This is a genomic window from Frondihabitans sp. PhB188, from assembly GCF_003752365.1.
Lineage (GTDB): Bacteria > Actinomycetota > Actinomycetes > Actinomycetales > Microbacteriaceae > Frondihabitans.
This window is the reverse complement of record NZ_RJUO01000004.1, coordinates 434,498-490,987: the sequence shown is the minus strand read 5'-3', so window position 1 is coordinate 490,987 and position 56,490 is coordinate 434,498. Positions and strand designations below refer to the sequence as shown.

Genomic DNA, 56,490 nt, shown 5'->3' with positions numbered 1-56,490 from the left:
CCAGAAGGGCCCTCCGAAGACGATCTCGTCGAGGTCGAGGAGGTTGACGAGCACGACGACGGCGCGGGCGAGGTGGAGGCCCGCCTCGCGGAGGATGAGCTGGGCGGCGGGCTGGCCAGTTCCTGCGCTCTCGGCCAGACGCTGGAACGCGCGGCTGATCGCCGCCATGTCGGTCGGATCGTCGGCGTCGGGCTCGAGGGGAGGCAGGACCTGCGCGGCGATGGCCTGCTGGACGAGCGAGCGCGGCGTGATCAGGTCGCCGACGCAGCCGGCGCGTCCGCAGACGCAGACCGCGCCCGCCGGGTCGACCGTGATGTGGCCCGCGTCGCCCGCGTTCGCCGTGGAACCGCGGACGGCCTCGCGGTTCAGGACGAGCCCCGTTCCGAACCCGGTGCCGTAGTAGACGAAGGCGAAGTTCTGCCGCTCGTTCTCGCGCGAGAACCAGAGCTCGGCGACCGCGGCCGCCGTGACGTCTTTCTCGAGGAGCACCGGCAGCCCGGTCGCCTCGCTGAGCGCCGCGCGCAGGGGGACGTTCTTCCACATCGGCAGCATGGGCGGGTCGAGCACGGTCCCGGCTCCGGCGTCGATCGGCCCCGGCGAGGCGATCCCGACGCCGAGGACCAGCGACCGGTCGACCCCGGAGTCGTCGATGAGGTGGCTGATCGACCGGGCCATCAGCTCGATGACCTCGGCCGGCCGCTTCGCCGACGGGGTGCGCGTGCGCGAGTGCGAGACGACCGAGCCGCGCAGGTCGAGCACGACGTAGGTGATGACGGCGGGGTCGATGTGGACTCCGACCGCGTAGCTGCCGCGCCCCTCGAGCTGGAGGATCGTGCGGGGCTTGCCCGGTCCGTTGACGACCTTGCCGGTCTCGCGTACCAGGCCCTCGTCGAGGAGGCGGCGCGACACGTTGCCGATAGTCTGCGCGCTGAGGCCGGTGCGCTCCGCGAGCTCCACGCGGCTGAGGCCGTCGGAGGCCCTGCGGATGGCGTCGAGGACGACCGCCTGGTTGTAGCCGCCGATCGCCGGAAGGTTGGTGCCGGTGCGCATCAGCATCCTCCCGCCCTCGATCTGCCCGTCTTCAGCACTGTATCGGCACGGACGAGCGCGGTTGTCCACAGGTCTCTTCTGCCTCTGGGGCGCACCACCGGGTCGGGCGGTACTCTGTGGCCATGAGTGACCTCCGCCTCGAAGAGCTGTCGGCCAGGACGATCGTCGCAGCGAACACGCTGACCCTCAAACCGGGCCAAGAGCAGTACGTGGCGCCGGTCTCGCACTCCATAGCCGAGGCGTACGTCAATCCGTCGACGGCGTGGCCGCGCGTCGTGCTCGACGGCGACGAGGTCGTCGGCTTCATCATGGGCAACTTCGACCCCGACAGCGACAACGAGTCGCTTCGCAGCTGCATCTGGCGGATCAACGTGTCGGCCGACGCGCAGGGCCGCGGTATCGGCCGGTTCGCCGTTCATGCTCTCGCCGCCGAGGCGCGCAGCCGCGGGTTCGACCGGCTGACCGTCATGTACGAGCCCGGCGACGACGGTCCGGAGGCGTTCTTCCTGCACGTCGGCTTCGCCGTCATCGGCGAGACCCCCTACGGCGAGCACCTCGCAGCGCTGACCATCTCGCCGTCGCCGCAGGGTGACGAGGGCTGAGGCCGAAGGGCTCGAGCCCGACGGCGCCGATGCTGTCGCACTCGCGGCCGATGACGCCCAGGCCCTCGAGCCCGACCCTGACGACTGGTTCTCGCGAGTGCTCGAGGTCGTCGAGACGATCCCGTCGGGGCGCGTCATGACGTACGGCGGCGTAGCCGCCGCGCTCGGCTCCCGCTCGTCTCGCGGCGTCGGCAAGGTCATGGCGCACTCCGGAGCCGAGACGCACTGGTGGCGGGTGATCCGGGCCTCCGGGCACCCCGCGTTGGGCCACGCGCAGCGGGCCCTCGAGATGTACCGGGTCGAGGGCACGCCGCTGCGGTGGTCGCGCGACGGCGCCTCGTGGCGCGTCGACCTGGCCGTCGCGGAGTGGGCGCCCGGGAGCTGACGAGGCACCCTGGCACCCGCGGCGTGCGGGCACCAGGCGCCAGCGATGCCCGCCCGCTCAGACCAGCGAGTCCCTCCACGCCGCGTGCAGCTGCGCGAACCGGCCCGTGCCCGAGATCAGGTCGTCGGGCGTGCCGTCTTCGACGATGCGGCCGTACTCCATGACGAGCACCCGGTCGGCGATCGCCACCGTCGACAGCCGGTGCGCGATGATGAGTGCTGTCCGGTCGGAGAGCAGCGTCTGCAGCGCCTCCTGCACGAGCCGCTCGCTCGGGATGTCGAGCGATGCCGTCGCCTCGTCGAGGATCAGCACGGCCGGGTCGGCGATGAACGCGCGGGCGAACGAGAGCAGCTGCCGCTGGCCGGCCGAGACTCGGCCACCGCGCTTGTTCACGTCGGTGTCGTACCCGTCGGGCAGCGCCACGATGAACTCGTGTGCGCCGACCGCGCGGGCAGCCCGCTCGATCTCGTCGCGCGTGGCATCCGGCTTTCCGAGCGCGATGTTGTCGGCCACGGAGCCCGAGAACAGGTACGCCTCCTGGGTGACCATGACGATCGCTCGTCGCAGGTCCTTCGGGTGCAGGTCGCGCAGATCGACGCCGTCGAGCTTCACGCTGCCCCGCGAGGGGTCGTAGAAGCGCGCGATCAGCTTGGCGAGCGTCGACTTGCCGGCGCCCGTCGAGCCGACGAGGGCGATGGTCTGCCCGGCCGGCACGTGCAGCTCGAACTCGGGCAGCACGATGGCGTCCCTGTTGTAGGCGAACTCGACGTCGTCGAAGTCGATCGCGCCCTTGGCGTGCCACAGGTCGGTGGGTCGCACCGGGTCGGGAACGCTGGGGCTCTCCTCCAGCACGCCCGAGATCTTCTCGAGCGCGGCAGAGGCCGACTGGTAGCCGTTGTAGAACATGGCCAGCTCTTCGGCCGGGTCGAAGAAGCGCTTCGCGTACAGCGCCACCGCGAGCAGGGCGCCGACCTCGAGGCCGCCGTCGATCACGCGGAACGCGCCGAACAGCACGACTGCCGCCAGTGTCGCGTTGCCGATGAGGACGAGTCCCGGATCGAACGTTCCGAACAGCTGGAACACCCGCGAGTTGGCCTTGCGGTAGTCCTCGACGTAGCCGCCGTACTGCTTCTCGTTGCGGCCCTCCTTGCGGAAGGCCTGGACAGCCCGGATGCCCGTCATCGTCTCGACGAACTGGACGATCACGCGGGCGCTCGTCGTGCGCGTGGACCGGAAGAGCTTCTGCGAGCGCGTCTGGAACCAGCGGGTCAGCACGACCAACGGAATCAGCGCGACGCCGAGGATCAGACCCGACGGGGCATCGAGACTGACCAAGGCGATCGCGGTGAACACCATGTAGAGCAGCCCCTGCACGAGCTGGTTGATGCCCGAGTCGAAGAGCTCGCGGATCGAGTCCAGGTCGCTGGTCTGCCGGGAGATGATGCGCCCCGACGTGTAGCTCTCGTGGAACTCCAGGCTCAGCCGCTGCGTGTGGAGGAAGAGCCGCTTGCGCAGGTCGAACAGGATGCTCTGGCTCACCCGGGCGAAGATCACCGTGTACTGGGCCATCAGGATCGCGCCCACGATTCCGACCACGAGGTAGAGGCCGACCACCACGATGGCGGGCATCCAGTCGTTGTTCTTCACCAGCGCGGGCAGCGCGTTGTCGATGCCGTACGCGATCAGCGTCGGTCCGGCGACCTGCGCCGCCGTCGAGATGACGACGATGACGGCGGTCACCGCGATGCGAGCCCTCAGGGGCTCGAGGAGCGACGCGAGAAGGCGCCGCGAGCGGAGGCGGAGGCGCGCGCTCTCCTCCTTGGAGAAGTCGTCGCGCTCCTCGCCCTTCACGCCCTGGGTGGTCGTGGTGCTCATGCCAGCACCTCCTCTCGGGTGGTCTGATCGTCGTCGTCGAGCGACGAGATCACGTAGCGGTAGTGGTCGTTGGTGGCGATGAGATCGGAGTGGGTCCCGACCGCGGTGACCCGGCCGTTCTCGAGGAGCGCGACCCGGTCGGCGAGGTTCACCGTCGAGGGGCGGTGCGCCACGATGAGCGAGGTCGTGTCCGCGAGGACGCGGCGCAGGCCGGCCTCGACTCGGGCCTCGGTGTCGACGTCGAGTGCCGACAGCGGATCGTCGAGCACCAGCACCGAGGGGCGCGCCGCTATGGCGCGCGCCAGGGCGAGCCGCTGCCGCTGCCCTCCGGAGAGGCTGAGACCCTCTTCGCCGACGGTCGTGTCGACGCCCTCGGGCAGGTCGTCGACGAAACCGGCCTGAGCGATCTCGAGCGCCTCGCGCATGACCGCCTCGGCCTCGTCGCCCGATAGGTCGGGGCGGCCGAGGAGCACGTTGTCGCGCACCGTGGTGCTGAACAGCGTGGCGTCCTCGAAGGCCATCCCGATGTGGCGCCGGAGCTCCTCCCGGGTCAGGTCGCGTACATCGACGCCGTCGAGCAGCACCTCGCCGCCGGTGACGTCGTAGAGCCGCGGCGCGAGTGCGAGAAGCGTGGTCTTGCCCGAGCCGGTCAGGCCGACCAGCGCCATCGTCTCGCCCGGCTCGAGCACGAGGTCGACGCCGTCGACGAGATCGGCGAACTGCGCCGGGGAGTCCTGGTACCGGAAGTGCGTGTTCCGGAACTCCAGGCGCCCGCGGGGCTCGGTGATCGTCTTGGGGATCTCCGGGTCGGTGATCGTGTTGACGCTGTCGAGGACCTCGAAGAATCGGTCGACGGCGGTGCGCGTGTCGAACGTCATCGAGAGCAGGAAGCCGATCGACTCGACCGGGAACCGCAGCACGGTCGCCGTCGCGAAGAACGCGAACAGCTCGCCGACGGTCATGCTGCCGCCGGCTGCGAGCCCGATGCCCGCGAAGAGGCACAGGGCGAACGCCACGTCGGGCACCAGGAGGAGCCACAGCCACAGCTGCGCGATAGCCTTCGACTTCTCGATCTCGGTGCCACGCAGGTCTTCGGCCCGCTTCGCGAAGTCGCGGAGCGAGTGCTTGCCTCGGCCGAAGGCCTTGAGCACGCGGATGCCGTGGACCGACTCCTCGACGCTGGTGGCGAGATCGCCGACCTGGTCCTGGCTGCGCCGGGCGATCACCGAGTACCGGGTCTCGAAGCGGATGCTCACGACCCAGATCGGCACGGACGCCACGAGGAAGATGATGCCGAGCAGCCAGCTGTAGAAGAACAGCACGACGAAGCCCACCAGGATGGTCAGGAAGTTGACCACCAGCAGCACGACGCCGAACGCCAGCCAGCGGCGGATCAGGCTGAGGTCGCTCACCGAGCGGCTCAGCAGCTGACCGCTCTGCCAGCGGTCGTGGAATGCGACGGGGAGGTCCTGCAGCTTCGCATAGAGGCCGTTGCGCATGCTCGACTCGACGTGCGTGCTCGGCGTCAGCACGAGCCAGCGACGTCCCATGATCATCAGCGCTTCGACGACGCCGAGGCCCAGCACGATTGCGAATGCCGGCCAGACCTGCGACGAGTCCCCACTCGAGAGCGGGCCGTCGACGAGGCGCTGGAGGACGTTCGGGATGAGCAAGGCCACGACCGACGCGATGAGTGCCGCGACCATGCCGAGGACGATGCGCGACATCGCGGGTTTCACGAAGGGATAGAGACGGCTCAGCGTGCGCAGCGTCGACGTCTTGCGGGTGGGAGGGGGGTGGTGGGACATGGTTGATCCAGGTTCGTTCTGACGGGTCGCCGGAGCGCCGTCGATATGGGTCGTGTCACCCCGCGTCGGTCATGCGCGGCGAGGTGCAGGCGGAGGTGTCCGCGGGCCGAGGCCCTGAGGCGCGCGTCAGCGCGGCTCGTGATCGGTTGGTGCGGGAGCCGGTGAGCTAGGCCGCTGGCGTCGCGGGACGCGGGGAGCGGCGGAACTCGAGGGAGGCGCGCACGAAGACGGTCACCGTCTGGACCGTGGTCTGGGCTGTGTTCGTCATCATGTCCTCCCGAGGCATTCGCATTCGCATGTCGTCACGTGGTGCATTTCGCAGTCACTTCGAAGGCGACCGCAAGCAGCCTTTTAGGATATGGGCCCCGTGGTCACGATTGCAAGGCTTCCGAACGAATCCGTTCTCATCCCGCGCTCGTCAGTACTGACGGCCCCGTCGCCCCGTCAGCCCTCAGTGGAAGAAGTGGCGCTCGCCGGTGAAGTACATCGTGACGCCGGCCTTCTGTGCCGCGGCGACGACCTCCTCGTCGCGGATCGACCCTCCGGGCTGGACGACGGCGCGCACGCCGGCGGCGAGCAGCACCTCGAGTCCGTCCGCGAACGGGAAGAACGCGTCCGACGCCGCCACCGATCCGCGCGCGCGGTCGCCCGCGCGGTTCACAGCGAGGTGGCACGAGTCGACCCGGTTGACCTGGCCCATGCCGACGCCGACCGAGGCGCCGTCGTCGGCGAGGAGGATCGCGTTCGACTTGACGGCCCGCGAGGCGATCCAGGCGAACTCGAGGTCGGCGCGCGTGGCGTCGTCCGCCTCGTCGCCGGCGACCAGCGTCCAGCCCTCCGACGAGAAGCCGGTGAAGCGGTCGCTGTCCTGCAGCAGGATGCCGCCCGAGATCTGCTTGATCTCCCGCTCGCCCAGCGCGAAGTCGGCGGGCAGCTGCAGCAGGCGGATGTTCTTCTTCGTCTGCAGGAGCGCCAGCGCCTCGGGCTCGAAGCCGGGTGCCACGACTACCTCGGTGAAGATGTCCTTCACCGTCTCGGCCATCGCGACGGTGACCGTGCGGTTTGCGGCGATGACCCCGCCGTACGCCGAGACCGGGTCGCAGGCGTGGGCGCGGGCGTGCGCATCGGCGATCGGGTCGGCCTCGAGCAGGCCGCCCACGGCGATGCCGCAGGGGTTGGCGTGCTTGATGATCGCGACGGCCGGCGCCTCGAAGTCGAAGGCCGCGCGCACGGCCGCATCGGCGTCGACGTAGTTGTTGTACGACATCTCCTTGCCGTGCAGCTGGGTCGCCTGGGCGATGCCCGTGCCGCCGGCCTGCGCGTAGATCGCGGCGGCCTGGTGAGAGTTCTCGCCGTAGCGGAGCGTGTGCTGGAGGTCTGCGGTGACGGTGAGCTCGGGGGCGAACGCGGCAGTCTCGAGTTCCTGAGAGACACTGCCCTGAGAGACACTGCCCTGCGCGGCACTGCCCTGCGCGGGGTTCTTGATGCCCACGCTCGCCGCGAAGTACGCCGCGACCGCGGTGTCGTACGCGGCTGTGTGGGCGAACGCCTCGCCAGCCAGTCGCTGGCGCTGCGCAAGTGTCGTGCCGCCGAGCGTGAGCGCTTTGGCGATCTGGCCGTACGACGTCGGCGACACGGCGATGGCGACGTTGGCGTGGTTCTTGGCGGCGGCGCGGACGAGCGCAGGCCCTCCGATGTCGATGTTCTCGATGACCGTCGGGGTGTCCGCACCCGACGCGACGGTCTCGACGAACGGGTAGAGGTTTACGACGACGAGCTCGAACGGCTTGATGTCCAGGTCGCGCAGCTGCTGCTCGTGGCTCTCGAGGCGCAGGTCGGCGAGCACTCCCGCGTGGATGCCGGGGTGAAGCGTCTTGACGCGGCCGTCGAGCGACTCCGGGAAGCCGGTCACTGCGCTCACGTCGGTGACGTCGTGGCCGGCGTCGCGGATGGCCTGAGCGGTCGATCCCGTCGAGACGATCTCGACCCCGGCCTTCGCCAGCGCGCCGGCGAGCTCGAGCAGGCCGGTCTTGTCGCTGACCGAGATCAGCGCCCGGCTGATCGGCACGGCGTCGCGGTCGCGATAGAGGCTGGGGTCGATGGCGTGTCCGCTCATGCGGGGGTCTTCTCCGTCAGGTCGAGGGTTCCGTTGGCGATGTCGAGGACGCTCTGCACGAGCAGCCTCCGCTCGACGACCTTGATGCGGTCGTGGAGCGTGGATTCGGTGTCGCCGGGGAGCACGGGGATGCGCTCCTGCGACAGGATCGGGCCGGAGTCGACGCCGCCGTCGACCACGATGACGCTGGCACCGGTCTGGCTGACGCCTGCGGCGAGAGCGTCGCGGACGCCGTGGGCGCCGGGGAACTCCGGCAGGTACGCCGGGTGGGTGTTGATCAGGTGGGGCGTCAGCGCCTCGACGACTCGGATCGGCAGCAGGCGCATGAATCCGCTCAGCACGACCAGGTCGGCACCCCACTGCTCGATCGTCGCGAGCAGCTCGTCGCCCCACGACTCGCGGTCGGGGAAGCTCGTGAACGGCACCGAGAACGTCGGGATGCCGAAGGCCTCGGCGTGCTCGAAGCCGTCGGCGTCGCGGTCGGCGCCGATCGCGATCACGCGGGCCGGATAGTCGGCGTCGCTCGCGGCCTCGAGGAGGGCCCGGAGATTCGACCCTCCGCCGGAGATGAGCACCACGAGCTTGAGCACCCGTCAAGCCTAGCGTTCGCGGTCGGCCCTACCGCTTTCGGTGGCCCTACCGCTTTCGGTCGGCCCTACCGCTTTCGGTCGGTCTCCCCGTCGAGGGCGTCTGCGAGAGAGGGCAGGCCCGAGGTGAGGTCGTCGTGGTCGGCTACGGCGTCGTCCCTCTCGGCCATCTGCGGCTTCACCGGTGCTTCGGGCGCAGGAACTGCAGCTCCCCCAACCGCCCCGCCGCCCTCGGCCTCCCGCCGTGGCAGCCTGTCGGCCACGGCCTCCGTCAGGTCGCTCAGCGCCCAGTCGGGCTGCCGCACCATGAGGGCGAGCATCGCCGGCACACCGATCTCGAGCGCCGCGAAGCCGCCGACTGCGAAGGCGTCGGGGCCGACGTCGGCGAGGCGACCCGGTCCGGCGGAACCCGCAGAGAGGGCAGCGGTGACACCGATGATCAGACCGGCCGCGACTCCCGTCGCGGCGCCCGCGATGACGCGGACCAGGAGCGAGTCGACTTCGCCCAGCGCCCGCTGGAGCGCCGGCCGGAACAGCGTCACCACGACGAACGACGCCACCACCGGCACGAGGATGCCGACGAACGCGAAGCTCGACGTCGAGGCGGGAAGCGCACCGAGAAAGGGAACAGCCGGCATCGGCCCCAGCGTCGTCGCGAGTGGCGACACCGACGACCCGGCGCCGATCGCGAACCCCGGACCGACGAGCCATGCCGCCGCCCAGGCCACGACATTCGGCAGCAGCGCGATCTGGCCGATCGTCAGCGCGAGCCCGCCGAGGACGCCGCCGTGCGCGCCCTCGAAGAGCGCGATGATCGCCGCGTAGTGGGTGGCCAGCAGCAGGGCGACCAGCAGACCGGCGACGGCGAACACGACGACCGAGACGGCCAGGCCCGAGCGGATGGCGGCGACGGCGACCACACGGCCGACCTTCGGGATCTCGTCGAATGCTCGGAGACCCAGACCGATGAACACGCCTGGCGGCTGATCCCGGCGACGACGGTTCACCTCGACCGCGATGAGCAGGGGGACGCCGAAGAAGAGCGTCGGAAAGACGGTGCCCTGCACCAGCGACACGTCTGCCGAGGGCTGGCGCGCTGTCACGGTGACGATGGCGGCGTACACGGCGAACGACGCGATCGCGGCGACGCTGCCAACGACGCGGTGGTTCGTCTCGGCGAGCCGGCGGCCCGCGCGAGCGCCGAGCAGGAAGGTCGTGAGCGCGAATCCGAGAGCGGCGATCGAGATCAGGATCGGCGCCCCCGCACCGGAGATGCCCGTGGCGCTGGCGGCCGACTTCGAGAGGGTCAGCGTGAGGTCAGCGCCGTGGCCGACCAGCCAGACGTCGGCGCCCGCCCGCCAGAACACGCTCCAGTCGATCTGAAGGCCGTACTGGAACGCCCACAGGAAGGTCAGCGAGACCACCGGGACGCCCACGCCGATGCCCACGACGAGCAAGGACTCGAGCGCGGCGAAGACGGCGGTGAGAGGGCGGTTCATACGGCGATGACTGTACCGGCGGCCGCCGACGCCGAAGGGCCGCCCCGCCGACGGCGGAGCGACCCTTCAGGAAGTCGCCGCTTTCGCACGGCGACACCGGCGACAACCGGCGTCCGAGTGCGAAAACGGTGGCGCAGCGGCTAAAGGCCCGCGGCCGCGCGCTTTGGTTCAGCTAGCGAGCTCGCCACCGAGCCCTCTGGTTCAGCTCGCGAGCTCGCCGCCGTACCCTCTGGTTCAGCTAGCGAGCTCCCTGAACACCTCGCGCAGCAGCGCAGCAGTCTCGCTCGGCGTCTTGCCGACCTTGACACCCGCGGCCTCGAGGGCCTCCTTCTTGGCCTGGGCGGTGCCCGCCGAGCCGGACACGATCGCACCCGCGTGGCCCATGGTCTTGCCCTCCGGAGCCGTGAAGCCGGCGACGTAGCCGACGACCGGCTTCGTGACGTTGGCCTTGATGTAGTCGGCGGCGCGCTCCTCGGCGTCGCCGCCGATCTCGCCGATCATGACGATCGCACGGGTCTCGGGGTCGGCCTCGAACGCGGCGAGCGCATCGATGTGCGTCGTGCCGATGACGGGGTCGCCGCCGATGCCGATGGCGGTCGAGAAGCCGAGGTCGCGCAGCTCGAACATCATCTGATAGGTCAGGGTTCCCGACTTCGACACGAGGCCGATCGGCCCCTTGCCGGTGATGTTGTTGGGAGTGATGCCGACGAGGGACTCGCCGGGAGTGATGATGCCGGGGCAGTTCGGGCCGATGATGCGGGTCGTGCCGCCCCTCGACTTGGCGAGCGCCCAGAACTCGGCGGCATCCTGCGCCGGAATGCCCTCCGTGATGACGACGACGAGCGGGATGCCCGCCTCGATGGCCTCGACGACCGCGTCCTTGGCGAAGGCCGGGGGAACGAAGACGATCGAGACGTCGGCCCCGGTCGTCTCGATGGCCTCGGTGACCGTGCCGAAGACGGGGAGCTCGACATCGCCGTGCGTGACGGTCGTGCCGGCCTTGCGGGCGTTCACGCCGCCGACGACCTGGGTTCCGGCCTTCAGCATGAGCGCGGTGTGCTTCGTGCCCTCGCCGCCCGTGATGCCCTGGACGATGACCTTGCTGTCTTTGGTGAGGAAGATCGACATTGGTTGCTGTTCCTTACTTCTCGACCGCGGCGGCGGAGGCCAGCTCGGCCGCCTTGTCGGCGGCTTCGTCCATGGTGGCGACGACGGTGACGAGCGGGTGGTTCGCCTGGGCGAGGATGCGGCGCCCCTCGTCGACGTTGTTGCCGTCGAGGCGCACGACGAGCGGCTTGGTGGCGGCGTCGCCGAGCATTCCGAGAGCCGCGACGATGCCGTTCGCGACCGCGTCGCAGGCGGTGATGCCGCCGAAGACGTTGACGAAGACGCTCTTGACCTGCTCGTCTCCGAGGATCACGTCGAGGCCGTTCGCCATGACCTCGGCCGAGGCTCCGCCGCCGATGTCGAGGAAGTTGGCGGGCTTGACGCCGCCGTGCTTCTCACCCGCGTAGGCGACGACGTCGAGCGTCGACATCACGAGGCCGGCGCCGTTGCCGATGATGCCGACCTCGCCGTCGAGCTTCACGTAGTTGAGGCCTGCGGCCTTGGCCTTCGCCTCGAGCGGGTCGGCAGCAGTGGCGTCCTCGAGCTCGGCGTGACCGGGGTGCCGGAAGTCGGCGTTCTCGTCGATCGAGACCTTGCCGTCCAGGGCGACGATGTCGCCCTGCTCGGTGAGTACGAGCGGGTTCACCTCGACCAGGCTCGCGTCTTCGCCCTTGTAGACGTCGTACAGCTTGACGAGCACGGGCGCGACCTTCTCGACGAGGTCGTCGGGGAAGCCGCCGGCCTTCGCGATCGCGACGGCCTTCTCGAGGTCGATGCCGGTCAGCGGGTCGACCTCGACGCGCGCCAGCGCCTCGGGACGCTCGACGGCCAGCTCTTCGATCTCCATTCCGCCCTCGACGCTGCAGAGCGACAGGTACGAGCGGTTCGCCCGGTCGAGCAGGACCGAGAAGTAGAACTCCTGCTTGATCTGCGCGCCGCCGGCGATCATCACGCGCTTGACCGTGTGGCCTTTGATGTCCAGGCCCAGGATCGCCTCGGCGGCACTGTATGCGTCGTCGGCGGTCTTGGCGACCTTGACGCCTCCGGCCTTGCCGCGGCCGCCCGCCTTGACCTGCGCCTTGACGACGGTCACTCCGCCGATCTTCTCGGCGGCCGCCTTCGCCTCCTCGGCGGTGTCGGCGATGATGCCCGGCAGGACCGGGACGCCGTAGGCCTCGAAGAGGTCTCTGGCCTGGTACTCGAAAAGATCCACGCTGTTCTTCCAATCCGCATCGCTGCGCGTCGAACTCAGCTTGCCAAAACACGCTTGTGGCGTGCCGGGGCCGCTGAGGATTCTGTCTCGATCTCTCTCGACATCGAGACATTCGGGCCGGAGTCAGCCTAGCGCCTCGGCCTCGGGCGGGCCCGACTCGAGGGCGTGCCTGTGGAGACAGCTCACCTCCTCCTCTCCACAGGCGCAGGACCCGAGGAGTCATCCACAGATACCTCCTGCGGCCCGCGGCGCATCCGCTGGTTGCCGCATCGTCGGTGCCATGAACCAGCTCGCCGCGCCACAGCGCTCCTCCCGCCGCCCCCTCCGTGTCCTCGTCCTCCTGATCGCCGTCCTGGCGGCGATCGTCACCCTTTCACCCGTTACGACCGCGCAGGCGCTCCAGTCCACCGGCCATGGCCGCGGCCACCTCTGGGCCGGCGACGGCACCTCGTGGCTCGGCACCTACCGGCTCGCCGACGGGCGCTTCGCGTTCTGCCTCGAAGTCGGCAAGGCCTCGCCCGTCGGCCACGACTACGTGCTCTCGACCGACCCTCCGGGTCTCGGCCTGAGCGCCACCGACCTGGCGAAGTTGGCATTCATCTCGCGCACCTGGGCGGGGACGACCAACGCCGACACCGCTGCGGCCGCTCAGCTCGCTGTCTGGTCGATCACCGGCCTCGACGGCCGCACCCTGAGCTACTACGCCGGCCGGGCCAACGGCAGCCGCGATGCCGTCCTAGCCAAGGCGCACACGTTCATCGCGCGCGCAGCGGCCGAGGCCACGACGGCCGTGGCCGCGACCGTGACACTGAAGCTCGGCGCGACCGGCACGGGGACTGTCGCCTCCGGTCTGACGACGACCCTGTCGAAAGGCGGCACGGCACGGGTCGCGGCCGGGACGCACTCCGGCACGATCACGCTGGCCGGAGCGAAGTTCGGCACCGGGCAGGCAACGTCCAAGTCGGTTGCGAACGGGCGCAGCCAGACCATCCGCGCCACGGGCTTCGGCCCGACGAACACCGTCAGGGCGACCGTCTCGTTCGGCGATCTGCCGTACCGGTCGACGGTCACCGTGGGGTCGAGCGGCGCAGGAACCCAGAAGCTCCTCTTCACGACCGCGCCCACCACCACGGCGACGAAGAGCACGACGGCAACCGCGGTGTCCCCCCGCCCGTTCTCCCCCCGCGTGGTCACGGCGACGAGCGCGGCCAGCGCGGAGGCCGGCGCCGAGATCACCGACAAGCTGACCGTCTCGGTCAAGCCCGTCGTCGACCAGCTCACCGAGTGGGGCGTCTACGCGGCCGCCGGCACGACGAAGCCGATCCCGGTGACTGTCCGGAGCACCCTGCTCGGCCCGTTCGCCACGCAGCCGAAGCGGTCGTCGACCTGGCCGTCCGATGCGCCGGTCGTGTGCGCCGTCGCGACGAAGGTGCAGAACGGGCCGGGCGTGTACCGGACCAAGGAGTGCACCCTGCCGTCGTCCGGCTACTTCGTCTGGGTCGAGTCGATCGACCCTGCCGACACTCCGATCGCCAAGGGCCGTGACCGCGTCGGTGCCTGGAGGTCGGCGTTCGCGACGGCCACCGAGGTGTCGTTCGTCCCCTCGGCACCCACCATCAGGACGACCGTCGACGGCTCCAGTCACGAGCCGGGCGCCTGCGTCCCCGACACCCTCATCGCCGACGGATTTCCCGGCGTCGACGTGCCTGTGGAGTCCCTCCTGCTCGGCCCGTTCTCCGAGGCGCCGGCGGAGGGCACCGACCTGGGCGACCTCGAGTCGCACCCGGTGGCCGGTCGTGCCCAGACGGTCGTCTCCGCTGACGGGACCTACCGGTCGCCGTGCATCGATGCGTCCGAGCCGGGGCACTACGTCTACGTCTTCCGGTCAGAGGGGTCTGCCCCGCGCGAGGACGGCTCGCAGGAGGTTCCGGCCTTCGCCGACCTGCTCGCGCACGACGACGAGTCCTTCGCGATCGACGAGCCGTCGACACCGGAGACCCCCACTGCTCCCCCGACACCGCGTGTCACGGTCACTCCGCCGGTTCCGGTCACTCCCCCGATGACCGAGACGCCCTCGACGCCGACCGCGGCGGTGCCGCCGACGCCGGAGTCTCCCGCTCCCCCGCGTCTGCTGGCCTTCACCGGCAGCGTCGGCGCCGCTCCGATCGCGGCCGCCGGCGCGGGCACCCTCCTGCTCGGCACCCTCGCCCTGGCAGCGGTGCGTCTCATCCGGAGGGTCCGAGACCGCCGGGCGCTCGAGGCCGACGTCATGGACGCGCTGTGAGCGGCGAGTCCGGACGCGGCCCCCGGGAACACGGCCCGGGAGGGCACGTCGCCCTAGAGCTTTGTGATCGGCGCGACCTTGATGAGCAGCTTCTTGCGCCCCGACTCGTCGAACTGCACCTCGGCGATGCGTCGCGGCCCGTTGCCGGTGACGGCCACGACCCTGCCCTCGCCGAAGTCGACGTGCATGATGCGGTCGCCGGCCTCGAGCTCGAGGTCGCCGTTGTCGCGGACGGTGCCGGTGACGCGGTTGGTCCACTCGGTCTTGGGGCGCGTCTTGGCTGCCGCGGCTGCCCGGTCGTAGCTGCCGCCGCCCATGCCGCCGCCGCCGCTCATGCCGCCCGACCTCGGTCGGCCGCCGAAGCCCCGGTCGGTGAATCCGCCGTCGCGGGACGCATTGAGGGCCCGCGGCTGCGTGCCGCCCCGGCTGTTGGCCATGCCGGGCGACTGCTTCCAGTCGATGAGCTCGGCGGGGATCTCCTGGAGGTAGCGAGAGGGCATCGCGACATTGACCTCGCCGAACTGCGCGCGGGTCATGGCCAGCGACAGGTAGAGGTTCTTACGAGCGCGCGTGATGCCGACATAGAAGAGACGACGCTCCTCGGCCGGGCCGCCGGGCTCGGACGCCGACATGCGGTGCGGGAGCAGGTCTTCCTCGACCCCGGTCAGGAACACCGCCTCGTACTCCAGACCCTTGGCGGTGTGAAGGGTCATCAGCGAGACGGTGCCGCTGGTGTCGTCGAGATCGTCAGCCGCGGCGACCAGCGTGACCTCCGTGAGGAAGTCGAGGAGCGTGCCCTCGGGGTTGTTCTTCTGGAACTCGCGCGTGACGGCGACGAGCTCCTCGATATTCTCGGCGCGCGCTTCGTCTTGCGGGTCGCGCGATGCGCGGAGGGCCGCCACGAGGCCGCTTCCCTCGATGAGCGCGGTGAGGACGTCGCTCACGGGATCGGTTGCCGACGTCGCACTGACGTCGTCGAGCAGCTTGGCCAGTCCCGTGATCGCGCCCGTCACCTTGGGCCCGAGACCGAGCTCGCCCGCATTCCGCATGGCGTCGCGGAGGCCGACCTCGTTCGTGTCGGCGTAGCGCTGCAGCGCCGTCTCGGTCGCGGGGCCGATGCCGCGCTTCGGCGTGTTCATGATGCGACGGAGCGCCATCGGATCGGCCGGGTTGGCAACCGAGATGAGGTACGCCATGGCGTCCTTGATCTCGGCGCGCTCATAGAACTTCGTGCCGCCGAGCACCCGGTACGGGATGGCGGATCGGATGAAGATCTCCTCCAGCGCGCGGGTCTGCGAGTTGGTCCGGTAGAAGACCGCGACGTCTTTGAAGGCGGTCCCCTGGTCGTGGAGCGCCTGGATCTCGTCGGCGACGAACTGCGCCTCGTCGTGGCCGGTGTAGCCCGTGAACCCGACGATCTTGTCGCCCGACCCGACCGTCGTGAACAGGTTCTTGGCCTGCCGGTCGAAGTTGTTGGCGATGACCGAGTTCGCCGCGTCGAGGATGTTCTGGGTGGAGCGGTAGTTCTGCTCGAGCAGAATCACCTTCGAGTGCGGGAAATCGTGCTCGAACTCGGTGATGTTGCGGATGTCGGCTCCGCGGAACGCGTAGATCGACTGGTCGGAGTCGCCGACGACGGTGAGCGAGGCGCCGGGGATCCTCCCGCTGCCGTCCTTCAGCGTCGCGACGAACTGGCCGCCGCGCTCCAGTTCGTCGACGTGCTCGGGATCGACGGGTCGGGTCAGTTCGCGGATGAGCGCGTACTGGGCGTGGTTGGTGTCCTGGTACTCGTCGACGAGGATGTGCCTGAATCGGCGCTGGTAGACGGCCGCCACATGCGGGAAGGCGCGGAACAGGTAGACGGTCTGCGCGATCAGGTCATCGAAGTCGAACGCGTTCGCCCGCTGGAGCTCCCGCGTGTACTGGCGGAAGATCTCGAGGAACATGACCTCCTGCGGGTCGCCCATGTTGATCTGCCGCGAGTAGCTCTCGACGTCGCTCAGCTCGTTCTTGAGCTTCGAGATCCTGCCCGAGGCCTGACTGACGGTGAAGCCGAGGCTGTCGGCGTCGAGCTCCTTGATGATCCGCTTGAGCAGCGCGCGCGAGTCGGCGCTGTCGTAGATGGTGAAGCTCTTCGTGAAGCCGAACTGCTCGGCCTCGCGGCGGAGGATGCGGACGCAGGCGGAGTGGAACGTCGAGATCCACATTCCCTCGGACGACTGCCCGATCAACGCCGCGACTCGCTCGCGCATCTCGGCGGCGGCCTTGTTGGTGAATGTGATGGCCAGGATCTGGCTGGGCCAGGCCTCGCGGGAGTCAATCAGTCCCGCGATACGGCGGGTCAGCACGCTGGTCTTGCCGGATCCTGCGCCCGCCACGATCAAGAGCGACTGGCCGCGGTACTCGACCGCCTCGCGCTGCTGCGGGTTCAGCCCTGCGACCAGGCGCTCCGAGAACGAGGCGCGCGGAGCACCGCTGTCGCCGGCCTGGTTCTCGCCGGAGTTGTCGAAGGGCTCGAGCACTATCGTCATGATCCGACAAGCTTAAGCGCCGCCACCGACATCGACCTCAGTCGACGGAGACCTCCGTCCGGAGCGCCTCGCGGGCGAGCTCCGGGAAGTCCGCGAACAGCCCGTCGACGCCGGTCGAGGCGATCTCGGAGAACTCGGTGCGCCAGTCGCCGTGCTCCGCGCGAGCGCCGCCCGACCGGTTCGACTTGGCCAGGAAGGCGTTCTCGGGGCGGAGGGTCCACGTGTAGATCGCTAGCCCTCGAGCGTGAGCGAGGCCCACCAGGGCCGGGTCGGCCTCGCCGGTCGGCCCGAGCAGCATCTTCTTCGGCACTGAGATCCCGTCGAGCCCCGACGCGAGGCCGTCGAGACCGGCGGCGGTCAGCTGAGACGCGTACGTCGAGGCCGCGGAGCCGTCGCGCGAGACCAGGTCGTAGGCGGCTCCCTCGGCGTCGAGCAGGTAGACGTAGCTGCCGCCCGCGCCGCGGGTGCGGAGGTCGTCGAGAACGGTCCGCTCGAAGCTCTCGAACGTGAGGCGGGGGTCGTCCGTCCAGCCCGCGGCAGCCAGCTCGGCCGCGACGAGCTCGCCGAGCGGCAGGCCGATCGAGTCGAAGTACGTCGCGTGCTTCACCTCGGCCACCAGCCCGACCCCGCGGGCGCGGGCCTCATCGCCGTCGAGAAGCGAGAGCAGGTCGCTCAGGCGCAGGATCCCGCCCTCCCCGTCGTGGGCCGCACTGGCGGGGCGCAGTTCCGGCAGCCTCTCGCGCACGCGCAGCGTCGACAGCTCGGCCCAGGTGAAGTCCTCCGTGAACCATCCGGTCTGCACGGCTCCGTCGACCTCCTTCGTGGTCTTCAGGCGCAGGAACTCGGAACGCCGCCCCACATCCGTCGTCCCGGAGATCTCGTTCTCGTGCCGCAGCACCAGCACGCCGTCGCGGGTCGCGACGATGTCGGGCTCGATCGCGTCGGCGCCGAGCTCGACCGCGAGACGGTACGCGTCGAGGCCGTGCTCCGGGCGGTGTCCGCTGGCTCCGCGGTGGGCGATGACGAGGGGTTCGTGGCTCACGCGTCAACGCTAGCCGCACTGTGAGCCGCAACTCTGCACGATGTGCATGTTCGCCTCTCGCGAATCAGCCTCTCATCAGGCATATTCTCAGGGCTCTCGCGACAGGTGCCGATACAGTGAACGCTCAACAAGGCATCAGCGATCACCACGCACCGATCACCACTGCATCACCCACCAGCAACGGATCCCCGGAGGACCCAATGGCTCACTCGAATCCCGGCTTCAGTCAGTCGCCGGCCTTTTCGAACAACGGCAATGACCTGAACAAGTGGCGTCAGGAGCAGAACGCCGGACTGTCGCTCGCGAAGGCCGACATGACGGCCGAGCAGCTCCAGGAGCTCTACAGCAAGCCCAGCGCGTCGCCCGATCAGACCGACCGCATGACCTACGAAGACACCATCGCGAAGACGTTCGGCGCGTTCGTCGTCCTTCTCGCCGGCGCCGCCGTCGGCTGGTGGGTTCCGCAGCTCATGCTCGTCGGCGCCATCGTCGGGTTCGTGCTCGCGATGGTCAACATCTTCAAGAAGAGGCCGTCCGCCGCGCTGGTCCTGGCCTACGCCGGCTTCGAGGGCATCTTCGTCGGCGGCATCTCGGCGATCTTCGAGTCGCGATGGGATGGCATCGTCATCCAGGCGGTCCTCGGCACGCTCGGCGTCTTTGCCGTGACGCTCGCCCTGTTCGCGTCGGGCAAGGTCCGCGCCTCCAAGCGCGCGACGCAGATCTTCCTGGTCGCCATCGTCGGCTACGCCGTCTTCTCGCTGATCAACTTCGTCCTGCAGCTGACCGGCGTCACCTCAGGCCAGTTCGGCCTGCGCTCGATCGAGTTCCTCGGGATTCCGCTCGGCTTCTGGATCGGCATCGTCGTGGTGCTGCTCGCCGCGTACTCGCTGGTGCTCGACTTCACGCAGATCAAGGTCGGCGTCGACAACGGCGCCCCGCGCATCTTCGGCTGGCAGGCCGCCTTCGGCCTCGTCGTCACGATCGTGTGGCTGTACACCGAGATCCTGCGCATGCTCGCGATCCTGCGCGGCAACAACTAGCCGTCGCTGAAGGGCCGCCCTCCTCCGGGAGGGCGGCCCTTTCGTGTGCCCGGGCGCGCGAGGTGGCCGTGCGCGTCGGCCTGCGCCCGGCAGGGCGACGGGCAGAGCCACTTCGCGGCACGCACGCCCCGCCCGAGGCGCGCGGGGACAGCCCCGGCCCGCGCGAGATGGCCGTGCGCGTCGGCGAACCGGGTCCGAGCCGACGGCCACGGCCATCTCGGCGCTCACGCTCTCGCCGATCTCGTGCGCCCCGCGGCGCCGCGATGGCGCGCCGCAAACTCGCGGCGCCCCCGCGACGAAATGGCCACGCCTGTCGTCCGGGTACGCCTCGCCGACGACGAGGGCCATCTCGCGCCGGGCACACCTGCCCCGACGACGAGAGCCATCTCGCGCCGGGCACGCCTGCCCCGACGACAAGGGCCACTTCGCGCCGGGCACGCGAACGCCGGCCCCGAACGCCGCCCCTAGCGCCGCGCGGCTACTCCCACTCGATGGTTCCCGGCGGCTTCGAGGTGACGTCGAGGACGACGCGATTGACCCCGGCCACCTCGTTCGTGATGCGGTTCGAGATGCGCGCGAGGACGTCGTACGGCAGGCGCGTCCAGTCGGCGGTCATGGCGTCTTCGGACGAGACGGGGCGGAGCACGATCGGGTGCCCGTAGGTGCGGCCGTCGCCCTGGACGCCGACGGAGCGGACGTCGGCGAGCAATACGACCGGGCACTGCCAGATCTCGCCGTCGAGACCGGCGGCGGTGAGCTCGGTGCGGGCGATCTTGTCGGCCTTGCGGAGCAGCTCGAGGCGGTCGTGCGTGACCTCGCCGACGATGCGGATGCCGAGGCCGGGGCCGGGGAAGGGCTGGCGGCCGACGATGACCTCGGGCAGGCCGAGCTCGCGGCCGATAGCGCGGACCTCGTCTTTGAAGAGCGTCCGAAGCGGCTCGACGAGCTCGAACTGCAGATCTTCGGGGAGGCCACCGACGTTGTGGTGGCTCTTGATGTTCGCGGTGCCGGTGCCGCCGCCCGACTCGACGACGTCGGGGTAGAGGGTGCCCTGCACCAGGAACTTGACCGGCTCGCCGTTGCCCGAGGCGTCGGACTCGAGGACGAGCGCCGTCGCGGCCTCCTCGAACGACCGGATGAACTCGCGGCCGATGATCTTGCGCTTCTGCTCGGGGTCGGTGACTCCGGCGAGGGCGTCGAGGAACTGGTCGCGGGCGTCGATAGTGACGAGGCGCACGTTGGTCGCGGCGACGTAGTCGTTCTCGACCTGCTCACGTTCGTCGGCACGGAGGAGACCGTGGTCGACGAAGATGCAGGTCAGCTGCTCGCCGACGGCCTTCTGCACGATGGCGGCCGCGACGGCGGAGTCGACGCCTCCCGACAGGCCGCAGATGACGCGCGACGAGCCGACCTGCTCCTGGATGCGGGCGACCTGCTCGGCGATGACGTTGCCGCTGTTCCAGTCGGCGGGGATGCCGGCAGCGCGGTGGAGGAAGTTCTCGAGCACGGCCTGGCCGTAGGTCGAGTGCTTGACCTCGGGGTGCCACTGCACTCCGTAGAGACGACGGGCGTCGGAGGCGAAGGCCGCGACCGGGGTCGAGGCGCTCGATGCGAGGACCTCGAAGCCCTCGGGTGCCTTCGAGACGGAGTCGCCGTGGCTCATCCAGGTGGTCTGCGATCCGGGCTGGCCGTCGAGCAGGGTCGACTCGGTGCCCGTGATGGTCACGTCGGTGGCGCCGTACTCGCGGTCGCCGGTCTGGGCGACCTCGCCGCCGAGGGCGACGGCCATGGCCTGGAATCCGTAGCAGATGCCGAGCACGGGGACGTCGAGATCGAGGATGCCGCCGTCGAGCGCCGGGGCGCCCTCTTCGTAGACGCTGGACGGCCCGCCGCTGAGCACGATGCCGACGGGGCTCTTCGCCGCGACCTCGGCCGCGGTGATGGTGTGCGGCACGATCTCGGAGTACACGCCGGCCTCGCGCACCCGGCGCGCGATCAGCTGGGCGTACTGGGCGCCGAAGTCGACGACGAGGACGGGCTTCTGGACTGTCTCCTCGCTCATGCGGCAGCCGCCTGAACCGAGGCGCGGTCGGCCTGCAGGTTCTCGTACTCGGACAGTGCGATCTGAGCCATGCGGCGCTCCACGAAGAAGGACATCAGGGGGACGACGCCGCCGAGGGCGATCAGGATGAACCGCGAGAACGGCCAGCGCATGATGCTCCAGAGGCGGAAGTCGGTGAACAGGTAGACGACGTACAGCCAGCCGTGGGCGATGAGGATGCCCAGCGAGAGATCGAATGCCCCGCCAGCGATCGTGCCGCGCGGCACGAAGAACCCGCGGGCATCGCCGATGGCCATCTCGGTCGCCAGCGGCGTGTACTTGATGACCATCTCGAAGACCAGCAGCAGCAACATCACGCCCGTCACGTAGGCGGAGATCTTGTACAGGCGCACCGCCCCCGGGATCTTGGGGATGTTGCGCGGGCGGGGCTTCAGGGGCATGGGGGCAAGTCTAATCGAGGTCGGTCCGGCGGCCGTCGGCGGGTGCCCCGGCGTCGAGAGAGGCTGCGGCGGCGGGGTCGGAGGCCGCGAGGAGTTCCTGCGCCTCTTCGATCTCGCGCTCGAATGCGTCGCGCACCAGACGGAACCAGAGGAAGATCGCGAAGCCCGCGAACACGGCCCACTCGACCGCGTAGAACAGGTTGAGCCAGTTGATCGTCGCCTTGTCGATCGGCGGCGGCGAGGAGATCGCGGTCAGGTCGCCGTAGGTCGTCGCCGAGACCACGTAGCCGTTGTAGACGTCGCCTGAGAAGTCGTTCCACTCGTTGATGAGCTCGGGCACCGAGAGCACCGTCGCCTCCCCCTGCTGGAATTTGCCGTCGTCGGCGGCTTCGCTCGGCAGGTACCGGCCGTCGAGAGAGATCGAGGTCGCAGGAACGTCGACCTCCGCCGCCCGGGCTCCCGCCGCGGTCGGGGCCCACCCCACCGCCACCGCCAGGGTCGCGTCGTTCGCCGAGTCGACGAATCGGCCGACCAGCCAGTAGCCCGTCTTGCCGTCGTTGAGGCGGCCGCTCAGCACGCGGAAGTCGCCCTGCTCGAACGCGCCGGTCGCCGATACCTTCTGGCCGGTGAGCCGGTCGAGGAAGTCGGTCTGCGGCTCGGTGATGTCGGAGAGCACCTTGCGGGTCTCGGAGCCGGTGTTGGCCGGCTTGAGGCTCTCGACGCTGCGGTCGAGCTGCCAGTGCCCGAGGAAGGCGAACAGCGCGGCCACCGCGAGCGCGAAGACGAGCGCGCCGATCCAGCGGGGTCGACGAGCGACCTCCCACATCGTGTCGGGAAGGGTCGCCTCTGTCGGGCCTGGCCTCACGTCGGTGTCGTGCATCAGTACTCGGGGTCTCTCTGTCGTACCGGATCGGGCTGCCGTGTCGCGCGCTGGTCGGACTGCTGCCCGGCCTGCTCTGCGGCGGCGTCGAACACGGGCTCGTCATCGGGCAGGAACTCGCCGTAGTCGTCGTAGGGGTCGTTCTGCGCCGCGGCCGTCTCCGGCTCGCGCACCCCGGGCCGAGCGTCGCCGCCCGACTCGATGCCGTCGGCCTCGTCGTCGCTGCCGACTCCGTCGGCGTCGTGCTCGTCGGACACGTCGCCGGCCAGCGCCGCTTCCATCAGGGCGATCCCCTCGGCGCCGCGCGGAGCGATGATGTCTCGGGGTTCGACCTCGCCGTCGCGACCGGCCTTCGCCGGGAGCTTCCGCGAACGCAAGAGTACGCCGCCGATCCTGGTGGAATTCGCCGCGAGCAACGGACCGATGACCGCCATCACCAGCACGTACAGGCCGGCGAAGGGCTGGATGCGGTCATCGAGCCCCGCGCCGAGCGACAGCGTGGCGAGAATCAGCGCGAACTCGCCGCGGTTGTGGAGGATCGCGGACGCGTTGATGCCCGCCTGCGGCCCCAGCTTGTTGATCCACGCCACGAACTGGCCCGCGCCGGCGTTCAGCACGATCGTCATCAGGACGGCTCCCGCGACGGGCCACACCACCTCGGGGAAGGTGCCCGGGTTGAGACTCAGACCGAAGTTCAGGAAGAAGAACGCGGCGAACACGTCGCGCATCGGCAGCGCGAAGGTCTCGATGCGGTTGCGGAACCGCGTGGCACCGCAGACGAGTCCGATGAGGAAGGCGCCGATCGCATCCGTGACGCCGAGGATCTCGCCGATGCCGGCGAACAGGACGGCCAGCCCGAAGAAGAGGACGGTGAAGAGCTCGTCGTCTTTGGTGCGCATGAGCCGTGAGACGTACTTGCCGCCCCACCGCGCGATCGTGAACATCACGATCAGGAACAGGAACGCGACCCCGAGCTTGCCGACGACCGGCAGCGGGTCGGTCTCGCCACTGAGGACGACGGAGACGATCGCGAGATAGATCGCGATGAAGATGTCTTCGACGACGGTGACGCCGAGGATCATCGGCGTCTCGCGGTTCGCCAGCCGGCCGAGCTCGATCAGGAGCTTCGTCACGATCGCGCTCGACGAGGTGGCCGTGATACCGGCGACGATCAGGGCTTCGCGACTGCCCCACCCGAGCCAGAAGCCGAACGCGAGCCCGACGACCATGTTGATGGCGATGTAGCTGCCGCCCGAGAGGACGAGACGGCCGACGTTGCCGAAGAACTCGTCTTGGTCGAACTCGAGCCCCAGGTTGAACAGCAGCAGGATGAGGCCGAAGATCGCGATGAGCTCGATCTTGTCGGAGTGGAAGTCGAGCGGGAACCAGCCGACGTGCGGGCTCGCGAGAAGGCCCACGAGCATGTAGATCGGGATGGTGGGAAGCCCGATGAGCTTGGCCAGCCTGCCGAGGACGTACGCCAGAAGAAGGAGTACGCCCAGTACGACGAGCTCTTCGCCAAGGTGCATCTACTAAGCCCCCGGCGGCGAGTCGATGGAGGCGACGGCCGCGGCGGCCGCTTTGACTCCGCCGCTCCGGTAGAACGAGAACGCCTTGGCGACCTTCTCGGGCGAGCCGGCGACGACGAGGGTGTCGCCCGGGAACACGCGGAAGTCGCCCGACGGGGCGGGGTTCGCGGTCTCGCCGCGGACGACGGCGACGACGGTCAGGCCGACGACGCCCTTCGCTGCCAGGTCGCCGAGCGGCTGGCCGGCGATGTGGTCGTCGTAGTCGACGGTGAACCAGTCGATGGTGAGGCCGGGCAGGGTCTCGAGGGCCGAGAGCGACTCGGTGATGCGCGTGCCGCCCAGCAGCTCGGCGAGCGTGTGGGCCTCGTCTTCGCTGAGGCGCAGCGACACCTTCGTCGCCGCGTCGCCGTCAGCGGCGTCGCTGAAGGTGATCAGGTCGCTGTGACCGGATCGATGGGTGATGACACCGCACTTGCCACCGTCGTCGGTGATGAAGGTGTGAAGGACTCCCACCCCGGGGAGTTTCACACGACGCACGTCAACCATCTGATGGTCTCCTGGAGCTCGGGGGCAGTCGTCTCAGCTTACCGTCGCGGAAATCGACGGAAGCCGGGCTGCGCCACTCCTGTGGATAACTCTCCAGGAGACGAACTACTTCCCTGCCGCGGACCCCGGCCGGAAGCCCACAGCGAACTCGGGCATGGCCCAGGAACTCGCAAGCGCAGCTACTGCTTGTGGTATGGCGCGACGACGACCCTCTGTCATCTCGCGCGCTGGAACTCCCGGCCGCTACTGCTTGTGGTACGGCGCGACAACGACCTCGACGCGCTGGAACTCCTTGAGATCGCTGTAGCCGGTCGTCGCCATCGAGCGACGCAGCGCGCCGATCAGGTTCGCCTGGCCGTCGGCGGTCGGCGCAGGCCCGAAGAGGATGTTCTCGAGGGTTCCGGTCGAGCCGACCTGGACGCGGCGGCCGCGGGGCAGCTCGGGGTGATGCGCCTCGGCGCCCCAGTGGTAGCCGCCGCCGGGCACGTCGGTGGCGCGGGCGAGCGCGGCGCCGAGCATGACGGCATCGGCTCCGACCGCGACGGCCTTGACGATGTCGCCGGACGTGCCGAGTCCGCCGTCGGCGATGACGTGGACGTAGCGCCCGCCCGACTCGTCGAGGTAGTCGCGGCGCGCGCCGGCGACGTCGGCGAGGGCCGTGGCCATGGGCGCGTGGATGCCCAGCGAGGTGCGGGTGGTCGACGCCGCGCCTCCGCCGAATCCGACGAGCACACCCGCCGCGCCGGTGCGCATGAGGTGCAGCGCCGCGGTGTAGGTCGAGGCCCCGCCGACGATGACGGGCACGTCGAGCTCGTAGATGAACTTCTTGAGGTTGAGCGGCTCGCTGCTCTTCGAGACGTGCTCGGCTGACACCGTGGTGCCGCGGATGACGAAGATGTCGACGCCGGCGTCGACGACCGTCTGGTAGAGGTCCTGGGTGCGCTGCGGGCTGAGCGCCCCGGCGACGGGCACGCCCGCAGCGCGGATCTGGGCGAGGCGCTCCGTCACGAGCTCCGGACGGATCGGAGCGGCGTAGATCTCCTGCATGCGGGCGGTGGCGACCTCGTCGGGCAGCTCGCGGATCTCCCGCAGGACGGCCTCGGGGTCGTCGTAGCGGGTCCACACGCCCTCGAGGTCGAGGACGCCAAGTCCGCCGAGCCGGCCGATGCGGATCGCCGTCTCGGGGCTGACGACGGAGTCCATCGGGGCCGCGATGATGGGCGTCTCGAACTGGAACGCGTCGATCGACCACCCGACGTTGACATCGCGCGGATCGCGCGTCCGCCTCGACGGGACGACCGCGATGTCGTCGAACGCATATGCCCTGCGCGCGCGCTTGGCGACGCCGATCTCTACCTCAGTCACGGCTCAACCCTAGCGGTCGCCCTCTGGCGGGGCCGGACGGCGGCCGCCGGAGTTCCTGCGACGGGCCCTCCGGAACGGCACGACCCCGCCTGCGGACAGGCGGGGTCGAACCGAAACGGCGGGGTCGAGGCGGAAGCGGCTAGCCGCGGTAGTTCGGCGCCTCGACGACCATCTGCAGGTCGTGAGGGTGGCTCTCTTTGAGGCCGGCGGCGGTGATGCGGACGAACTTGCCGCGCGCCTTCAGCTCGGGGACGGTGCGGCCGCCGACGTAGAACATCGACTGGCGCAGGCCGCCGGTGAGCTGGTAGACGACGCCGCCGAGAGCGCCGCGGTAGGGCACCTGGCCCTCGACGCCCTCGGGGATGAGCTTGTCGTCGCTGGGCACGTCGGCCTGGAAGTAGCGGTCTTTCGAGTACGACGTGTTCTTGCCGCGCGTCTGCATGGCGCCGAGCGAGCCCATGCCGCGGTAGTTCTTGAACTGCTTGCCGTTCACGAACACCAGGTCGCCGGGGCTCTCGTCGCAGCCGGCGAGGAGCGAGCCGAGCATGACCGTGTCGGCGCCGGCGACGAGCGCCTTGGCGATGTCGCCCGAGTACTGGAGGCCGCCGTCGGCGATCACCGGCACTCCGGCCTCGCGAGCGGCGCGCGACGCCTCGTAGACCGCCGTGACCTGGGGCACGCCGACGCCGGAGACGACGCGGGTGGTGCAGATCGAGCCGGGGCCCACGCCGACCTTGATGGCGTCGGCGCCCGCGTCGATGAGCGCCTGGGCACCGGAACGGGTCGCGACGTTGCCGCCGATGACGTCGATGTGGGCGAACGACGGATCGGCCTTGATGCGCTTGATCATGTCGAGCTCGCCGTAGCTCTCGCCGTTGGCCGTGTCGACGACGAGCACGTCGACCCCCGCGTCGCGGAGCGCCTGGGCGCGCTGCCAGGCATCGCCGAAGAAGCCGATGGCGGCTCCGACGCGAAGGCGGCCGGCGTCGTCTTTCGTGGCGTTCGGGTACTTCTCGGTCTTGTCGAAGTCCTTCACCGTGATGAGGCCGCGGAGCCTTCCGGCCTCGTCGACGAGGGGCAGCTTCTCGATCTTGTGCTGCGCGAAGATCGCGACGGCGGAGTCGGGGTCGACGCCCTCGGGGGCCGTGATGAGCGGGGCCTTGGTCATGACGTCGCGGACGAACGTCGTCGCCATCTCGAACTTCGAGACGAAGCGCATGTCGCGGTTGGTGATGATGCCGACGAGCGTGCCGTCGGGCTCGACCACGGGGAGGCCGGAGACGCGGAACTGGCCGCACAGGGCGTCGACGTCGGCGACCGTGGCGTCGGGCGTCGTCGTGACGGGGTTGGTGATCATGCCCGACTCGCTGCGCTTGACCTTGTCGACGTGCGCGGCCTGGTCGGCGATCGAGAGGTTTCGGTGGATGATGCCGAGACCGCCCTGACGCGCCATGGCGATGGCCATGCGCGACTCGGTGACGGTGTCCATCGCGGCGGAGAGCAGCGGGACGGCCACGCGGATCCGCTTCGTCAGCTGCGACGAGGTATCGGCCTCGGAGGGGATGACGTCGGTGTGCCCCGGCAGGAGCATGACGTCGTCGTACGTGAGTCCGATGAAACCGAAGGGGTCCGGCTGGTCCATGTGCCACCTTTTGAGTGAATGAAGCTGCGACTGATGGGGCCCGGTTTTCGCCTTCGATGACCGGTGATACATCTTAACCCGGCAGTCGGCGGATCATTCCCGCCCGTCGGGGCCGTCCTGGCGCGTGGCAGCCCTAGGAACCATTTAGACTCCTGTGTCTCGACCGTGTTTTCGCGGAAACACAGCCGACACATAGGGAAAGTACTGTCAACGACGACGGCGAGCCAGACCCTCGGGGAAATGTCCGACTGGGCCGTTCAGGAGGTTCTGTGATTCTCGTACCCACGAACACACCACCGCTTCGGAGCTCGCGCTCCGTGCGTGTCGGACGCCGGCATTCGCTGGTCGTGCTCGCATCGATGCTGATGCTGGGACTGCTGGCGACCATCGTCTCGCTCGCCTTTGCCCCCGGCGCGGCGAGCGCGGCGACGTCGTCCACCTGCACGGTGGACGCCACGACCGGCTGCATCCAGGGCACGCTCTTCACGAGCGACCGCAAGCCGGCCGAGGGCGTGACCATCACGGCGAAGCCCGACTCGGGCGACGCCCTCACCGGCACGTCGAACGCCGCGGGCAAGTGGGCCATCCCCGTCAAGACGGCGGGCACCTACACGGTGTCGCTGGACGAGTCCACGCTGCCGAGCGGCCAGTACCTCGCCAACGCCGCGACGAACGACCGCAAGGTGCAGGTCTCCCTCGGCTCGCAGGCCGGCACGCTGTTCCAGCTGTCGACCACCAAGGGCGCGACGATCGACAACAACAACTCGGGCAACGACTTCTCGTGGCAGCGCTTCGCGCAGCAGCTGATGTCGGGCATCCGCCTCGGCCTGCTGCTCGCCCTGGCCGCGATCGGCCTGTCGTTGGTCTACGGCACCACCGGCCTGCAGAGCTTCGCCCACGGCGAGCAGGTGACCCTCGGCGGCCTCCTGGCCTACACGTTCGCCAACGTGCTCGGGCTCAACCTCATCCTGGCGGCGATCATCACCGTGGTGATCTCGGCGGCCACCGGCTTCGCGCAGGACGCCTTCATCTGGAAGCCGCTCCGCAAGAAGGGCCTCAGCCTCACCCAGCTGATGATCGTCACGATCGGCCTCTCGATCGCGCTGCAGTACGCGTTCCAGTACTTCTACGGCGCCGCGACGGTGCGCATCCAGACGGCGAATCCCAAGGTCGTCACCATCGCCGGCGTGACCCTCACGGTCCAGTCGTACGTGGCGATGGGCATCTCGATCCTGGTCCTCGGCGGCGCGGCGTTCTTCCTGCTGCGCACCCGCACCGGACGCGCCACCCGCGCCGTGTCGGACAACCCCGCCCTCGCGGCCGCGTCGGGCATCGACGTCGACCGCATCATCCGCCTGGTCTGGACGGTGGCCGCGGGTCTCGCCGGCCTCTCGGGCGTGATGCTCGGCCTGGTGCTCAACGGCGTCAACTGGCAGACGGGGCTTCAGATCCTGCTGCTGATCTTCGCGGCGGTCACCCTCGGCGGCCTCGGCACCGCGTTCGGCGCCCTGGTCGGCTCGATGATCGTCGGCATCATCGTCGAGCTGACGAACCTCGTGCTCCCCGGCGACTTCAAGTACGCCACGGCGCTCTTCATCCTCATCATCATCCTGCTGTTCCGCCCGCAAGGCATCTTCGGCCGGCGCGAGCGAATCGGTTAAGGGAGACCACTCATGGATTACCTCGTTCAGCTCTTCCAGTCCCTCACGGTCCAGGCGCTCGCGCCGTCGACCGCGGCCTTCGCCATCGCGGCGATCGGCCTCAACGTGCACTTCGGCTTCGCCGGCCTGCTCAACATCGGCCAGGCGGCGTTCCTCCTGCTCGGCGCCTACGGCTTCGCCATCTCGATCGACCGCGGCCTGCCGCTCTTCGCCGCGGTGCTCGTCGCTCTCCTCTGCGCTCTCCTGTTCGCGTTCATCCTCGGCTTGCCGACGCTGAAGCTGAGAGGCGACTACCTGGCCATCGTGACGATCTCGGCGGCCGAGATCATCCGGATGGTCGGCCGGTCGAGCATCCTGACCGACCTCACCGGCGGCTCGAACGGCATCACCGGCAACACCTACAACGGCCCGTTCCAGGCGCTTTCGCCGCTGCCCGACGGCAGCACGCAGATCCTCTGGTTCGACTACGACAACAACGGCGTCAACGGCTGGTGGATCCGCATCGTCGGCTGGGGTCTCGTCGGCGTCTTCCTGCTGCTGATCTGGGCTCTGGCCCGCAGCCCGTGGGGCCGCCTGCTCAAGGGCATCCGCGAAGACGAGGACGCCGTGCGCAGCCTCGGCAAGAACGTCTACAGCTACAAGCTCCAGGCGCTCGTGCTCGGCGGCCTGATCGGCGCCGTGGCGGGCATCATCTACGTGCTGCCCTCGTCGGTCCAGCCCGACGGACTCGGCCGCTCGACGACGTTCTTCATCTACACGGCCCTCCTGCTGGGAGGTGCCGCCACGGTCTTCGGCCCGGTGCTCGGTGCGATCCTGTTCTTCGTCATGCGCCTGCTCATCCAGTCGCTCGCGCAGAGCTTCATCCCCGACAGCATCATGTCGACCCAGCAGACCGTGCAGTTCTCGTACGTCCTCGTGGGAGTAGCACTGATGTGCCTGATCATCTTCAGACCCCAGGGCATCCTGGGCAACAAGAAGGAGCTGTCGTTCAGTGTCTGAGACCACCGCAACCGGCACCCAGCCCGGATACGACTACGACCGCGTCGAGCTCCGCAAGAAGCTGGCGACCGTCGACAAGGCCCCCGGGTCGTCGAAGCCCGACTCGATCCTCACGGTCGACAACGTCGTCCGCCGCTTCGGCGGCATGACCGCCGTCGACGTGCAGCACGTCGAGGTCCAGCGCGGCGCGATCACCGCTCTCATCGGCCCCAACGGCGCCGGCAAGACGACGTTCTTCAACCTCCTCACCGGCTTCGACAAGCCCAACTCGGCACCGACCCTGACGAACCGGGGTGCAGGAACTGCGCGCTGGGTCTTCAACGGCCGAGCCATGGGCGCCGTCGGCGCCGCGAAGGTGGCCAAGAGCGGCATGGTCCGCACGTTCCAGCTGACGAAGGCGCTCTCGCGTCTGACGGTCATGCAGAACATGCTCCTCGGGGCGCGCGACCAGCCCGGCGAGAACTTCTTCGTCGCGATCGTCAAGCCGCTGTGGAAGGCCCGCGAGGCCGAGATCGAGGCCAAGGCCGCCGACCTGCTCAAGCGCTTCAAGCTGTACGAGAAGAAGGACGACTACGCCGGCAGCCTCTCCGGAGGCCAGCGCAAGCTGCTCGAGATGGCACGCGCGCTCATGAGCGACCCCGCCATGATCATGCTGGACGAGCCCATGGCCGGTGTGAACCCGGCGCTGACCCAGTCGCTGCTCGGTCACATCCAGAGCCTTCGCGACGAGGGAACGACGGTGCTGTTCGTCGAGCACGACATGCACATGGTGCGGCACATCTCGGACTGGGTGATCGTCATGGCCGAGGGCAGGATCGTCGCCGAGGGCCCCGCCGACACCGTCATGGACGACCAGGCCGTCATCGACGCGTACCTGGGCGCGCACCACGACACCGACCTGGGCGACGACTCGCTCCTCACCGATGAGTCGATCGAGGAGCTCGAGGCCGAGGTCAAAGAGGAAGACGCCGCGCGGGTCGAGACCGAGCACAACGAAGAGGGCAAGGCATGAGCATCGTCGACACCACCGTCCACAAGGGCACGGAGAAGTTCGCCGGCCAGGAGCCGATCATGCGCGCCGAGCACCTCGTCGCCGGCTACCTGCCGGGCGTGAATATCTTGAACGACTGCGACCTCGTCTGCTACCCGGGCGAGCTCATCGGCATCATCGGCCCGAACGGCGCCGGCAAGTCGACGCTGCTGAAGGCGCTGTTCGGCCTCGTGAAGATCCACTCCGGCAGCGTCACCCTCGGCGGCGAGGACATCACGAACCTCAAGGCCAACAAGCTCGTCCAGGCCGGGGTGGGCTTCGTGCCGCAGACGAACAACGTCTTCCCGTCGCTGACCATCCAGGAGAACCTCCAGATGGGCATGTTCCTGCGTCCGAAGAAGTTCGAGGAGCGCCTCGACGTCATCTTCGACCTGTTCCCCGTGCTCGCCGACCGCCGCGACCAGCGCGCCGGCTCGCTCTCGGGCGGCGAGCGCCAGAGCGTGGCCATGGCCCGCGCCCTGATGATGGACCCGAAGGTGCTCCTCCTCGACGAGCCCAGCGCCGGCCTCTCGCCGGTCCGCCAGGACGAGACGTTCATCCGCACCCGCCGCATCAACAAGGCCGGCGTCTCCGTCATCATGGTCGAGCAGAATGCCCGCCGCTGCCTCCAGATCTGCGATCGGGGCTACGTGCTCGACCAGGGCCGGAACGCGTACTCCGGCACGGGCCACGAGCTTGCCGACGACCCCAAGGTCATCGAGCTCTACCTCGGCACCCTCGCCAAGGACGTCGACGGCAAGTGACCTCAGGCAGGTCCTGTGTCGTTCTCAAGGCGCAGCGCCACGTTTTCGCCCCGGAGACATGGCTCCGCCGTAGTCTCCGGGGCTTTGCCTTGCCTCTCACGCACCCGAGCCCACTCGCGAGCTAGCGTGACCTGCTGCCATCCGCTTCGCGTCCGGCGGCCCGCGCGGCGAGCACGCCACCCGTGACAGTACCGCCGAGCAGCGCCAGTATGGCGCGAAGCGGAGCTCAGCGGGGGGCGACTGCGGCGGCGAGCGCCTCGGCCCAGACCTCGTGCAGGGTCTTCCACGAGAACAGCCTGTTGACGTACATGTCGCCCAGCCTCCAGGTCGGGAACGGCACGAAGACCATCCCGGGCGTCGACGCGGCGACCTCCTGGCTGACGGCGTTGAGCCGCTCGACCTGCCGGTCGATGATGCGGCGCACGGCCGGGCGGATCGCCCGGAAGTCCGACAGCGGCGGGATGCCCGAGACCACGATCCGGACCGCGCGGAACTGCGACTCCGACCGGATCCGCTCGGCGACCACCCGGAGGTCTGCCGCCCACTTCTCGGAGCGCGTAGCCAGGAGCACGTCGGGGATCCCCAGCATCAGGAACGCGATCTCGACGCCGTCGGCCCCGTAGCGCGTACGCGCGGCGAGCTGTGCCATCGTGAGGTCGGTCTGACTGATCATCGTCAGTTGCGCGCCGCGATCGCTGGCGGCGGCGATGCCGTACGACGCCTGCGCGGCGACGGTCAGTCCGTGGCTGAGCACGCCGTGTCCGGCCACGGCGATGTCGCCGGCGAAGAGCAGACCCTGAGGGTCGACGCCCTCGATCTGAGTCACGGGAGCGTCACGCGGGTAGAGATTGCGCCGGACCTCGACCCGGTACAGGGCGAAGGAGATCGCCAGCAGGGGTCTGGCGAGCAGGAGGAGGGCTTCTGTCGTCGCGCGACGCCGCTGGGTCGGCGCTGGGGGAAGCGCCCCGGGCTGCGGTGTCATCACGTCAATCGTGGCATGACAAGAGGCTCTTCGACCCCAACGACTGTCCCCAATATGGAGGACTTCTCGACGACGTGAAAAGGCCCGGCAGGAGAGTTCCTGCCGGGCCTCTTCGAGGTGGGGACTGACTACTTCACGTCACCCTGGATGCTGCTCTGGTACACCGGCTTGTTGTTCTTGTCGTACTTGTAGATGCCGATGTAGGCGCTCGACGGGTCGTTGTTCGTGTTGAACGGACCGATGCCGGAGGGACCCGTGTACTGGATGTCCTTGCCCGCGTCGAGGAGGGTCTTGCAGTCGGCGTACGACGTGCACTTCGTGCCGCCGTCAGCACCGGAGACCGCTGCCATCTTGGACTGGATCGTCGGAGCATCCGTGCCCTTGCCGGCCTCGGCCGCGAGAGCGGTCAGGGTGATGGCGTCGTAGGACTCGGCGGCGTACGAGTAGTCGGCGAGCGTCTTGCCGTTGTTCGACTTGTACCAGGCGCTCAGGCGCTTCTTGAGGTCGTCGTTGGGCTGAGCACCGGGAATGGTGCCCTGGCCGCCGTTGAGCGTCCCCGCCTCGAAGTCCTTCGAGTAGTCGGCCGTGTTGCCGTCAGACATGTACGTGTCTTTGAGGTCGTAGTTCTGGGCGACGAGCTCGGGGACGATCGACTTGGTCTCGTCGAACGCGAGGATCACGATCGCGTCGGGCTTGGTGGCGAGAGCCGCGGTCACCTCGGTCGAGAACGTGGTCTGGCCGGGAGGGAACTCCTGGCTCTTGCCGGTGCCGCCGTAGACGACCGAGCCGCCGGCAGCCTCGATGGCCTTCTGCGTCGAGTCGCGGAGGCCGGTGCCGTACGAGTCGTTGAAGACCAGGAAGGCGACCTTGGCGTGACCGTCGTTGACGACGAGCTGACCGAGCGCCGAGCCCTGAACGGAGTCCGGCGGAGCGGTGCGGTAGTAGTACGACGAGTAGCCCGAGAGCGACGACGCCGTGTTGGCCGGCGAGATCTCGATGGTGCAGCTCGAGGTGATCTGGTCGATGACGTTCAGCGTGACGCTCGACGACTCGGCGCCGAGGACGACGGAGACCTTGGCGGCCTTCAGCTTCGCCGCGGCCGCGGTGGACACCGTGAGGTCGCTGGAGTCGCCCGAGTCGGTGGCGGTCGAGATCGAGGCGTCCTTGCCGAGGACGCCGCCGGCCTTGTTGATGTCGTCGAGGGCCAGGCCTGCACCCGCGATAGCGGGCGGGCCGAGGTACGCGAGGGATCCCGTGAGCGGCAGCATCGTGCCGATCTTGAGGGCGTCAGTGCTGGGCGTGCCCGGCTTGCAGGCCGCTGCCGGGTCGGCCTTCTTCGTCGACGTCGACGAAGCAGAGGTCGAAGCGGAGGGGGTGCTCGTGGAGGAGCAGCCGACCAGGGCGACAGAGACTGCCCCCATGATCGCTAGCGCCTTCACGGCTGTGGTGGATCTGATCATCCGTGAACCCTTTCTTGACGGTGGTGATGCGGCGGCACGATGGCGTGCAGCCCAACCGTGTGAATGGGTTAGAACCTATGCGGCGATTGTTTCGCGTGTGTGTTGCCGGGGTCACCTTGGGGTTTCGTTAGCAATTCGTGATGTGGTGACTGGGAGTCGTCGAGCCCCCGACACCCGCTCGCGGCGTCCCGACGAGACCGCGTGGATGCTCAGGATCACGAGCGCGACCCAGATGAGGGCGAAGCCGACCCAGCGCGACGTGGTCATCGGCTCGTGGAGCACGACGACGCCGACGACGAGCTGCAGGATCGGCGCGATGTACTGGGTGAGTCCCAGCGTCGACAGCGGGAGACGGCGGGCGGCCGAGGCGAAGAGGAGCAGGGGTACGGCGGTGATCACGCCCGTGCCGACGACGGCCACGACGTGCCCCGTGCCGCTGCTGCCGAACGCGAGACCCGAGGTCGCACCGACGACGACGAGCGCGATGCCGGCGGGGATGGCGACGGCCAGGGTCTCGATGGTCAGGCCGCTGACCGCGTCGACCCGGCCGCCGACGCGCTTCTTGATCAGGCCGTAGAAGCCGAACGAGAACGCCAGCACCAGCGAGATCCACGGGAACGACCCGTAGCCGATCGCGATCACGAGAATCGCGACGACGCTGACGCCCACCGCCACCCACTGCAGCGGCTTGAGCTTCTCGCGCAGCACGAAGACGCCGAGCAGCACTGTCACGAGCGGGTTGATGAAGTACCCGAGGGCGGCCTCGACCACGTGGCCGGTGAGAGTGGCGAAGATGAACGTGGTCCAGTTGACGACGATGAACGCCCCCGCAAGTGCGAGCGTGCCGGTGATCGTCCGGTCGCGTGCCAGGGCCGCGAAGCGGCCGAACGAGCGGGTCACGGCAAGCAGGATCGCGCAGAACACCAGCGACCAGAGGATGCGGAAGGCGACGATCTCGATCGCACCCGAGGGGCGCAGCAGGAGGAAGTAGACCGGGAGGACGCCCCAGAGACCGTAGGCCGCCACGGCGTAGAGGAGGCCGGCGCGAGGGGTGTCTGTCTGGGTCACCTCGAAAGACTATCCGCGGCCGCCGACACCGGGGCGGCTCGTGACCGCCAGCGTGCGCGCACAAACTGCCACGTCGCGTTCCTGGATGACCGTCCACACAGAAGAACCCCGCCTCCGAGGAGGCGGGGTTCTTCGTGAACGTCGTCGTTACTTGACGATGACCGCGAGCACGTCGCGAGCGGAGAGGACCAGCAGGTCTTCGCCCGAGTACTTGACCTCGGTTCCGCCGTACTTCGAGTAGATGACCTTGTCGCCGACGGCGACGTCGAGCGGGACGCGGTTGCCGTTGTCGTCGATGCGGCCGGGGCCCACGGCGACGACCTCGCCCTCCTGGGGCTTCTCCTTGGCGGTGTCCGGGATCACGAGACCGGAGGCAGTGGTCTGCTCGGCCTCGACCTGACGGATGACGATGCGATCTTCGAGCGGCTTGATGTTGACCGACACGGTTGACCTCTTCTTTCTCACGAGCTGCGACGGTGTTGCTAAGAACAGAGATTGTGTTGTTGGCACTTCACGCGGGTGAGTGCCAGTTCAACTGTAGGGCGTGGCTGGCACTCGGTCAATCCGAGTGCTAGCAGTGGCACGATTGGGCCATGGACACTTCCGAGCTCCGCACCCTCCTCACCCCCGACGGGCTGCGGCTGCTCGACTCGCTGCCGCCCTTCGATCAGAAGGCCGATGTGGTGTCGCAGGTGGCGCGGCTGCGCAAGGAGGGGCACTCCCCCGAGCTCGTCGCGGCCGTGCTCAGCCAGGCGAAGCTGCGCGCCAAGGGCCACGCGAAGTTCGGCGACTTCGCCGACAGCATGCTCTTCACCGAGGCGGGCCTCGAGCAGGCGACGCGGCTTGCGGTGGCATCGAGCCACGCCGGGCGCTTCCGCAAGGCCGGTGTCACCCGGGTCGCCGACCTGGGCTGCGGCATCGGCGGCGACGCGCTGGCGTTCGCGGCGCTCGAAATGGGCGTGGTCGCCGTCGACCGCGACGAGGTCACGGCCGCCATAGCGTCGTTCAACCTCGCCCCGTGGAGCGCCGCCTCCGTCGTGCACGCCACGGCCGAGGAGGTCGACCTCGACGGCGTCGACGGCGTCTTCCTCGATCCGGCGCGCCGCACCGCCGGCACCGGCCAGACCTCCCGAATCCAAGATCCCTCGCAGTGGTCGCCCACCCTCGACGTCGCGTTCGGCTTCGCCGAGCGCTTCCCGACCGGCGTCAAGCTCGGTCCCGGCGTCGACCGCGAGCTGCTGCCCTCGGACGCCGAGTGCCAGTGGATCTCGGTCGACCGCTCGGTCGTCGAGGTCGGCGTCTGGTTCGGCCCTCTCGCCCGGCCCGGCATCAGGCGGGCCGCACTGGTGCTCGGCCCCGACGGCCCGGCCGAGATGACAGCGCCCGGCGACTCCGACGACGTCGAGGTCGGCGAACTCGCCGAGTTCGTCTACGAGCCCGACGGATCGGTGATCCGGGCCCGCCTCATCGGCGACCTGGCCCGATCGCTCGGCGCGACGACCATCAGCCGCGACATCGCCTACCTGACGGCGCCGACCTCGGAGCCGACGCCGTTCGCCCAGTGCTTCCGGGTGGTCGAGACGCTTCCGCTCGACGAGAAGCGCCTGCGCCAGGAGCTCAAGACGCGCGGCATCGGCCGGGTCGAGATCAAGAAGCGGGGCGTCGACGTCGACCCGGCGGCGTTCCGCAAGCGGCTGCAGCTCAAGGGGTCGAACGAGGCGACGCTCATCCTGACGCGCGTGGCGGGGCGGCACACGGCGCTGCTCTGCGAGCGCGTCGCCTGACTCCCTCTAGTACGGGTAGCTGCCGCTGGTGCCCTCGGTGAAGCCCTCCGTGCCGGCAAGCGCGAACAGCAGGACGAGGCCGACGATGCTCAGGATCGCGAAGACGATTCCGATGATGCCGAGCACGATTCCGGCGGTTGCAAGACCGCTGCCCTCCTGGTGCGTCTCGCGGATGCGGCGCTTGGCCAGGATTCCGAGGATCAAGGAAGCGATACCCGAGAAGCCGCCGGTGAAGACGATGGCGATGCCGGTGATGAGAGCTGCGATTGCCAGCCCGTTCGTGCCGACCGGCTGGTAGCCCCCGCCGTACGGCTGCGCCCCGTAGGGCTGCTGCGAGTAGCCCGACGTCTGCTGGCCGTACCCGGGCTGCTGTCCGTAGCCGTACTGCTGCTTGCCCGCGTCGGCGGAGCCGTAGGCCGGCGGGGTCGATCCGTACGCCGGTGGCTGCTGGCCGTAGGCGGGCGGGGTCGAGCCGTACGCGGGCGGCTGCTGACCCGTGGGCTCCTGGCCGGGCTGGTTCTGGTCGGTCATGCTGCTGCTCCGGTGTGTGATCGGTGTCGCGGGGCGGGTTGTACGCCCTCGACCCTACCGAAGGGACGCGAAAGGCGGGGCCGACGAGCGACCCCGCCTTCGCGGACGACTACTTGTTCATGTTCGCGACGACCGCCGAAGCCAGGATGATCGAGAGGATGCCGATGACGATGCCGATGGCACCGAGGATGATGCCGGCGAGTGCGAATCCGGCACCGCGCTGGCCGGTGGCCTTGATCTGGCGACGGGAGACGATACCGAGGATCAGGGCCACCAGGCCCGGGATCCCGTAGAACGACAGGACGAACGTGACTCCCACGATTCCGACGACGAGCGAGGCGACCGCGAGGCCGTTCAGCTTGCCGGCAGCTGCTCCGGGCTGGGCGTAGGCGTCATTGCTGGGCGGGGCCGCGGGGGGCGTTGAATCGGACATCGTCGTGCAACTCCTTGTTCGGGTGTGCGGCCGGGGGTTCCGTCCGAGTTCGCGCGGAGACGAACTGGACAGGACGATAGACCACGGCATTCTGAGTGCCCCTCAGGATGTACCCCGGGTGTCGCTTAGACCGCCTGCGCGCTCGTGACCGGCAGGGTCGAGTCGGCCCCGAATCCGAGCGGCGACGGGGTGCGGCCGCGGGCAGCCAGCTCGGCCCCGAGGGCAGCGATCATGGCGCCGTTGTCGGTGCACAGGGACAGCGGAGGGATCCGCAGCTCGATCCCGGCGGCGGAGCACCGCTCGGCGGCCACCTGTCGCACCCTCGCGTTGGCCACGACGCCGCCGCCGAGCAGCAGTCGCGGTACGCCCCGGTCGGCGCACGCGGCGAGCGCCTTCGTCAGCAGCACGTCGACGACGGCCTCTCGGAAGCTCGCGGCCACGTCGGCGACGGGAACCGGCTCACCGGCGTTCTCGAGCTTCTCGACGTGGCGGGCGACCGCGGTCTTGAGCCCCGAGAACGAGAAGTCGTAGCGGTGCTTCGCCAGGTCTTTCGGCAGGGTGAGCCCGCGGGGGAAGCGGATGGCCCTCGGGTCGCCCTCGGCCGCCACGCGGTCGATCTGCGGGCCACCGGGGTAGGGCAGCCCCAGAAGGCGCGCGACCTTGTCGAAGGCCTCCCCCGCAGCGTCGTCGATGGTCTCGCCGAGCAGCTCGACGTCGTCGAGCAGGTCGCGCACGTGCAGCAGCGACGTGTGGCCCCCCGACACGAGCAGCGCGATCGTCGGCAGCTCGATGGCGGTGCCGTCGTCGCGGAGCACGTCGGCGCCGACGTGTCCGACGAGGTGGTTGACGGCGTACAGCGGCTTGCCGGCACCGAGCGCAAGGGCCTTGGCCGCTCCGACGCCGACCATCAGCGCCCCGGCGAGCCCCGGGCCGCTGGTGACGGCGATGGCGTCGAGGTCGTCGAGTGCGACGCCCGCCTCGGCGAGTGCCGCGGTGAGCGCGGGCTGGAGCGCCTCCAGATGGGCACGCGCGGCGATCTCGGGAACCACGCCTCCGTACCGGGCGTGCTCGTCCATCGACGAGGCGATCACGTTGGCCAGCAGGGTGCGGCCCCGGACGATCCCGACGCCGGTCTCGTCGCAGCTGGTCTCGATGCCCAGCACGAGTGGCTGGTTGCTCACGGCAGCTCCTTCTTCATCACGAGCGCGTCCACGCCGTCGGGCATGTAGTAGCGCGGGCGCACGGCGATCCCGACGAAGCCGAGCAGCTCGTAGAGGGCCTGGGCACCGGGGTTGTCGACCCTCACCTCGAGGAAGGTCTCGCGCGCGCCCCGTGAGGACGCCTCGTCGAGCATGAGCCGCAGGAGCTCGCGCGCGATGCCCTGCCGCCGCGCCTCCGCGACCACGGCGATCGTCTGAACGTCCGACTCCGGACCACCGGGCGCCACGACGATGCCCGAGTACGCGACGACCTCGCCGCTCTGCTCGGCCACGAGGTAGAGGCACTGCGGGTTCGCGAGCTCGGCGGCCATCAGCTCGCGGCTCCACGCGTCGTTCGCGAACAGCGACTGCTCGAGGCCCATCAGCACGTCGAGGTCGTCTGCCACGGCGCGGCGGTACTCGACGCTCACGAGACGCGCTTCGGTGCGCCCGGGACCGTCACGTCGGGCGACCGCAGGTAGAGGGGCTCGTCGGCGGCGAACGGGCGCCGGTTCGCGAACAGGGTCTCGCCGAGCATGCCGAGAGCGCCGGCCGACACGGTCGTCGCCGCGGGATCCGTGCGCGTGGCGGCCTCGGCGAAGTCCGCACCGCAGGAACTCGACACCGCCTCGTCGAGCTCCGCCGGCCGGGTCAGCGCGGGCGCCCCGATCCGCACGGGGAGCCCCGCCTCGTCGAGCCCGCCGTAAGCGCTCCAGTACACCTCGCGGCGGCGCGCGTCGGTGACGACGAGCAACGGCGTCGCGGTGCCGGTCGTCGCTGGGGCAGCATCCGCAGAGCCGGTCGCCACGGCCAGGCCGCCGAGCCGCTCGAAGGCGATGGCGTCGTGGCTGACCAGCGGCAGACAGGGCTTGCCCGCGCCGAACGCGAAGGCGCGCGCGGCCGCGATTCCGACGCGCAGACCTGTGAACGGCCCGGGGCCCATGCCCGCGACGACGGCGCTGAGGCCGTGCGGCGCGATGCCCGACTCGTCGAGGCACGCGGCGATCAGCTCGCCGACGACCTCGGCATGACGGCGCGTGTCGAACTCGGTGGCCTCGGCCAGGACGCCGCCGTCGCGGTCGACCACGGCGACCGATGTGCCCGCGGAGGTGTCGATCGCCAGAAGCATGCGTCAATCGTAGTTCGCCGCCGGGGCGCGGCGCCGCGTCGGCGGATCAGAGCGGCAGCGCCACGCCGTCCCAGCGCGGCCCGTGCCCCTCGACGACCACGTGCCGCGGCTCGTCGATCTCCGCCTCGGCCTCGGTCTCCGCCTCGAGAGCGGCTGATCCCGCCCCCGTCGGCCTCTCGATCGTCACCTCGAGCCACGACTCCGTGACGCCGTCGAGCAGCCCCGCGCCCCACTCCGCGACGACGATCGACCGGTCGTAGTCGATGTCGAGGTCGTCGAGCTCGGCCGCGGAGCCCAGCCGGTACGCGTCCACGTGCACCAGCGGCGGCCCGCCGGCGTGCAGCGCGGGGTGCGTGCGTGCCAGCACGAACGTGGGCGACGCCACCTGCCCGCGCACCCCGACGCCGAGGCCGAGTCCGCGCGTCATGGTCGTCTTGCCCGCTCCGAGGGGGCCGGTCAGCACCAGCAGGTCACCCGCGCGCAGGAACCCGCCCACCCGCCGCCCGAACTCCTCCATGGCGCTCGAGTCGTCGATCGTCCCCTCCCACACGACCGTCACAGGTCAGCGCTCTCGGAGAGGCCGGCACCCTCAGACAGGTCGGCGCCCTCAGAGAGATAGGCCCGCGGCACCCGCGAGCCGATCCCCGAGCAGACCTCCTCGCCGATCGTGCCGATGACGTCGGCCCACTCTCCGACCGTCATCTCGCCGCGCGAGCCGGTGCCGAACAGGGTCACCTCGTCGCCGACCTCGACGGGGTCGTCGCCGACGTCGATCAAGAACTGGTCCATCGCGACGCGGCCGACGATGGGGTACCGCTTGCCGCGGAGGGCCACGGAGACGCCGTGCTGGGCGCGTCGCGACACCCCGTCGGCGTAGCCCACGGGGACGAGGGCGACGGTGGTCTCGTGCGGGGCGCGGTAGGTGTAGTCGTACGAGACGCCCGTTCCTGCGGCGATCCTCTTGACCCGGGCCACGCGGGCGCTGAGCGTCATCACCGGGGTGAGTCCGCGGTCGGCGGCCGAGACTCCGTCGGTGACGGGGATGCCGTAGGTGTTCGAGCCCATGCGGACCATGTCGAGGCGGAGCTCGGGGCGCTCCATGCCGGCGCTCGAGGCGGTGAGATGCCGGCGATCGAACCGCGCCCCGAGGGTGTTCGCGCGCTCGACGGCCTCGGTGAGGAGCACGGCCGAGTCGGTGTCGTCGTCGTCGGAGGCCTCGGCGAGGTGCGAGTAGATGCCTCGGAGACGGATGACTCCGGCGCCGACGAGCTCGACGGCGCGAGTGACGAGCGGCTCCCAGTCGGCGGGCAGGACGCCGTCGCGGTGCAGGCCGGTGTCGACGTTGAGGTGCACCAGCGCGGTCAGCGCCGGGTCGACGGCGCCGCCCGAATCGGGGCTCGACGCCTGCGAGACGGCCTCGACGGCGCGGGCGACGGACTCGAGCTGCGCGAGCGACGAGATGCCGAGGTCGATCCGCTCGGACACGGCGCGCTCGAACGTCTCGGTGAACGAGAACTGCCAGGCGAAGAGCGCGACCGCGTCGGGGTCGGCCGTGCCGTCCGGCCCGGCCGGCGGACGGAACCCGGCGGCGCGCAGCTCGTGGGCGTTGCGGAGGTCGAGCGTGCCGAACCAGCGGACCCCGACCTCGAGCGCGGCCGCAGCGAGGTGGGTGGCGCCGTGCCCGTAGCCGTCGGCCTTGACGACGGCCATCAGCTCGGCGGGAGCGACCAGCTCGCGCAGGCGGCCGAGGTTCGAGCGGTACGCGTCGAGGTCGATCGTCGCTCGGCGCAGCCACGGCGCAGCGGACGGCAATGTGCGGGCGCTCATCGGCAGCTCCTCGGCAGCCGCGGCGACAGCGTCGCGACGACCTCGTAGTTGATCGTGCCGGTGGCGTCGGCCCAGTCGGCGGCGGTGGGGTGGCCTGCGGCCTCGTCGCCCCAGAACACGGCCTCGTCGCCGAGGCGCACGGGGTCGGCCGGGTCGTCGGGCCCGATGTCGACCGTGAGGGCGTTCATGGCGACGCGGCCGACGACGGGGCGCATCCTGCCGCCGAGCAGCACCTGGGCGCTGTTGCCGGCGTGCCGGGCGATGCCGTCGGCGTATCCGATCGGCAGCAGCGCCAGCCGGGTGTCGACGCTCGCGCGCCAGGTGTAGCCGTACGAGGTGCCCTCGCCGGCGGGGACCGCCTTGATGCCGATGACCGGAGCCGACAGGGTCATCGCGGGCCTCAGACCGAGGTCGGCGCTGGCGCGGTCGTCGAACGGGCTCAGGCCGTACATCGCCAGCCCGAACCGCACCATCGTGATGCGCGACGCCTGGTACGACAGCGCGGCCGCCGACGCGGCGAGGTGCTGCAGCGGCGGAGTGATGCCGCGCTCGGCGAGCAGTCCGACCGCGCGCACGAACGCCGCCATCTGGTGGCCGTCCTCGTGCGGCGACGTGTTCGAGAGGTGGGTCATCAGCCCTTCGATCTCGACGACGCCCGCGAGCTCGGCCGCCCGGTCGAAGAGGGCTGGCCACTCCGACGAGGTGGCGCCGTTGCGGCTGAGCCCCGTGTCGATAACGAGATGGACCGCAGGAACTCCTGCGGCAGCACACGCCTCGAGCTGCTCCAGGTCCGAGACCGCCGGCGTGATGCGGAACGCCGCCGCCCGCTCGAACGTCTCGCCGGGTGCGTGCAGCCAGCTCAGGATCGACGCGTCGACGCCGCCTTCGCGCAGGGCCACCGCCTCGTCGAGGTCGACCACGCCCAGCCAGTCGACCCCGGCCTCCTCGAACGCCAGCGCCGATTCGACTGCGCCGTGGCCGTAGGCGTTCGCCTTGACGACGGCCATCACGGCGGCGGGGGCGACGGCGCGGCGGAGCACGTCGACGTTGTGCTGCAGCGCCGCGCGGTCGACCGCGACGACGGCCTCGCGGGTCACGAGTCGCTCTCCGCGACGACGAACGCCGTCGCGATGCCGGCGTCGTGGCTGAGCGAGAGGTGCACGCGCGTCACCGACCGGGACACGGCCAGCACCGCGGCACCGCCGCTCAGCAGCAGAGAGGGCGCGCGCTGGTCGTCGGCGCCGACGACCATGTCGTGCCAGGAGATCCCGGTCGACCCGCCGACGGCCTTGATGAACGCCTCCTTGGCGGCGAACCGGGCCGCGAGCGACTCGATCCGGCGCGGCTCGCCCTCGCGGACCAGCTCGGTCGGGGTGAACAGCCGGGCGCGCAACGCCGGGGTCCGCTCGAGCGAGCGCTCGAAACGGCCGACGTCGACGACATCGACCCCGATCCCCACGATGGCCACGAGCTACTCGACCGTGACGCTCTTGGCGAGGTTGCGCGGCTGGTCGACGTCGAGCCCCTTGGCGCTCGCCAGCTCCATGCCGAAGATGTGAAGCGGGACGACCGCGAGGAGCGGCTCGAACAGAGGCGCCGCGAGCGGGATGTGCAACACCTCGTCGGCGAACGGCAGGACCGCCGCGTCGCCCTCCTCGGCGATCGCGATGACGCGTGCGCCGCGAGCGCGGATCTCCTGGATGTTCGAGACGACCTTGGCGTGCAGCGATCGCGGGTCGCGAGGCGACGGCACGATCACGAAGACGATCTGGCCCGGCTCGATCAGAGCGATGGGGCCGTGCTTCAGCTCGCCGGCGGCGAAGCCCTCGGCGTGGATGTACGCGAGCTCCTTGAGCTTGAGAGCGCCCTCGAGCGCGATCGGGTAGCCGACGTGGCGGCCGAGGAAGAGCACGGAGCGGGTGTCGGCCATCCAGCCGGCCAGCGTCTTGATGCGCTCGCCGGTCTCGAGCACTCGCGAGATCTTCTCCGGGATGGCCTTGAGGTCGTCGACCTGCTCGGCGATCTCGTCGGCGGTCAGCGTGCCGCGGATCGTCGCGAGGTGCAGGCCGAGCAGGAAGAGCGCCGTGCCCTGCGCGACGAACGCCTTGGTCGACGCGACAGCGACCTCGGGGCCGGCGTGCGTGTAGATGACGGCGTCGCTCTCGCGCGGGATCGTCGCGCCCTGCGTGTTGCAGATCGACAGCACCTGGGCGCCCTGCTCGCGAGCGAACTTGACGGCCATGAGGGTGTCCATCGTCTCGCCCGACTGGCTGATCGAGACGACGAGCGTGTGCTCGTCGAGCACCGGGTCGCGGTAGCGGAACTCGTGCGCGAGCTCGACCTCGACGGGGAGGCGCGACCACTGCTCGATCGCGTACTTGCCGAGGATCCCGGCGTAGGCAGCTGTGCCGCAGGCGATGATGATGAGCCGGTTGACGGTCAGGAGGCGCTCTCGGAGCGGCTCCAGGTCGTCGAGGTGCACGGCGCCGTCGACGGCGCGGCCCAGCAGCGTGTTGGCGACGGCCTCGGGCTCCTCCGAGATCTCCTTCGCCATGAAGCTCGACCAGCCGCCCTTCTCGGCCGCCTTGGCGTCCCAGGTGACCTCGAACTCGGTGGCCTCGACGGGGTTGCCGTCGAAGTCGACGACGGTGACCTCGTCGGCGGTGATCGTGACGAGCTGGTCCTGGCCGATGGCCATGGCGCGATGCGTGAACTCGATGAACGCGGCGACGTCGGACCCGAGGAAGTTCTCACCGTCGCCGAGGCCGATGACCAGCGGGGAGTTCCTGCGCGCCCCGACCACGACGCCGGGCTGGTCGGCGTGCACCACCAGCAGGGTGAAGGCCCCCTCGAGGCGCTTCACGACCGCGCGAAGGGCCTCGCCGAGGTCGCCGGTCTCGCGGTAGGCGCGGGCCACCAGGTGAGCGGCCACCTCGGAGTCGGTCTCGCTCAGGAACTGCACTCCCTCGAGCAGCAGCTCTTCTTTGAGCTCGGAGAAGTTCTCGATGATGCCGTTGTGGATGAGGGCGAGCCGGCCGCCGTCGGCGAGGTGCGGGTGCGCGTTCTGGTCGGTCGGGCCGCCGTGCGTCGCCCACCGCGTGTGGCCGATTCCGGTGCTGCCGTCGGCCAGCGGCGCCGCGGTCAGGTCGTCGACCAGCATCTGCAGCTTGCCGGCCTTCTTGCGCATGCCGAGCGAGCCGTCGGGCGCGATCACGGCGATTCCGGCCGAGTCGTAGCCCCGGTACTCCAGACGCTTCAAGCCGCCGAGGAGAACCTCGACGCTCTTGTCAGAGCCGACATATCCAACGATTCCACACATGCCAGCCAGCCTATTCGACGCCGCCCGGGGACTCGTCCGCCGCTCGGCGTATAGCCTCTCTACTTATGGCCGATGCGACCGCAGCCGCTCCCCCGACCCACCCCACCCCGTTCGTCGAGATCCATCGCGACGCGTGGGCGGCGTTGGCACCTCGGGCGCAGAATCCCCTGACCGAGACCGAGCTGGTGCAGCTTCGGGGGCTGGGCGACCGGCTCGACCTGCAAGAGGTCAGCGACGTCTACGTGCCGCTCAGCCGCCTCATCAACCTGTACGCTGCCGGCGCCCGGAACCTGCATCGGGCGACCAGCGACTTCCTCGGCGAGCGGGCCCAGCGGACCCCGTTCGTGATCGGCGTCGCCGGGAGCGTCGCCGTCGGCAAGTCGACCGTCGCGCGCCTGCTCCGCGAGCTGCTCTCACGCTGGAGCGACACCCCGCGCGTCGAGCTGATCACCACCGACGGGTTCCTGTACCCGAACGCCGAGCTCGAGCGTCGCGGCATCATGGACCGCAAGGGCTTCCCCGAGTCGTACGACCGACGATCGCTGCTCAAGTTCGTCTCGCTGGTCAAGAGCGGCGCCCCCGAGGTGCGCGCGCCGTTCTACTCGCACCTCGAGTACGACATCGTGCCCGGTGCCGAGGTCGTCGTGCGCCAGCCCGACATCCTCATCGTCGAGGGCCTCAACGTGCTGCAGCCGCCCATCGGCGGTCGCCTCGCCCTGTCCGACCTGTTCGACTTCACCGTCTACGTCGACGCGCGCACCCACGACATCGAGGACTGGTTCGTCGAGCGGTTCCGATCGCTGCGCGAAGGCGCGTTCAACCAGAAGGACTCGTTCTTCCATCGCTTCGCCGAGATCCCCGAAGACGAGGCGCTCGGCTTCGCGCGGCAGGTCTGGCGGAGCGTCAACGAGCCGAACCTGAAGCAGAACGTGCAGCCCACCCGCTCGCGCGCGACGCTCGTGCTGCGGAAGGGCGCCGACCACAAGGTGGCGTCGGTGCTGCTCCGGAAGATCTAGAGGCGCCTCTCGACGGGCCTCAGCTCTCGGGAAAGCGCCGCCGACCCGAGAAGGCGAAGACGCACACGATTGCGGCCGCGACGGCGAATCCGATCCCCGTCTCGGACAGCCCCACGAGCTTCACCGCGACCCCGGCGAGGATCGCGGGGACGGAGATCGCGAGGTACGCGACGATGAAGTAGGCGCTCGTGGCCTCCGTCCTGACGGCATCCGGCGAGGCACCGGTGATGGCGCGCAGGCCGAAGCTGAAGAGGAGTCCCTGACCCGCGCCCGAGACGATCGAGGCCACTACCAGAAGGGCGAGTGACGCGAGGGGCAGGGCCACCGCCAGCAGGGCCATGCCGATGAACAGGAGCACGGCGCCGAGCGCGATGGCTCGCCGCACCGCGAGACCGCCGAAGGCGATCTGCGCCGCGGCCGACGCGATGAACAGCGAGGCCGTCACGACGCCGACGACGAGGGGCGAGTGGATGCCGAGCACGGTCCCGACGAAGTTCGGCGCGACCGATGAGAACAGGCCGCAGACCGCGAAGCCCGCCGTCGCTCCGAAGGCCGCCGCCGCGAACACGGAGCGCGCTTCGACCGGCACACCGGGCCGCTGCAGGCGGAAGCGGGCTCCCGGCTGCTTCTCCACGCTCTCTCGGATCGCGAGGAGGGCGATGCCGGCGATGACGAGAAGGACGGCGTGCATCACGAACGGCGCCCTGGTCGGCCACGGCGTGAGCTGCGCCACGAGTCCTGCGAGGAGCATGCCGAGGCCGAGGCCGCCGATGTTCGCCGCCGTCGCGAGAGGTCCGGCGATGCGGCGCTTCGAGTCGGGTGCCGCCTCCAGGACGGCGACCGTGCCCGTGCTGGTGAGGATGCCCGCAGAGAATCCGGAGATGATGCGGCCGATGAAGAGCAGCGACTCGGCCGTGCCGATCGCGAAGAGCACGGCGCTGAACAGCGAGAGCACGATGCCCGCGAGGAGCAGCGGCTTTCGCCCGACGACTTGACTGAGGCGGCCGACCGTCACGAGAGCCACGATGACACCGCCGGCGTACACCGCGAAGAGCACCGTCGTCGTCGAGCCGCTGAAGCCGAACTCCCGCTGCAGCTCCGGGTAGACGGGCGTCGGCAGCGTGGTGCCGATCATGACCACGGCGAAGACGAAGAGGGTTGCGGCGAAGCCGAGAGTCGAGCGAGGGTTGGACGTCACCGCTCGACGGTACCGCTCCGGAGTCGGCTAGGCGGGCGTGGCGGCCAGCTGCACGCGGACGACGTCGGCGAGACGGTGCGCGATGCGGTCCGCGTCGTCCTGCGACGCCGCCTCGACCATGACGCGGACGAGCTGCTCGGTGCCCGACGGGCGAAGGAGCACCCGCCCCGAGTCGCCCAGCTCGGCCTCGGCCTCGGCGACGGCTGCGGCGACGACCTCGTCGCCGTCGAGGGCCGAGCGGTCGACGTCGCGGACGTTGATCAGGATCTGCGGGAAGACGGTCATGACCGAAGCGAGCTCGGCGAGCGACTTGCCCGTGCGGGCCATCTCGGCCACGAGCGAGAGGCCGGTGAGGATGCCGTCGCCGGTGGTGGCGTGCTGCTGGAAGACGATGTGGCCCGACTGCTCGCCGCCGAGGCTGTAGCCGTGCTCGTTCATGGCCTCGAGCACGTAGCGGTCGCCCACGCCGGTCTCGACGACCGCGATCCCGTTGTCGCGCATCGCGCGCTTGAGGCCGAGGTTCGACATGACGGTGGCGACGAGGGTGTCCTGGGCGAGGTCGCCGCGCTCCTTGAGCGCGATGGCAAGGATCGCCATGATCTGGTCGCCGTCGATGGCGGCGCCCGAGGCGTCGACAGCCAGGCACCGGTCGGCGTCGCCATCGTGGGCGATGCCGACATCGGCGCCGTGCTCGAGCACGGCGGCGGCGAGCTGGTCGAGATGGGTCGAGCCCACGCCGTCGTTGATGTTGATGCCGTCGGGGTCGGCGCCGATGACGGTGACACGAGCACCGAGGTCGTGGAAGACCTCGGGCGAGACGCCGGCGGCCGCGCCGTGGGCGCAGTCGAGCACGACGTGGATGCCGTCGAGGCGGTTGCGCACCGCGCCCATCAGGTGCACGACGTAGCGGTCTTCGGCATCGGCGAACCGCCGGATGCGGCCGACGTCGCCACCCACCGGCATGAGCCGGGGGGCGTCCATCGTGGCCTCGATGCGGTCTTCGACCTCATCGGGCAGCTTCGTGCCGCCGAACGCGAAGAACTTGATGCCGTTGTCAGGAGCCGGGTTGTGCGACGCGCTGATCATCACGCCGAAGTCGGAACCGGAGTTCTCGACGAGGAAGGCGAGAGCCGGCGTCGGAATCACCCCGGCATCGAGCACGTCGACCCCGGAGGACGCGAGACCTGCGGCCACCGCAGCGGCGAGGAACTCCCCCGAGATGCGAGGGTCCCGCGCGAGGACGGCGACAGGACGTCGCCCCTCGGCGCGGCGGGCATCGGCGTGATGCCCCTTCGTGAGCACGACCGCGCTCGCCTGGGCGAGACCCAGGGCGAGCGCGGCCGTCAGCTCACGGTTGGCAAGGCCCCGAACTCCGTCGGTTCCGAAAAGTCGCGTCATCGCGAAGCCTCGCCAGGTGTTAGCGCTTGGAGAACTGAGGAGCCTTACGGGCCTTCTTGAGACCAGCCTTCTTGCGCTCCTTGACGCGAGCGTCGCGGCTGAGGAAGCCCGCCTTCTTCAGCTCGGCGCGGTTGTTCTCTTCATCGATCTCGTTCAGCGTGCGGCTGATGCCGAGGCGGAGGGCGCCGGCCTGACCCGAAGGGCCACCGCCGGAGATCTTCGCGACGACGTCGTACGAGCCGAGCAGGTCGAGGACCTTGAACGGGTCGTTGATCAGCTGCTGGTGCAGCTTGTTCGGGAAGTAGTCCTCGAGGGTGCGGCCGTTGACGACGAAGTTGCCGGTGCCGGGGACGAGGCGCACGCGGGCGATGGCCTGCTTGCGACGGCCGACGGCGCCGCCGCCGACGGTCAGGACGGGGCGGGGAGCTGCAGCAGCGACAGGAGCGGCGCTCTCGGTCGTGAAGCTCTCGGGGGTGGATTCGATGGAATCGGCGATGCTAGCCACTGTAATAAGTCCTTTAGGTCTTCAGCGGTCGCTACTGGGCGACCTGGTCGAGGGTGTACACCGTGGGCTTCTGCGCGGCGTGGGGGTGCTCAGGACCCGCGTACACCTTCAGCTTTGCGATCTGGGCGCGGCCCAGCGAGTTCTTCGGCAGCATGCCTCGGATGGCCTTCTCGACGGCGCGAGTCGGGTGCTTCTCGAGCATCTCGGAGTACGTCTGAGCCGAGAGGCCGCCCGGGTAGCCCGAGTGGCGGTAGGCCAGCTTGGTCTGGAGCTTCGAGCCGGTCAGGGCGATCTTCTCGGCGTTGATGACGATGACGAAGTCGCCCATGTCCATGTGCGGAGCGAAGGTCGGCTTGTGCTTGCCGCGGAGGAGGGCGGCGACGTGGCTGGCGAGACGGCCGAGAACGATGTCGTTCGCGTCGATGATCAGCCACTCCGGCTGGACATCAGCCGGCTTGGGGGAGAAAGTGCGCGTCACAGTAGTGCTGCTTTCTTGTCGAGGTGAGAGGTTCGTGAATCCCGCTCCGTTGCCATTCGATCGCGATGCGGGCGAATGAGTCAGGTGGAGGGCTCAACTTCGGGTGAAGCGCGCAGTTGCGCAGACACCAAGGGGATACGTTACAGGATCACCGGCCGGGCGGCAACAGGCGTCACATCGACTGACGGCGGGCCCGCGTGACGGACGCGCGGGCCCCGAGTTCCTGCGCTTCGGGGTAGCGGACCTCGCGCAGCGTGAGGCCGTGGGCCGCCGCGACCTTGAACTGCCCCTTGCGGGCCCGGGAGTCGCGGATCCGCACGGCGTCGTCGACCGCGAGCAGCCCCTGCCCCACGGCGAGCGTGGCGCCGACCAGCGACCGGACCATGCTGTGACAGAAGGCGTCGGCACGGACACGCGCGACCAGCACGCCGTCGGGGTCGCGACGCCAGTGGAACTCCTGGAGGGTGCGGATCGTCGTGGCGCCTTCGCGCTGTCGGCAGTAGGCGGCCCAGTCGTCCAGGCCGAGGAGCGAGAGCGCGGCGGCATTCATGAGGTCGACGTCGACGGTGACGTCGGTCCACAGCGTGTCGAGACGGCGGATCGGGTGCCGGGGGCCGGTGAGGTCGGAGACGCGGTACTCGTACTCCCGCCACAGCGCCGAGTAGCGGGCGTCGAAGGCGCCGTCGACGATCGTCGCGTCGGTGACGAAGAGGTCGTCCTCGGCGCCGGCCAGGCCGTTGATCCGCCGGGCGAGGCGCTTCGCGGGCGGGAAGGGAGGGTACTTCGTCTTGTTGCGGTGCGCGACCTGGAGAAAGGCGAGCTGCTCGGGGCTGAGGTCGAGGTGGGCGACCTGGCCGGTCGCGTGGACGCCCGTGTCGGTACGCCCCGCGACGACGAGCCTCGGAGCCGGGAGCGTGCGCTGGAACGTGGTCGCCATGGCCGCCTCGATCTCGCCCTGGACGGTGCGCAGGCCCGGTTGCGTGCTCCAGCCGTTGAATCGGGTGCCGTCGTACGAGATGTCGAGCCGGAGTCGCGTGTCTCCGCTCTTCAGCCGAACCTCGGGCTCGGGGGCGTCGCTCATCACGAGAGAAAAGTCTACGCACGCGATCGTCGGCGGGACGCCAGAAGGCCCGCCTCCCGGAGGAGGCGGGCCTTCACGGCTGTGGTGCAGTGGAACGGACTACTTCTTGTCGCCGTCGGCCGGAGCCTCGGCCGCCTCGTCGGCGGGGGCGTCCTCGAATGCGGCCTCGGCGTCAGCCTCGGTCGTGCCCTGCGCCTCGGCCTCGGGGGCCTCGGTGGTCGCCTCGATGATCGTCTCGTCGGAGGCGGTGAGCTCTTCGGCGGGCTCCTCGATGAGGGCCTCGGTCGTCGCGGGGGCGGCGGCCTTCTTCGACGAGGACTTCTTGGCCTTCGGGGTCACCGGCTCGAGCACGAGCTCGATCTGGACCATCGAGGCGTTGTCGCCCTTGCGGAAGCCGAGCTTCGTGATGCGGGTGTAGCCGCCTTCGCGCAGCTCGAGCAGCGGCGCGACCTCCGACATCAGGATGTGCGTGGTCTCCTTGTTGCGGAGGATGCTCATCACGCGACGACGCGAGTGGAGGTCGCCGCGCTTCGCGAACGTGACCAGGCGTTCGGCGACGGGACGGAGGCGCTTGGCCTTCGTCTCGGTCGTCTTGATGCTCTTGTAGGTGAACAGCTGACCGGCCATGTTGGCCAGGAGGAGACGCTCGTGGGCGGGACCGCCGCCGAGGCGGGCACCCTTCGTGGGCTTGGGCATAGTGGATTCCTAAGTGTGTGAGTGAGGAGGGCGGGCGGGCGGAGACCTAGTTGGTCTCCTCCTCGTCGTAGCCGCTGTAGAAGTGGGCGCCGTCGAAACCGGGCACGGTGTCCTTGAGCGAGAGGCCGAGCTCGACGAGCTTGTCCTTCACCTCGTCGACCGACTTCTGACCGAAGTTGCGGATGTTCATCAGCTGCGTCTCGGACAGAGCGACGAGCTCGGAGACCGTGTTGATGCCCTCGCGCTTGAGGCAGTTGTACGAGCGGACCGACAGGTCGAGGTCTTCGATCGGGGTCTGGAGCTCGCTCGAGAGGACGGCGTCGACGGGAGCCGGGCCGATCTCGATGCCCTCGGCCGCGTTGTTGAGCTCGCGAGCGAGTCCGAACAGCTCGGTCAGCGTGCGGCCGGCCGAGGCGATGGCGTCGCGGGGGCTGATCGCGGGCTTGGTCTCGACGTCGACGACCAGGCGGTCGAAGTCCGTGCGCTCACCGGCACGAGTCGCCTCGACGCGGTAAGTGACCTTGAGGACGGGCGAGTAGATCGAGTCGATCGGGATCTGGCCGGCCTCGGAGAACTCCGAGCGGTTCTGCACCGCGGTGACGTAGCCGCGGCCGCGCTCGATGGTGAGCTCCAGCTCGAACTTCGCCTTGTCGTTCAGCGTCGCGATGACGAGTTCGGGGTTGTGCACCTCGACACCGGCCGGGACCGAGATGTCGGCGGCGGTGACCTGACCGGCGCCCTGCTTGCGCAGGTAGGCGGTGATGGGCTCGTCGTGCTCGCTCGAGACGACCAGGCTCTTGATGTTCAGGATGATCTCGGTGACGTCTTCCTTGACACCGGGAACGGTCGTGAACTCGTGCAGGACGCCGTCGATACGGATGCTGGTGACAGCCGCTCCGGGGATCGACGAAAGGAGGGTGCGACGCATCGAGTTGCCGAGCGTGTAGCCGAAGCCGGGCTCGAGGGGCTCGATCACGAAGCGGGAGCGGAACTCCGAGATGTTCTCCTCGGTGAGAGTGGGGCGCTGTGCAATGAGCACTGTGGATTCCTTTCGGCGAAGAGTCCGCTATATGACTCTTGGCGGTACGACTGGGTGGCTGTCAGTCGGTCTTTTGAGTTGTGAGGTGCCCCGAGTGCGCGGACGCGCCCGGGTGACGGTAGAACGAGGCGAGCGCCGCGGCCTCTGACACCCCGGGAAGGGGCTGTCAGAGGCGCGGCGCGACGCTTAACTCAGACGCGACGGCGCTTCGGCGGGCGGCAGCCGTTGTGCGCCTGCGGGGTGACGTCGTTGATCGAGCCCACCTCGAGGCCGGCGGCCTGGAGCGAGCGGATCGCGGTCTCGCGGCCCGAGCCCGGACCCTTCACGAACACGTCGACCTTCTTGACGCCGTGCTCCTGCGCCTGACGCGCAGCCGACTCAGCGGCGAGCTGTGCGGCGAACGGCGTCGACTTGCGCGAGCCCTTGAAGCCGACCGCGCCGGACGAAGCCCAGCTCAAGACGGCACCGGACGGGTCGGTGATCGAAACGATGGTGTTGTTGAACGTCGACTTGATGTGGGCCTGGCCCACGGCGACGTTCTTCTTCTCTTTACGGCGGGGCTTGCGCGCGGCCGACTTAGGTGCTGCCAATTTTTTCTCCTACAACCTTGAAGGCTACGGCGGACGCCGGGCCTAGCGAGCCTTCTTCTTGCCGGCGACGGTGCGCTTCGGGCCCTTGCGGGTGCGAGCGTTCGTCTTGGTGCGCTGTCCGCGGACGGGCAGGCCGCGGCGGTGGCGGATGCCCTCGTAGCTGCCGATCTCGACCTTGCGGCGGATGTCGGCGGCCACCTCACGGCGGAGGTCACCCTCGACCTTGAAGTTGCCTTCGATGTAGTCGCGGAGCGCGACGAGCTGGTCGTCGGTGAGGTCCTTGACGCGGATGTTGCCGTCGATCTCGGTCTCGGCCAGAGCCTTGAGCGAGCGGGTGCGGCCGACTCCGTAGATGTAGGTCAGTGCGACTTCCACGCGCTTGTCGCGCGGGATGTCAACGCCTGCTAGACGTGCCATTGTGGCTTCTCCTTGAGAGATGGTGGAGGTGTGTCGCAGCGCCGGTGCCAGGGCCTCCGCCCGGGGTGTCCCCGTCCTGCGCCTCTCGGCGCCGGACGGCTCTGGTGCTGCAGTGGGGTGATGCTGGTGGAGCTAGGGAACCGCTCAGCCCTGGCGCTGCTTGTGGCGCGGGTTGCTGTTGCAGATCACCATGACGCGACCGTTGCGGCGAATCACCTTGCAGTGCTCGCAGATGCGCTTGACGCTGGGCTTGACCTTCATGTTGCTTCCTTTTGACTCGCTGGCCTCGTGCCCGACGGGTGCGCCGGGCCGTTCCTTTCCAGAACGCGCCGTGTTTCTAGGACTGGCCTACTTGTATCGGTAGACGATCCGGCCGCGGGTCAAGTCGTAGGGGCTGAGCTCCACGATCACACGGTCTTCGGGGAGGATGCGGATGTAGTGCTGCCGCATCTTGCCGGAGATGTGCGCGAGGACCTTGTGTCCGTTGCTCAGCTCAACGCGAAACATCGCGTTGGGCAGCGCTTCGACCACTGCGCCTTCGATTTCGATGACACCGTCTTTTTTGGCCATAGCCTCACTGTCGCTAAAAATTGGTTGTTCTGGTCTTGCGGGGAGTGGCGCCGGAGAATGACCTGTCGCGGCTCAAGCGGATTCACAGGAAGCAGCTTGAAGATTGCACGCGGGCAGGCGCCCACGGCACCAAGGGTCAATCTTATGGGATTGCGCTACTGTTTGCCAACCTGGTGGGTCAACTCGACACGCCGCAGTCGACCCTGAGTCGTTCGGTTCGTCCGCCTACGGCGATCACCGGGCGTGCGCCTCAGAGCAACGAAAGAGAGACCCGTGCCCGAAGAGCGTTCGAGCCGCCGAGCCCCCCGTATCCCCGGCGCCGCCCGCCATGGCCGCCTTGGTCGACCTCACCCGATCCGCTTCGCGGCGATGATCGTCGCGGTCGCGCTGGGCGTCTCCGTCGTCACGGTGGCGGGTGTCGGCGCCTACGCCTTCCACGACGTCGCCAGCTCGGTGAAGAGCGTGTCGATCGGCTCCAAGGAAGACAGGATCGCCCAGCAGACCTCCATCGGAGCCATCGAGGGGGGCGCCAACATCCTCCTCGTCGGCAGCGACACGCGCTCCGGCCAGACCGAGGTGCAGGCCGGCGTCGCCGACGGCAGCCGCAACGACGTCACGATCCTGATCCACCTGTCGGCCGACCACAAGCAGATGACGGCCGTCAGCTTCCCGCGCGACCTGATGGTCGACATCCCCTCCTGCACCGGCACCGACGGGTCGACCTTCCCTGCGCTCTCCTATCAGCAGTTCAACACGACCCTCGGCCAGGGCCTCGGCTGCACGGTCGCGACGGTCGAGTCGATGACCGGCCTCACCATCCCCTACGCAGCCGAGATCACGTTCGACGGCGTCATCTCGATGTCGAATGCGATCGGCGGGGTCACCGTGTGCGTCGCCTCCCCCATCGTCGACAGCGACACCGGCCTCGATCTGACCGCCGGCAAGCACGTCCTCCAGGGCTCGACCGCGCTCGCCTTCCTCCGCACCCGTCACGGCGTCGGCGACGGCAGCGACCTCGCGCGCATCTCGTCGCAGCAGGTCTTCCTCTCGGCGATGATGCGCAAGATCGCGTCCGCCGGAACCCTCGGCAACCCCGTCAAGCTCTACGCGCTGGCGTCGGCGGCTGTGAAGAACATGACGCTCTCGACCAGCCTCAGCAACACCGACACCATGGTCGAGCTCGGCCTGGCTCTCAAGAACATCGACCTGTCGAACGTCCTGTTCGTCCAGTACCCGACGACGGCCGATCCCCAGGACTCCAACCGGGTCGTGGCCAGCGAGGCCGACGCCACCGTCCTGGACACAGCCCTGCAGAACGACACGAAGTTCTCGCTCGGCGACGACAGCACGGGCCGGGCATCGCAGGCGGAGTCGTCGGGCACCTCCGGCAGCGGCGCCTCGTCGGGCACGTCAACCGGCACCTCCTCGGGGTCGTCCGCCTCCAGCGGCACGTCGTCGTCGACAGCCACCGGCAAGGCCACCTCGACGCCGACCTCCTCGTCGACGGCCCTGCCCTCCACCATCACCGGGCAGGCGGCCTCCGAGGCGACCTGCTCCGTCGGCAACGGCTACTAGAAGCACTCGTCAGCGCAGGAACGGCGCCCACCGACTCCGGTGGCCGCCGTTCTGACGCGGTCGCAACGGCACCGTGCTCGACCGGGGTCCGGGGCTACGGGATCGGGACGGGCCTGATGCCGAACGGGGCCAGCCCCG

Annotated in this window: 54 protein-coding genes (2 of these 54 only partly in view); 11 read left to right on the top strand and 43 right to left on the bottom strand. The window is 69.4% G+C overall.

The features are described 5' to 3' along the window. Positions 1 to 1,050, bottom strand: the 5' portion of a protein-coding gene (locus tag EDF46_RS14490) for an ROK family transcriptional regulator (RefSeq protein WP_123507124.1). 192 nt of this gene lie to the left of the window's left edge; 1,050 of the gene's 1,242 nt are visible here — the first part of the coding sequence; the start codon lies at positions 1,048 to 1,050; its stop codon lies off the left edge, out of view. A 122-nt stretch (positions 1,051 to 1,172) separates the two neighbouring features. Here EDF46_RS14490 and EDF46_RS14485 point away from each other — a divergent pair, with 122 nt between their 5' ends. Beyond that, positions 1,173 to 1,652 carry a GNAT family N-acetyltransferase gene (locus EDF46_RS14485; protein WP_123506999.1) on the top strand — a complete coding sequence of 160 codons (480 nt, stop codon included), beginning with the start codon at positions 1,173 to 1,175 and terminating at the stop codon, positions 1,650 to 1,652. Further along, positions 1,639 to 2,037, top strand: a complete 399-nt coding sequence (locus EDF46_RS18765) for an MGMT family protein (RefSeq protein WP_233580047.1) — start codon at positions 1,639 to 1,641, stop codon at positions 2,035 to 2,037. The genes EDF46_RS14485 and EDF46_RS18765 overlap by 14 nt, the downstream gene beginning before the upstream one ends. Before the next feature lie 57 nt (positions 2,038 to 2,094). On the opposite strand, the gene EDF46_RS14475 is transcribed toward EDF46_RS18765, so the two are convergent. The 7 genes from EDF46_RS14475 to sucC all read right to left on the bottom strand — a co-directional run bounded on the left by EDF46_RS14475 (position 2,095) and on the right by sucC (position 12,242). Further along, positions 2,095 to 3,912, bottom strand: a complete 1,818-nt coding sequence (locus EDF46_RS14475; RefSeq protein ID WP_123506998.1) for an ABC transporter ATP-binding protein — start codon at positions 3,910 to 3,912, stop codon at positions 2,095 to 2,097. Then, complete coding sequence (locus EDF46_RS14470) at positions 3,909 to 5,720, bottom strand: ABC transporter ATP-binding protein (RefSeq protein ID WP_123506997.1); 1,812 nt, start codon at positions 5,718 to 5,720, stop codon at positions 3,909 to 3,911. Before EDF46_RS14470 ends, EDF46_RS14475 begins: the two co-directional genes overlap by 4 nt. Positions 5,721 to 6,171: 451 nt before the next feature. Further along, positions 6,172 to 7,836 carry a bifunctional phosphoribosylaminoimidazolecarboxamide formyltransferase/IMP cyclohydrolase gene (gene purH, locus EDF46_RS14465; protein WP_123506996.1) on the bottom strand — a complete coding sequence of 555 codons (1,665 nt, stop codon included), beginning with the start codon at positions 7,834 to 7,836 and terminating at the stop codon, positions 6,172 to 6,174. After that, a complete protein-coding gene (gene purN / locus EDF46_RS14460) occupies positions 7,833 to 8,426 on the bottom strand; it encodes a phosphoribosylglycinamide formyltransferase (protein ID WP_123506995.1) in 594 nt (197 codons plus the stop codon). The genes purH and purN overlap by 4 nt, the downstream gene beginning before the upstream one ends. Before the next feature lie 65 nt (positions 8,427 to 8,491). After that, positions 8,492 to 9,922, bottom strand: coding sequence for a DUF6350 family protein (locus EDF46_RS14455; protein ID WP_123506994.1), 1,431 nt, complete (start codon positions 9,920 to 9,922; stop codon positions 8,492 to 8,494). Positions 9,923 to 10,156: 234 nt separating this feature from the next. After that, the gene (gene sucD, locus EDF46_RS14450) at positions 10,157 to 11,050 is read right to left on the bottom strand and encodes a succinate--CoA ligase subunit alpha (RefSeq protein ID WP_123506993.1); all 894 of its coding nucleotides are present in this window, start codon (positions 11,048 to 11,050) and stop codon (positions 10,157 to 10,159) included. A 13-nt stretch (positions 11,051 to 11,063) separates the two neighbouring features. Further along, complete coding sequence (gene sucC, locus EDF46_RS14445) at positions 11,064 to 12,242, bottom strand: ADP-forming succinate--CoA ligase subunit beta (RefSeq protein ID WP_123506992.1); 1,179 nt, start codon at positions 12,240 to 12,242, stop codon at positions 11,064 to 11,066. Between the two features lie 280 nt (positions 12,243 to 12,522). Between sucC and EDF46_RS14440 the strand changes: the two genes are divergently transcribed. After that, positions 12,523 to 14,526: a hypothetical protein gene (locus tag EDF46_RS14440; RefSeq protein ID WP_123506991.1), complete on the top strand. Its 2,004-nt coding sequence runs from the start codon at positions 12,523 to 12,525 to the stop codon at positions 14,524 to 14,526. A gap of 53 nt (positions 14,527 to 14,579) precedes the next feature. Here EDF46_RS14440 and EDF46_RS14435 read toward each other — a convergent pair whose 3' ends face one another. Beyond that, entirely contained in the window at positions 14,580 to 17,057 is a 2,478-nt protein-coding gene (locus EDF46_RS14435) for an ATP-dependent helicase (protein WP_123506990.1), read from the bottom strand. A 37-nt stretch (positions 17,058 to 17,094) separates the two neighbouring features. Beyond that, positions 17,095 to 18,099 carry a glycerophosphodiester phosphodiesterase family protein gene (locus EDF46_RS14430; RefSeq protein ID WP_123506989.1) on the bottom strand — a complete coding sequence of 335 codons (1,005 nt, stop codon included), beginning with the start codon at positions 18,097 to 18,099 and terminating at the stop codon, positions 17,095 to 17,097. Between the two features lie 200 nt (positions 18,100 to 18,299). Between EDF46_RS14430 and EDF46_RS14425 the strand changes: the two genes are divergently transcribed. Further along, positions 18,300 to 19,139, top strand: coding sequence for a Bax inhibitor-1/YccA family protein (locus tag EDF46_RS14425; protein WP_123506988.1), 840 nt, complete (start codon positions 18,300 to 18,302; stop codon positions 19,137 to 19,139). 478 nt (positions 19,140 to 19,617) lie between these two features. Here the strand turns inward: EDF46_RS14425 and guaA are convergent, their stop codons facing one another. The 7 genes from guaA to guaB all read right to left on the bottom strand — a co-directional run bounded on the left by guaA (position 19,618) and on the right by guaB (position 27,603). Beyond that, positions 19,618 to 21,201, bottom strand: coding sequence for a glutamine-hydrolyzing GMP synthase (gene guaA, locus EDF46_RS14420; protein WP_123506987.1), 1,584 nt, complete (start codon positions 21,199 to 21,201; stop codon positions 19,618 to 19,620). Continuing rightward, the gene (locus EDF46_RS14415; RefSeq protein WP_123506986.1) at positions 21,198 to 21,641 is read right to left on the bottom strand and encodes a DUF3817 domain-containing protein; all 444 of its coding nucleotides are present in this window, start codon (positions 21,639 to 21,641) and stop codon (positions 21,198 to 21,200) included. The genes guaA and EDF46_RS14415 overlap by 4 nt, the downstream gene beginning before the upstream one ends. Before the next feature lie 10 nt (positions 21,642 to 21,651). Continuing rightward, entirely contained in the window at positions 21,652 to 22,521 is an 870-nt protein-coding gene (locus EDF46_RS14410) for an SURF1 family cytochrome oxidase biogenesis protein (RefSeq protein WP_123506985.1), read from the bottom strand. Beyond that, positions 22,521 to 24,050, bottom strand: a complete 1,530-nt coding sequence (locus EDF46_RS14405) for a cation:proton antiporter (RefSeq protein WP_123506984.1) — start codon at positions 24,048 to 24,050, stop codon at positions 22,521 to 22,523. The genes EDF46_RS14410 and EDF46_RS14405 overlap by 1 nt, the downstream gene beginning before the upstream one ends. Positions 24,051 to 24,053: 3 nt before the next feature. Next, positions 24,054 to 24,563 (bottom strand): cation:proton antiporter regulatory subunit, encoded by a 510-nt coding sequence (locus EDF46_RS14400; protein ID WP_233580046.1) that lies wholly within the window; start codon positions 24,561 to 24,563, stop codon positions 24,054 to 24,056. A 276-nt stretch (positions 24,564 to 24,839) separates the two neighbouring features. After that, positions 24,840 to 25,961 (bottom strand): GuaB3 family IMP dehydrogenase-related protein, encoded by a 1,122-nt coding sequence (locus EDF46_RS14395; RefSeq protein ID WP_123506982.1) that lies wholly within the window; start codon positions 25,959 to 25,961, stop codon positions 24,840 to 24,842. Positions 25,962 to 26,100: 139 nt separating this feature from the next. Beyond that, complete coding sequence (gene guaB, locus EDF46_RS14390; protein ID WP_123506981.1) at positions 26,101 to 27,603, bottom strand: IMP dehydrogenase; 1,503 nt, start codon at positions 27,601 to 27,603, stop codon at positions 26,101 to 26,103. Between the two features lie 359 nt (positions 27,604 to 27,962). Between guaB and EDF46_RS14385 the strand changes: the two genes are divergently transcribed. From EDF46_RS14385 to EDF46_RS14370, 4 genes are read left to right on the top strand one after another with little or no spacing between them, the layout of a single operon-like run. Beyond that, on the top strand, positions 27,963 to 29,264 hold the full coding sequence (locus EDF46_RS14385; RefSeq protein ID WP_370454112.1) for a branched-chain amino acid ABC transporter permease: 1,302 nt from the start codon (positions 27,963 to 27,965) through the stop codon (positions 29,262 to 29,264). A 12-nt stretch (positions 29,265 to 29,276) separates the two neighbouring features. After that, positions 29,277 to 30,263 carry a branched-chain amino acid ABC transporter permease gene (locus EDF46_RS14380; protein WP_123506980.1) on the top strand — a complete coding sequence of 329 codons (987 nt, stop codon included), beginning with the start codon at positions 29,277 to 29,279 and terminating at the stop codon, positions 30,261 to 30,263. After that, a complete protein-coding gene (locus EDF46_RS14375; RefSeq protein WP_123506979.1) occupies positions 30,256 to 31,275 on the top strand; it encodes an ABC transporter ATP-binding protein in 1,020 nt (339 codons plus the stop codon). The genes EDF46_RS14380 and EDF46_RS14375 overlap by 8 nt, the downstream gene beginning before the upstream one ends. Positions 31,276 to 31,334: 59 nt before the next feature. Further along, positions 31,335 to 32,057, top strand: coding sequence for an ABC transporter ATP-binding protein (locus EDF46_RS14370; protein WP_370454121.1), 723 nt, complete (start codon positions 31,335 to 31,337; stop codon positions 32,055 to 32,057). A gap of 226 nt (positions 32,058 to 32,283) precedes the next feature. Here EDF46_RS14370 and EDF46_RS14365 read toward each other — a convergent pair whose 3' ends face one another. The 4 genes from EDF46_RS14365 to groES form a co-directional block, all read right to left on the bottom strand. Continuing rightward, positions 32,284 to 33,039, bottom strand: coding sequence for a hypothetical protein (locus EDF46_RS14365; RefSeq protein WP_123506977.1), 756 nt, complete (start codon positions 33,037 to 33,039; stop codon positions 32,284 to 32,286). A gap of 128 nt (positions 33,040 to 33,167) precedes the next feature. Continuing rightward, complete coding sequence (locus EDF46_RS14360) at positions 33,168 to 34,499, bottom strand: ABC transporter substrate-binding protein (protein WP_123506976.1); 1,332 nt, start codon at positions 34,497 to 34,499, stop codon at positions 33,168 to 33,170. A gap of 111 nt (positions 34,500 to 34,610) precedes the next feature. Further along, positions 34,611 to 35,567, bottom strand: a complete 957-nt coding sequence (gene rarD, locus EDF46_RS14355) for an EamA family transporter RarD (protein ID WP_123506975.1) — start codon at positions 35,565 to 35,567, stop codon at positions 34,611 to 34,613. A gap of 147 nt (positions 35,568 to 35,714) precedes the next feature. Continuing rightward, a complete protein-coding gene (gene groES / locus EDF46_RS14350) occupies positions 35,715 to 36,011 on the bottom strand; it encodes a co-chaperone GroES (RefSeq protein WP_123506974.1) in 297 nt (98 codons plus the stop codon). A gap of 149 nt (positions 36,012 to 36,160) precedes the next feature. On the opposite strand from groES, the gene EDF46_RS14345 reads away from it, so the two are divergent. Beyond that, positions 36,161 to 37,351, top strand: coding sequence for a class I SAM-dependent methyltransferase (locus EDF46_RS14345; RefSeq protein ID WP_123506973.1), 1,191 nt, complete (start codon positions 36,161 to 36,163; stop codon positions 37,349 to 37,351). 6 nt (positions 37,352 to 37,357) lie between these two features. Here the strand turns inward: EDF46_RS14345 and EDF46_RS14340 are convergent, their stop codons facing one another. The 10 genes from EDF46_RS14340 to glmS all read right to left on the bottom strand — a co-directional run bounded on the left by EDF46_RS14340 (position 37,358) and on the right by glmS (position 45,789). After that, entirely contained in the window at positions 37,358 to 37,882 is a 525-nt protein-coding gene (locus EDF46_RS14340; protein ID WP_123506972.1) for a DUF4190 domain-containing protein, read from the bottom strand. A 109-nt stretch (positions 37,883 to 37,991) separates the two neighbouring features. Further along, positions 37,992 to 38,315, bottom strand: a complete 324-nt coding sequence (locus EDF46_RS14335; protein WP_158614264.1) for a DUF4190 domain-containing protein — start codon at positions 38,313 to 38,315, stop codon at positions 37,992 to 37,994. Positions 38,316 to 38,440: 125 nt separating this feature from the next. Beyond that, entirely contained in the window at positions 38,441 to 39,496 is a 1,056-nt protein-coding gene (gene tsaD, locus EDF46_RS14330) for a tRNA (adenosine(37)-N6)-threonylcarbamoyltransferase complex transferase subunit TsaD (protein ID WP_233580045.1), read from the bottom strand. Next, positions 39,493 to 39,945, bottom strand: a complete 453-nt coding sequence (rimI, locus tag EDF46_RS14325; protein WP_123506970.1) for a ribosomal protein S18-alanine N-acetyltransferase — start codon at positions 39,943 to 39,945, stop codon at positions 39,493 to 39,495. The genes tsaD and rimI overlap by 4 nt, the downstream gene beginning before the upstream one ends. After that, the gene (gene tsaB, locus EDF46_RS14320) at positions 39,942 to 40,643 is read right to left on the bottom strand and encodes a tRNA (adenosine(37)-N6)-threonylcarbamoyltransferase complex dimerization subunit type 1 TsaB (RefSeq protein ID WP_123506969.1); all 702 of its coding nucleotides are present in this window, start codon (positions 40,641 to 40,643) and stop codon (positions 39,942 to 39,944) included. The genes rimI and tsaB overlap by 4 nt, the downstream gene beginning before the upstream one ends. A gap of 46 nt (positions 40,644 to 40,689) precedes the next feature. Further along, a complete protein-coding gene (gene tsaE, locus EDF46_RS14315) occupies positions 40,690 to 41,202 on the bottom strand; it encodes a tRNA (adenosine(37)-N6)-threonylcarbamoyltransferase complex ATPase subunit type 1 TsaE (protein ID WP_370454111.1) in 513 nt (170 codons plus the stop codon). Further along, positions 41,199 to 42,470, bottom strand: a complete 1,272-nt coding sequence (alr, locus tag EDF46_RS14310; RefSeq protein ID WP_123506968.1) for an alanine racemase — start codon at positions 42,468 to 42,470, stop codon at positions 41,199 to 41,201. Before alr (EDF46_RS14310) ends, tsaE begins: the two co-directional genes overlap by 4 nt. Further along, complete coding sequence (gene alr, locus EDF46_RS14305; RefSeq protein WP_123506967.1) at positions 42,467 to 43,567, bottom strand: alanine racemase; 1,101 nt, start codon at positions 43,565 to 43,567, stop codon at positions 42,467 to 42,469. The genes alr (EDF46_RS14310) and alr (EDF46_RS14305) overlap by 4 nt, the downstream gene beginning before the upstream one ends. After that, positions 43,564 to 43,938, bottom strand: coding sequence for a holo-ACP synthase (locus EDF46_RS14300; RefSeq protein ID WP_233580044.1), 375 nt, complete (start codon positions 43,936 to 43,938; stop codon positions 43,564 to 43,566). The genes alr (EDF46_RS14305) and EDF46_RS14300 overlap by 4 nt, the downstream gene beginning before the upstream one ends. A 3-nt stretch (positions 43,939 to 43,941) precedes the next feature. Continuing rightward, positions 43,942 to 45,789, bottom strand: coding sequence for a glutamine--fructose-6-phosphate transaminase (isomerizing) (gene glmS / locus EDF46_RS14295; RefSeq protein WP_123506966.1), 1,848 nt, complete (start codon positions 45,787 to 45,789; stop codon positions 43,942 to 43,944). Positions 45,790 to 45,854: 65 nt separating this feature from the next. Between glmS and coaA the strand changes: the two genes are divergently transcribed. Next, positions 45,855 to 46,805 (top strand): type I pantothenate kinase, encoded by a 951-nt coding sequence (gene coaA / locus EDF46_RS14290; protein ID WP_123506965.1) that lies wholly within the window; start codon positions 45,855 to 45,857, stop codon positions 46,803 to 46,805. Positions 46,806 to 46,824: 19 nt separating this feature from the next. Here the strand turns inward: coaA and EDF46_RS14285 are convergent, their stop codons facing one another. The 11 genes from EDF46_RS14285 to infA all read right to left on the bottom strand — a co-directional run bounded on the left by EDF46_RS14285 (position 46,825) and on the right by infA (position 54,777). Beyond that, entirely contained in the window at positions 46,825 to 48,003 is a 1,179-nt protein-coding gene (locus EDF46_RS14285) for an MFS transporter (RefSeq protein WP_199738284.1), read from the bottom strand. A gap of 27 nt (positions 48,004 to 48,030) precedes the next feature. Further along, entirely contained in the window at positions 48,031 to 49,401 is a 1,371-nt protein-coding gene (glmM, locus tag EDF46_RS14280; RefSeq protein WP_123506964.1) for a phosphoglucosamine mutase, read from the bottom strand. Positions 49,402 to 49,420: 19 nt separating this feature from the next. After that, positions 49,421 to 49,906: a 30S ribosomal protein S9 gene (rpsI, locus tag EDF46_RS14275; RefSeq protein ID WP_123506963.1), complete on the bottom strand. Its 486-nt coding sequence runs from the start codon at positions 49,904 to 49,906 to the stop codon at positions 49,421 to 49,423. A 31-nt stretch (positions 49,907 to 49,937) separates the two neighbouring features. Then, positions 49,938 to 50,384, bottom strand: coding sequence for a 50S ribosomal protein L13 (rplM, locus tag EDF46_RS14270; RefSeq protein WP_123506962.1), 447 nt, complete (start codon positions 50,382 to 50,384; stop codon positions 49,938 to 49,940). A 172-nt stretch (positions 50,385 to 50,556) separates the two neighbouring features. Next, positions 50,557 to 51,465 (bottom strand): tRNA pseudouridine(38-40) synthase TruA, encoded by a 909-nt coding sequence (locus EDF46_RS14265; RefSeq protein WP_123506961.1) that lies wholly within the window; start codon positions 51,463 to 51,465, stop codon positions 50,557 to 50,559. Positions 51,466 to 51,564: 99 nt separating this feature from the next. Next, positions 51,565 to 52,161: a 50S ribosomal protein L17 gene (rplQ, locus tag EDF46_RS14260; RefSeq protein ID WP_123506960.1), complete on the bottom strand. Its 597-nt coding sequence runs from the start codon at positions 52,159 to 52,161 to the stop codon at positions 51,565 to 51,567. Positions 52,162 to 52,207: 46 nt separating this feature from the next. After that, complete coding sequence (locus tag EDF46_RS14255) at positions 52,208 to 53,200, bottom strand: DNA-directed RNA polymerase subunit alpha (protein WP_123506959.1); 993 nt, start codon at positions 53,198 to 53,200, stop codon at positions 52,208 to 52,210. A gap of 191 nt (positions 53,201 to 53,391) precedes the next feature. Continuing rightward, positions 53,392 to 53,790 (bottom strand): 30S ribosomal protein S11, encoded by a 399-nt coding sequence (rpsK, locus tag EDF46_RS14250; RefSeq protein ID WP_055799944.1) that lies wholly within the window; start codon positions 53,788 to 53,790, stop codon positions 53,392 to 53,394. A 42-nt stretch (positions 53,791 to 53,832) separates the two neighbouring features. Further along, positions 53,833 to 54,207: a 30S ribosomal protein S13 gene (gene rpsM / locus EDF46_RS14245; protein ID WP_123506958.1), complete on the bottom strand. Its 375-nt coding sequence runs from the start codon at positions 54,205 to 54,207 to the stop codon at positions 53,833 to 53,835. A 144-nt stretch (positions 54,208 to 54,351) separates the two neighbouring features. Next, positions 54,352 to 54,468, bottom strand: a complete 117-nt coding sequence (rpmJ, locus tag EDF46_RS14240) for a 50S ribosomal protein L36 (RefSeq protein ID WP_055965025.1) — start codon at positions 54,466 to 54,468, stop codon at positions 54,352 to 54,354. A gap of 87 nt (positions 54,469 to 54,555) precedes the next feature. Beyond that, on the bottom strand, positions 54,556 to 54,777 hold the full coding sequence (infA, locus tag EDF46_RS14235; RefSeq protein ID WP_055965022.1) for a translation initiation factor IF-1: 222 nt from the start codon (positions 54,775 to 54,777) through the stop codon (positions 54,556 to 54,558). A gap of 273 nt (positions 54,778 to 55,050) precedes the next feature. Between infA and EDF46_RS14230 the strand changes: the two genes are divergently transcribed. Next, positions 55,051 to 56,352 carry an LCP family protein gene (locus EDF46_RS14230; protein WP_233580043.1) on the top strand — a complete coding sequence of 434 codons (1,302 nt, stop codon included), beginning with the start codon at positions 55,051 to 55,053 and terminating at the stop codon, positions 56,350 to 56,352. Between the two features lie 94 nt (positions 56,353 to 56,446). Here the strand turns inward: EDF46_RS14230 and map are convergent, their stop codons facing one another. Further along, positions 56,447 to 56,490, bottom strand: partial view of a type I methionyl aminopeptidase gene (gene map / locus EDF46_RS14225; protein WP_123506956.1) — the 3' end only. The gene runs 790 nt beyond the window's last position; the window shows 44 of its 834 coding nt (coding positions 791-834); its start codon lies off the right edge, out of view; the stop codon is at positions 56,447 to 56,449.

Bases quoted from the DNA above. Each gene is read 5' to 3' on its own strand.
- EDF46_RS14370 (WP_370454121.1), top strand. From the start codon at position 31,335: ATGCGCGCCGAGCACCTCGTCGCCGGCTACCTGCCGGGCGTGAATATC.
- purH (WP_123506996.1), bottom strand. From the start codon at position 7,836: ATGAGCGGACACGCCATCGACCCCAGCCTCTATCGCGACCGCGACGCC.
- tsaB (WP_123506969.1), bottom strand. From the start codon at position 40,643: ATGCTTCTGGCGATCGACACCTCCGCGGGCACATCGGTCGCCGTGGTC.
- sucD (WP_123506993.1), bottom strand. From the start codon at position 11,050: ATGTCGATCTTCCTCACCAAAGACAGCAAGGTCATCGTCCAGGGCATC.
- EDF46_RS14470 (WP_123506997.1), bottom strand. From the start codon at position 5,720: ATGTCCCACCACCCCCCTCCCACCCGCAAGACGTCGACGCTGCGCACG.
- guaB (WP_123506981.1), bottom strand. From the start codon at position 27,603: ATGGACCAGCCGGACCCCTTCGGTTTCATCGGACTCACGTACGACGAC.
- infA (WP_055965022.1), bottom strand. From the start codon at position 54,777: ATGGCCAAAAAAGACGGTGTCATCGAAATCGAAGGCGCAGTGGTCGAA.
- EDF46_RS14405 (WP_123506984.1), bottom strand. From the start codon at position 24,050: ATGCACCTTGGCGAAGAGCTCGTCGTACTGGGCGTACTCCTTCTTCTG.
- EDF46_RS14380 (WP_123506980.1), top strand. From the start codon at position 29,277: ATGGATTACCTCGTTCAGCTCTTCCAGTCCCTCACGGTCCAGGCGCTC.
- EDF46_RS14435 (WP_123506990.1), bottom strand. From the start codon at position 17,057: ATGACGATAGTGCTCGAGCCCTTCGACAACTCCGGCGAGAACCAGGCC.
- alr (WP_123506968.1), bottom strand. From the start codon at position 42,470: ATGAGCGCCCGCACATTGCCGTCCGCTGCGCCGTGGCTGCGCCGAGCG.
- EDF46_RS14455 (WP_123506994.1), bottom strand. From the start codon at position 9,922: ATGAACCGCCCTCTCACCGCCGTCTTCGCCGCGCTCGAGTCCTTGCTC.
- EDF46_RS14440 (WP_123506991.1), top strand. From the start codon at position 12,523: ATGAACCAGCTCGCCGCGCCACAGCGCTCCTCCCGCCGCCCCCTCCGT.
- EDF46_RS14340 (WP_123506972.1), bottom strand. From the start codon at position 37,882: ATGACCGACCAGAACCAGCCCGGCCAGGAGCCCACGGGTCAGCAGCCG.
- EDF46_RS14365 (WP_123506977.1), bottom strand. From the start codon at position 33,039: ATGACACCGCAGCCCGGGGCGCTTCCCCCAGCGCCGACCCAGCGGCGT.
- EDF46_RS14485 (WP_123506999.1), top strand. From the start codon at position 1,173: ATGAGTGACCTCCGCCTCGAAGAGCTGTCGGCCAGGACGATCGTCGCA.
- coaA (WP_123506965.1), top strand. From the start codon at position 45,855: ATGGCCGATGCGACCGCAGCCGCTCCCCCGACCCACCCCACCCCGTTC.
- EDF46_RS14475 (WP_123506998.1), bottom strand. From the start codon at position 3,912: ATGAGCACCACGACCACCCAGGGCGTGAAGGGCGAGGAGCGCGACGAC.
- rpsM (WP_123506958.1), bottom strand. From the start codon at position 54,207: ATGGCACGTCTAGCAGGCGTTGACATCCCGCGCGACAAGCGCGTGGAA.
- EDF46_RS14415 (WP_123506986.1), bottom strand. From the start codon at position 21,641: ATGCCCCTGAAGCCCCGCCCGCGCAACATCCCCAAGATCCCGGGGGCG.
- rplQ (WP_123506960.1), bottom strand. From the start codon at position 52,161: ATGCCCAAGCCCACGAAGGGTGCCCGCCTCGGCGGCGGTCCCGCCCAC.
- glmS (WP_123506966.1), bottom strand. From the start codon at position 45,789: ATGTGTGGAATCGTTGGATATGTCGGCTCTGACAAGAGCGTCGAGGTT.
- EDF46_RS14360 (WP_123506976.1), bottom strand. From the start codon at position 34,499: ATGATCAGATCCACCACAGCCGTGAAGGCGCTAGCGATCATGGGGGCA.
- EDF46_RS14335 (WP_158614264.1), bottom strand. From the start codon at position 38,315: ATGTCCGATTCAACGCCCCCCGCGGCCCCGCCCAGCAATGACGCCTAC.
- EDF46_RS14265 (WP_123506961.1), bottom strand. From the start codon at position 51,465: ATGAGCGACGCCCCCGAGCCCGAGGTTCGGCTGAAGAGCGGAGACACG.
- EDF46_RS14385 (WP_370454112.1), top strand. From the start codon at position 27,963: ATGCTGATGCTGGGACTGCTGGCGACCATCGTCTCGCTCGCCTTTGCC.
- rpmJ (WP_055965025.1), bottom strand. From the start codon at position 54,468: ATGAAGGTCAAGCCCAGCGTCAAGCGCATCTGCGAGCACTGCAAGGTG.
- EDF46_RS14410 (WP_123506985.1), bottom strand. From the start codon at position 22,521: ATGCACGACACCGACGTGAGGCCAGGCCCGACAGAGGCGACCCTTCCC.
- EDF46_RS14345 (WP_123506973.1), top strand. From the start codon at position 36,161: ATGGACACTTCCGAGCTCCGCACCCTCCTCACCCCCGACGGGCTGCGG.
- guaA (WP_123506987.1), bottom strand. From the start codon at position 21,201: ATGAGCGAGGAGACAGTCCAGAAGCCCGTCCTCGTCGTCGACTTCGGC.
- glmM (WP_123506964.1), bottom strand. From the start codon at position 49,401: ATGACGCGACTTTTCGGAACCGACGGAGTTCGGGGCCTTGCCAACCGT.
- EDF46_RS14425 (WP_123506988.1), top strand. From the start codon at position 18,300: ATGGCTCACTCGAATCCCGGCTTCAGTCAGTCGCCGGCCTTTTCGAAC.